The organism is Burkholderia paludis (assembly GCF_000732615.1).
Lineage (GTDB): Bacteria > Pseudomonadota > Gammaproteobacteria > Burkholderiales > Burkholderiaceae > Burkholderia > Burkholderia paludis.
In genome coordinates, this window is the sequence record NZ_JPGL01000064.1 from 1 (window position 1) to 57,671 (window position 57,671).

Below are 57,671 nucleotides of genomic sequence, written 5' to 3' on the forward strand. Positions count from 1 at the left end.
GTGTGGCGTTGCTGGGTGCGCGGGTGTCGAACACGGGAGTGATCCGGGCGCAGGCGGGCAACGTGGCACTGGGCGCGGGCGACACGTTCAACGTGAACTTCGACGGCAACGGCTTGTTGAGCCTGCAGGTGGAAGGCGGCGCGATGGATGCGCAGGCGCACAACGGCGGTCTGCTGAAGGTGGAAGGCGGCGAGGTGCTGATGACGGCGCGCGCGGCGAACGGCCTGCTGAACGCGGTGGTGAACAACAGCGGGACGATCGAGGCGCAGGGGCTGGGCACGCGCGACGGGAAGATCGTACTGGACGGTGGTCTGGTTCAGGTAGCCGGCAAGCTGAACGCAGCAGGCGGTGAAGTGACGACGCGCGGCCGACAGGTGAAGGTGGCAGCCGATGCACAGGTTGATACGCGCAGCGCGTCGGGTCGCACGGGTACGTGGACGATTGAGTCGGCGAACGCGAACGTCGACAATGCGGACGGCGCACTGGGCGGACAGACGCTGTCACGCACGCTGGGTACGACGAACGTGGCATTGACGAACACGTCGGGCGACGTGACGGTCGATGGCGCGGTGAACTGGACGAGCGATCACGCGCTGGCGCTGACGTCGCAACACGGCGATGTGGCGCTGAAGCAGGCGGTGACGGCAAGTGGCGCAAAAGCGAGCGTGAAAGCGAACGCCGCGGGCGAAATCCGCGTCGACGACAAGCTGGCACTGACGGGCGAGCAGGCGCATCTGGAGCTGAACTCGGTGAAGGGTCACCGGTTCACGCAAGACAACGCATCGGCAACGCTGTCGGGCCGCAACGCGTCGTTCTCGTCGAACGGCGAAGCGTATCAGGTGATCCACGATGTCGCGGGCCTGCGCAACGTGGACCGCGACCTGAAGGGCCGCTACGTGCTGGGCAACGCGATCGACGGCAAGAACGGGGCATTCCAGAGCATCGGAGCGAACAGCGCATTCGACGGCGTGTTCGACGGCCTCGGCAACACGGTGTCCCGTCTGAAGGTCAATGGCAGCGGCGCGTCCGTCGGCCTGTTCGCCGAGAACCGAGGGCGTATCGCCAACCTCGCACTCGACTCGATCGCGGTGAACGGCGCGAGCACGTCGATCAAGACCAGCATGACGATCGGCGGTCTGGCCGGCGCCAACCGCGGCGGGACGATTTCGAACGTCCGCGCAACGCAGATGAGCATTTCGTCGTCCGGCGCCGGCTATAGCGTCGCAGGCGGTCTCGTCGGCGAAAACGACGCCGGCGTGATCGACGGCGGGCGCTTCCAGGGCTCGATCGCCGGCAACGACAGGACGGTCAACATCGGCGGTATCGCCGGGACGAACGCCAGCTCGCGCATCGCCAACAGCCGTGCCGATGCCGAGATCAGGAACGTGCGGTCGCCGTCGTCGACCACGACGAATCTGGTGGGCGGCCTCGCCGGCCTGAGCTGGGATTCGACCATCTCGGATTCGTCGAGCGCAGGCCGGATTACCGTGGGCGACACCGTGTACGCGGGCGGCCTCGTCGGCCACGCGGTCGGCGGTGCCATCGATCGCTCGAATTCGTCGATGGCCGTCTCGGCCGGTCGGGCGGGCATGGTCGGCGGGGCGGTCGGCTCGAACGTCCATACCGCGCTGACGAACGTCTCGGCGAGCGGCAACGTCAGCGCGACGTCCGGGGCGGACGTCGGCGGTCTCGTCGGCCGCAGCGATTACGCGACGATCCGCGCTTCGTCGGCAAGCGGCAATGTCGGCGCGACGGCGGGCAGCAGGGTGGGCGGTTTCATCGGTACGAATGCTGACAGCAGGATCAGCCAGTCGCACGCGACCGGCAACGTGACCGGCAGCGGCGCGGCGGCGACCGGTGGTTTCGCGGGCGTGAACGACGGCGGCAGCGTGCTCGCGAACGTGTCGGCGACGGGGCGTGCGGCGGATGCCGGGCGCGGCGTCGTCGGCGGCCTGGTCGGCCGGAACGTCGGTGCGATTCTGGAAGGGAAGGCGTACGGCGACGTGAGCGCGGGCAATGCGAGCAGCATCGGCGGGCTCGTGGCCGTGAACGACGGATCGATCGACCACGGCGCGTCGAGCGGCGCCGTGCGCGGCAGCCAGGACAGCCGTATCGGCGGTCTGGTCGGCACGAATCGCGGCAGGGTGGTGGCGTCGGGTTCGACGTCTGACGTGGTCTCGGGGCGAGGCAGCTACGCCGGCGGGCTGATCGGCGAAAACCTCGGCAAGCAGACCGTCGTGAGCGGTTCGACGGCAGGCGGCACGGTGACCGCTACCGACGGACTGTACGTCGGCGGGTTTGTCGGCGCGAACGACGGATTGATCGCCGATTCGGAATCGTCGGGCACGGTCTACGCGTCGGGGACGTATGCCGGCGGCTTTGCGGGCCAGAACTACGGCACGATCCGTTCGTCGCGTACGAGCTCGAAGATCGACTACCGGGCGCAGAGGAGGCCGTTGTTCGCCGGCGGCTTTGCCGGATTCAATGCGGGCAGCATCGAATCGAGTCAGGCGACGGGCGCCGCATCGACGGAGCCGTTCGTCGATTTCAACATCGGCATGATCGACGGCAAGTCGTGGTAATGCATGTCGGCGCCAGATGAGGCGCTCGGCAGGTCACGGGGCGGCAATCGCGCCGCCCCGTGGGGATGGCCGCCCGTTCCGGGCGGCATTCAACGCGTGACAGGATTTTCGGTGTCGCGATCGGCTCGGGCGGCCGGCGCTGTATTGACATCCGCGACGCAGGCCCGGCTGCGATTCATCGCAATCTATATTTCGATACTCATATAGGAATACGAATTGAATCCCGGTTGCAAGTCGAGCGAGAACATGAATCCGCTCGGCGGGGTACAAGGTCGGCAGGTCTGCCTGTCGAGCAGAAGGGTTCATGCTGCCCGGTTTTGACCGGGTAGCGTGATCGGAGGCCCATCGAAGATGGGTCAGTTAAAACGTAAAAAAAGGAATCCTGATGAATAAAGCCTACTCGATGGTATGGAACGAAGCGCAAGGCGGTTGGTGTGCGGTGAGCGAAACCGCGCGTCGCCGAGGCAAGACGGGGGGCGGCAAGCGCCTGCTGGCGGCCGGGGTGTCGCTGCTCGGGTTGGCGGCGACGAGCGCGTACGCGTTGCCGACGGGCGGCGCGGTCGCGTCGGGGCAGGCGGACATCGCGACGTCGGCGGACGGCAAGACGATGTCGATCAACCAGCACACGGACAAGCTGATCACGAACTGGCAGGACTTCAGCGTGGGCGGTGGAGAGCGGGTGTCGTTCAAGCAGCCGGACGCGAAGTCGATCGCGTTGAACCGGGTGATCGGGACGAACGGCAGCCAGATTCACGGGCAGATCGACGCGAACGGGAAGGTGTTCGTGGTGAATCCGAACGGAGTGGTGTTCGGGGCAGGTGCACAGGTGAACGTGGGCGGTCTGGTGGCGTCGACGAAGGATGTGTCGGACAAGGATTTCCTGGCGGGCAACTATCGATTCTCGGGTGCGTCGTCGAAGTCGGTGGAGAACGCGGGGACGATCGCGGCGGCGGAAGGCGGCAGCGTGGCGCTGCTGGGTGCGCGGGTGTCGAACACGGGTGTGATCCGGGCGCAGGCGGGCAACGTGGCGCTGGGCGCGGGTAACGCGTTCAACGTGAACTTCGACGGCAACGGCTTGCTGAGCCTGCAGGTGGAAGGCGGCGCGATGGATGCGCAGGCGCACAACGGCGGTCTGCTGAAGGCGGAAGGCGGCGAGGTGCTGATGACGGCGCGCGCGGCGAACGGCCTGCTGAACGCGGTGGTGAACAACAGCGGGACGATCGAGGCGCAGGGGTTGGGCACGCGCGACGGGAAGATCGTACTGGACGGTGGTCTGGTTCAGGTAGCCGGCAAGCTGAACGCGGCGAGCGGCGACGTGACGACGCGCGGCGAGCGTGTGAAGGTGTCGGGCGATGCACAGGTCGATACGCGCAACGTGTCGGGTCGCACGGGTACGTGGACGATTGAGTCGGCAAACGCGAACGTCGACAATGCGGACGGCGTACTGGGCGGACAGACGCTGTCGCGCGCACTGGGCACGACGAACGTGGCATTGACGAACACGTCGGGCGACGTGACGGTCGATGGCGCGGTGAACTGGGCGAGCGACCATGCACTGACGCTGACGTCGCAACACGGCGATGTGGCGCTGAAGCAGGCGGTGACGGCAAGTGGCGCAAAAGCGAGCGTGAAAGCGAACGCGGCGGGCGAAATCCGCGTCGACGACAAGCTTGCGCTGACGGGCGAGCAGGCGCATCTGGAGCTGAACTCGGTGAAGGGTCACCGGTTCACGCAGGACAACGCGTCGGCAACGCTGTCGGGCCGCAATGCGTCGTTCTCGTCGAACGGCGAAGCGTATCAGGTGATCCACGACGTCGCGGGCCTGCGCAACGTGGACCGCGACCTGAACGGCCACTATGTACTCGGCAACGCGGTGGACGGCCGCGGCGCATCGTTCCGGAGCATCGGAGCGAGACGCGTGTTCGACGGCGTGTTCGACGGCCTCGGCAATACCATCCGCGATCTGTCGATTTCCAGTTCGGGCAGCAACGCCGTCGGCCTTTTCGAGGCCAACGGCGGGCGCATCGCCAACCTCGGGCTCGACAGCATCTCGACGGACACGGTCGTGCCGTACGGCCGGTCGCCGGTCAGCGTCGGCACGCTGGCGGGCTACAACTTCGGCACGATCTCGGACGTGAAGGCGACGAACGTCGCGGTGCGCGGCGAAGGCATGGTGATTCTGGGCGGGCTCGTCGGCGGTAACTACGGCGGATCGATCGAGCGCGCATCCGTGCTGGGTCTCGTCAACGGCGGCAACAATGCGCTGCACGTCGGCGGTCTGGCGGGTGAAAACATCTCGTTCATCTCGCCCGCTGCCGACGATGCGCTGATTCGCGACAGCCGGGCCGACGTCAAGGTCGTCAGTGCGTCGGGCGGCAGCGCGGGCGGGCTCGTCGGGGACAACCGCGGCCTCGTCGACGGATCGACCGCGACCGGCATCGTCAACGCGCTCGGCAGCGGCGCGCGGGTCGGCGGGCTGGTCGGCGTCAACAATGGCGGCGCGGTCAACGCATCGACGTTCAGCGGCGACGTGCGGGGTGACCGCAACGCATCCGTGGGCGGCCTCGTCGGCCACAATGCGGGCCGGGTGGACGCATCGGCGTTCAAGGGCATCGTGGCGGCGACCGACGGCGCACGCGTCGGCGGGCTGGTCGGCGAAAACCGTGGCGTCGTGAACGCGTCGACGGCAGTCGGCAGGGCAACGGGCGGTGCGTCGAACGTCGGCGGCCTCGTCGGCGCCAATTTCGCGAGCGTGCGCGACGCGACGGCCAGCGTCAACGTCGACGCCGGCATGGCAGGCGTGGCGGGCGGGCTGGTCGGCCACAACGCAGGCAGGATCGACGCGTCGAGTACCGACAGCCACGTTACGGCACGGGCGAACGGTATCGCGGGCGGGCTGGTCGGCCGCAATGCGGCGAGCGGCGAAGTGCGCGCGTCGTCGGCCAGCGGCGAGGTGATCGCGGGCGACTTCGCAACGGCCGGCGGTCTGGCCGGCGTGAACGACGGCGAGATCCGCGGTTCGTCGTCGAAGGGAGCCGTGATGGCCGGCATGATCGCGCAGGCCGGCGGTCTGGTCGGCGTGAATGCGGGCACCGTGCAGGCGTCCGCGTCGACGGGTTCGGTCGCGACCGATTTCGAGAGCGTCGTCGGCGGCCTCGTGGCGTCCAACAGCGGCACGATCGTCGGATCGTCCGCGTCGGGCGATGTCCGGGCCGAGTTCGACAGCATCGCCGGCGGGCTCGTCGGCCGCAACACGGGGACGGTGCGCGATGCCGGCGCGCAGGGCGCGGTCGCGGTGATTGGAGCGGGCAAGGCCGGTGGCCTGGTCGGCCTCAACACCGGCTACGTGTCGTCGTCGAATGCAAGCGGCGATGTGCTGGCCGATCGGCGCAGCTCGGTCGGCGGCCTGATCGGCGAGAACGGCATGGGCGCGTCGGTCGAGCACGCGAGCGCGTCCGGTTCGGTCGCCGGCAGTCACGACAGCTTCGTTGGCGGCCTGGTCGGCTTCAACAGCGGCGTGGTCGCATCGTCGGCGGCGGCAGGCATGGTTTCCGGCGGCTACTATGCGCGGCTCGGCGGCCTGGCCGGCGCGAACTTCGGCACGTTCGACAACTCGACGACGACAACCCGTGTCGCGCTGACCCCGGGTTACGGCCAGCAAGCCGGCGCGTTCGCGGCCCTGAATTTCGGACTTTTCAAGGGCAGCAGCGCAACCGGCGCTGCAGCGGGGATGCCGCTCGCGAGCGTCAACTACGGCCAGATCCGCGACTGACCGGTGCCGCCCATGCCGGCGGCCCGGACTGACCGGATCGCCGGCCATCCCGCCGCACGCGGCGGCCCGCGCAGGGGAACGGGCCGTCGCATGCAGGCGGAACGCGACTCGCCGGGCATGCTCTCGCATGCCCGGTGCGCGAGCCGGGCGGGCGCGAACGCAGGCCGGGCGCCGACGGACGGCATCGCCCGCGCGGGTCCGGCCGGTTCGTCCGGCCGTCGCGGAGCACCTCGGCGCCGCGCAAACTCGCTAGAATCGAGACTTTCCCGCGCCGGGCGCGTGCGGCGCCGCCGATGCGGGCGGCCCGCGTTCGCCACCTTTCCATCGATGACCACCGCCGACTACCGCTTCTGCCCCCGCTGCGCGCGCCCGCTGACCGAGCGCGCCGATCCCGAACACGAAGGCGGCCGCGTTCGCCAGGCGTGCCCGGACGACACCTGCGGCTACGTGCACTGGAACAACCCGCTGCCCGTCGTCGCGGCGATCGTCGAACTCGACGGCAAGATCCTGCTCGCGCGCAATGCGGCCTGGCCCGAAGGCATGTTCGCGCTGATCACCGGCTTTCTCGAGAACGGCGAGACGCCCGAGGACGGCATCGCGCGCGAGGTGTTCGAGGAAACCGCGCTGAAGGCCGAGCAGGTGTCGCTCGTCGGCGTCTACGAATTCATCCGCAAGAACGAACTGATCATCGCGTACCACGTGCGCGCGTCGGGCACGGTCGCGCTGTCGCCGGAGCTGCTCGAATACCGGCTCGTCGATCCGCCGCTGCTGCGCCCGTGGCGCGCCGGCACCGGCGTCGCGCTCGCCGACTGGATGCGCGCGCGCGGCCTCGATTTCGAATTCGTCGACCGGCCGGGGCAGTGACGGGCCGGCCCGTGCGCAGGGTTTCGTCCGCCGCGCCGCGGCGTCTCGCCCGTTGCCGGCCCGCCGCGCCATGCGGCGGCCGCGTTCCCTGGGCATCGCTTTCAACGTCCTGACCGCCATCGCCATGTCCGACAAGCCGCAACCGCGTCCGCGCGACGCCTACCGCCACTTCCTGCCGATCACGACCCGCTGGATGGACAACGACGTCTACGGGCACGTGAACAACGTCGTCTACTACAGCTACTTCGACACCGTCGTGAACGAATACCTGATCCGCGCGGGCGTGCTCGACGTCGAGCACGGGCAGACGATCGGGCTGGTGGTCGAGACGCAATGCAACTATTTCGCGCCGCTCGTGTTTCCGCAATCGGTCGACGCGGGGCTGCGCGTCGCGAAGCTCGGCACGTCGAGCGTGCGCTACGAGGTGGGGCTGTTCGCGCAAGGCGCGGCGGCGCCCGCCGCGCAGGGCCATTTCGTGCACGTGTACGTCGATCGCGGCACGCGCCGTCCGGTCCCGCTGCCCGATGCGCTGCGCTCGGCGCTCGATCCGCTCGCGGCCTGACGGTTCGCGGTGCACGCGTTCGCGCTCCAGGCCTTCAACGGCCTCAGCTACGGCCTGCTGCTGTTCATGCTGTCGGCCGGCCTCACACTGATCTTCAGCGTGCAGGGCGTGCTCAATTTCGCGCATGCGAGTTTCTACATGCTCGGCGCGTATGTCGGCTACAGCATCGCGGCGGGGGCGGGCTTCTGGCCCGCGCTCGTGCTCGCGCCGCTCGCGGTCGGGCTGCTCGGCGCCGGTTGCGAACGCACGCTGCTGCGCCGCGTGCAGGCGCGCGGCCATACGAGCGAACTGCTGCTGACCTTCGGCCTCGCCTACCTGATCGGCGAGGGCGCGAAGCTGGTCTGGGGCCTCGCGCCGCTGCCGGCGCCGGTGCCGCCGCTGTTCGACGGCGCGCCCGTGACCGTGTTCGGCCTCGCGTTGCCGCGCTATCGGCTGTTCATGATGGGAATGTCGACGGCGATGCTGGCCGCGCTCGGCGCGTTGCTGCGCGTGTCGCGCATCGGGCTCGTCGTGCGCGCCGCGCTCACGCATCGCGCGGCCGTCGAGGCGCTCGGCCACGACGTGCCGCGCATGATGACGGCAATGTTCGGCGCGGGGACCGCGCTCGCGGCGCTCGCCGGCGTGATCGGCGCGCCGCTCGCGGTCGTCGAGCCCGCGCTGGCCGAGACCGTCGGATCGGTCGTGTTCGCGGTGGTCGTGATCGGCGGCCTCGGCTCGCTCGGCGGCGCGTTCGCCGCGTCGCTTGCCGTGGGTTTCGCGCAGACCTTCGCGGCCGCGAGCGATACGTCGCTGCGGGATCTCGCGCAATGGGCCGGCATCGCGTTGCCCGACAGCGTCGCCGCGGTGTCGATCGCGCAACTGGCGCCGCTGGTGCCGTACCTGCTGCTCGTCGCCGTGCTGGTCGCACGGCCGCGCGGGCTGTTCGGCGAGCGCGCCGATGCGTAGCCGCGCGCTCGCCGGCCTCGCGCGCTGGACGCTGTTCGCCGCGTGCGTCGCGCTGCCCGCGTGGCTGTGGCCGCATGGCGCGATGCTCGGCTATCTCGCGCAGACGGCCGCGCTCGTCGTGCTCGCGCTGTCGTACAACCTGCAGCTCGGCACGACCGGGCTGCTGTCGTTCGGGCACGCCGCGTTCGCGGGCCTCGGGGCGTTCGCGGCCGCGCACTGGTTCAACCGCTTCGGCGGCCCGCTGCCGCTGCTGCCGCTCGTCGGCGGCCTGGCCGGTGCCGGTCTCGGCTGGGCCGCCGGCCTGCTCGCGACGCGCCGTTCGGGCACCGCGTTCGCGATGATCACGCTCGGGCTCGGCGAATGCGTCGCGGCCGCCGCATGGAGCGTGCCCGCGTGGTTCGGCGGGGTCGGCGGCGTGCCGATCGACCGCGCGAGCGGCACGCCGTGGGGCGGCTGGCAGTTCGGCGCGCCGGCCCAGGCCTATGCGGTGATCGCCGCGTGGTGCGTCGCGTCGGCGTGGGCCATGCACGCGCTGACACGCACGCCGCTCGCGCGGCTCGCGAACGCGGTGCGCGACAACCCCGCGCGCGTCGCCGCGCTCGGCACCGATCCACGCCGCGTCCGGCTCGCGATGGTCACCTGCGCGTCGTTCTTCGCGGGCGTTGCCGGCACGCTGACGCTGATCGACGTCGAGATCGCGACGCCGGACAGCGTGTCGATGGCGCGCTCGGCCACCGTGCTGATCGCCGCGGTGATCGGCGGCACCGGCGCATTCTTCGGGCCGGCGGCCGGCGCCGCCGTGCTGACCGCGCTGAGCATCGTCGTCGCGGGCGTGTCGCGCGCATGGGCGCTGTATCTCGGCGTGCTGTTCGTCGCGATCGTCGTGGCCGCGCCCGGCGGGTTGGCCGGCATTGAGCAAGCGCTCGCGCATGCGCTGCGGCGCGGCGCGCCGGCGGCCGAGCGGTGGCGCCTGCTGTGCGGCGTCGGCGCGTGCGTGTTCTGGGGCGCGGCGATCGTCTGCGCGGCCGAGCTGGGGTATGCGTGGCGCTTCGCGCAGGACGACGGCTCGGGCCTCGCGTTCGGCGCATGGGGGATCGACGCCGATACGCCGGCCGGCTGGGCCGTCGCGTGCTCGGCGGCCGGCATCGGCACGCTGCTGTGGGGCTGGCGCGCACGGTTCGCGCCGGGCGCGCGGGAGGACGGGCGATGAACGGCAACGCGATCGCACTGCACGGCGTCGTGCAGCGTTTCGGTGCGCAGACCGTGCTCGACGGCGTCGATCTGAGCATCGCGGCCGGCGAGCGCCATGCGCTGATCGGGCCGAACGGCGCGGGCAAATCGACGCTGTTCGGCGTGATCGCGGGGGCGACGCGGCCGACGCGCGGGCGTGTCGTGCTGCATGGCATCGAGTTGCGCGGGCGCGGGCCGGTCGTCGCCAGCCGGCTCGGCATCGGCCGCAGTTTCCAGCAGACGAGCGCGTTCGCGCGGCTGACCGTGTTCGACAACCTGCGCTGCGCGGCGCTGCACGCGCCGGCCGAGCGGCGGCGCTGGTGGAACCGGCTGCGCGAATCGGCGTCGGTCGATCGCGCGGCCGCGCGCGTGCTGCACGACGTCGGCCTCGACGCGCGGCGCGACACGCCGGCCGCCGAACTGAGCTATGCGGAGCAGCGCGCGCTCGATCTCGGGATCGCACTCGCGAGCGGCGCCCGCACGCTGCTGCTCGACGAACCGACGGCCGGCATGAGCCGCGAGCAGGCAGCGCGGATGATCGCGCTGATCCGCGCGACGACGCAGGGGCGCACGGTGCTGATGATCGAGCACGACATGGATGCGGTGTTCGGCTTCGCCGAACGCATCACGGTGCTCGTGCGCGGCGCCGTGGTCGCGACGGGCGAACCCGCCGCGATCCGCGGGGACCCGGCGGTGCGGGCTGCGTATCTCGGGGAGGGCGCATGAGCGCGCTGCTCGAGATTCGCGACCTGCGCGCGTGGTACGGCGTGCAGCCCGTGCTGGGCGGGGTCGATCTCGCGCTGGCGCCGGGCGAGACGCTCGCGCTGCTCGGCCGCAACGGCTCGGGGCGCTCGACGCTCGCAAAGGCCGTGATGGGGCTCGTGCGCACGGCCGGCTCGGTGCGCGTCGACGGCGCGGAGTGCGCGGGCGCGCGCACGTTCGACATCGCGCGGCGCGGCGTCGCCTACGTGGCCGAAAGCCGTGACGTGTTCCCGCTGCTGACCGTGCGCGACAACCTGCGGCTCGGGCTGCGCGGCACGCGCGGCGCGGCCGAGCGCGCGGCGCTCGAACGCCTGTTCGACCGCTTTCCGCTGCTGGCGGCGCGCGCCGACGTGAAGGCCGGGCGGCTGTCGGGCGGCGAGCAGCAGGTGCTCGCGCTGGTGCGTGCGCTGGCCGGTCGCCCGCGCGTGCTGATCGTCGACGAGCCGGCCGAAGGGCTCGCGCCGCTTGCGGTCGATGAAGTCGGCGCCTGCCTCGCCGCGCTGCAGGCCGACGGCGTCGCGATCGTGCTGATCGAGCAGCGGCTGCAGCTCGCGCCGCGGCTCGCGCGGCGCGTCGCGGTGATGGGGCGCGGACGGATCGTCTACGACGGCGCGCTCGGCGGCCTCGGCGGCGCGGTCACCGCCGCATGGCTGAGCGCCGGCTGACCGCGTCCGGCGGATTGTTCGTAAAACCCCGCCAGTCAATTCGCGCCGGGCCGCTTTATCGCCGCTGCGCCGCACAGTACATTGCCAGTCATGCCGGTTGCCGGATTGGCGCGACAGCCGGCGCCGTCATCATCGAACGTCTTCTGTCGGAGGAATGAAATCATGGGCAAGCTGGCAAACAAGGTAGCGATCGTCACGGGCGGGTCGAAGGGCATCGGTGCCGCGATCGCGAAGGCACTGGCCGCCGAGGGCGCGTCTGTCGTCGTCAACTATGCAAGCAGCAAGGCGGGCGCCGACGCGGTCGTGAGCGCGATCGTCGAGGCGGGCGGCCGCGCGGTCGCGGTCGGCGGCGACGTGTCGAAGGCAGCCGACGCGCAACGCATCGTCGATACGGCGATCGGCACGTATGGCCGGCTGGACGTGCTCGTCAACAACTCCGGCGTATACGAATTCGCGCCGATCGAGGCGATCAGCGAGGAACATTACCGCCGGCAGTTCGACACGAACGTGTTCGGCGTGTTGCTGACGACGCAGGCGGCCGTCAAGCATCTCGGCGAAGGCGCGAGCATCATCAACATCAGCTCGGTGGTGACCAGCATCACGCCGCCGGCCAGCGCGGTCTACAGCGGCACCAAGGGCGCGGTCGACGCGATCACCGGCGTGCTCGCGCTCGAACTCGGCCCGCGCAAGATCCGCGTGAACGCGATCAACCCGGGCATGATCGTGACCGAAGGCACCCACAGCGCGGGCATCATCGGTTCGGATCTCGACAAGCAGGTGCGCAGCGAGACGCCGCTCGGCCGCCTCGGCGAGCCCGACGACATCGCGTCGGTCGCCGTGTTCCTCGCGTCGGACGACGCGCGCTGGATGACCGGCGAGCGCCTCGTCGTCAGCGGCGGACTGAACTGATCCGGCGGGGCGGCGCGCCTGCAACCGGGCGCGCCGCCCGTGCCGTCATGCGTGCATCGCGAGCGCGTAGCGACCGACGTGCCACTGCAGGCTTTCGACGGCGAGCGCGTGATTGTGCGCCGGGTCGAGCCCCGCGATCGCCATCGCGCCGACGACGCCCGTTCCCGCGATGCGCAGCGGCACGCCGCCGCCGTCGAGCGCATAGTCGTCGTCCGACAGCCCCTGCGACTGCAGCGACCAGCCGGCGCGGCGAAAGCGCTCGCCGACCGCGAGCGAACTGAGGCCGAACCGCAGCACCGTGTTCTGGCGCCGGCGGATCGCGTCGCTGTCGCCGGCGACGCTGCCGTCGAGCGCGCAGTAGAACAGCGGCGCCTGTTCGCCGACGATGCTCACCGCGATCGGCAGCCCGCGGCGCGATGCGAGATTGACCGCGATTTCACCGATCCGGCGGGCGATGGCCGCGTTGAAGCGCGGCAGCGCCGGGTTCGACGCGTCGTCGTCGAAAGGGTGTGGTTCGAGGCGAAAGAGGGTCGTCACCATGGCGGCTCCGTGGCATCGCCGGCGCTGTCTGCGCGTGCCGGGCGGGGCATCGTCACGGGCCGCGCGCGGGCCCGTCCATCGTTCAGCGCTGCGGCGCCGCGTCGAGCATCCACGCGTGCGCGGGATCGTTCCTGAACGCCCATGCGCGGCTCGGCCCGGCCATCACGTTCAGGTAGTAGAGGTTGTAGCCGTGCGGCGCGACCACCGGATGGTAGCCGCGCGGCACCATCACGACGTCGTGGTCCTCGACCGCGCAGGCTTCGTCGAGGCTGCGGTCGTCCGTGTACACCCGCTGGAACGCGAAGCCCTGCGGCGGATCGATCCGGTGATAGTAGGTTTCCTCGAGCGAGGTTTCCTCCGGCGCCGCGTCGCGATCGTGCTTGTGCGGCGGATAACTGCTCGAATGGCTGGCCGGCGTGATCACCTCGACCACCAGCAGCCGGTCGGCCGCCGGATTGTCGCCCATCAGGATGTCGCACACGTACCGCGTATTGGTGCCTTGCCCGCGCACCGAGCGGCGCATCCGTTCGCCGTCGAGACGCCGCACGGGCTTGTCGCCGCTCGTGTACGGCGCGGTGCACAGCGCGATTTCCGCGTCGCGCGTCGCGGCCAGCGTGACGGTCTTGCCGCCCGGCACGTACAGCGCGTCCGGCGAGACTTCGTCGAATACGCTGTCGCGCTTGCCGAGCGCCTCGTAGGTCGTACCGTCGACCTCCGCGCGCACCGTGCCCGTGAGCACGACGACGCACAGCTCGCGCGCACCGGTGTCGAGCGTTTCGGCATCGCCGGCCTTCAGGCGCAGCGCGCGAAAGCCGACATGCTTCCAGCCGGCCGATTCGGGCGTCACGTTGCAGATTTCGCGATCGGCCGAGGCCTTGATCAACAGGGGAGAAATCGTCATGGGATGGGGCTCCGCAACAGGGGGGCTCAAGCGTGCGAGCGCTTACGCGCTCAACCGGTCGACGATCGCGCGCAGCGAATCGTAGCCCTTCTTCGCATACGCATAGCTCGGCGCGACCGCCGGGTCCTGCTCGGCCTCGACGACGAGCCAGCCTTCGTAGCCGGCGTCCTTCAGCGTGCGCAGCGTGGCGTCGTAGTCGAGCGCGCCGTCGCCCGGCACCGTGAAGGTGCCGTTGATCACGCCGTTCAGGAAGCTCCAGCCGTCGTTGCGCGCCTGCGTGACGACCTGCGCCCGCACGTCCTTGCAATGCACGTGGACCACGCGCGATACGTGCTTCTTCAGCAGCGCCACCGGGTCGGTCGCGCCGCCGAAATACGCGTGGCCCGTGTCGAACAGCAGGAACACCTTCGCCGGATCGGTCAGCGCCATCAGCCGGTCGACGTCGTCCGGCGATTCGACGTACGCGCCCATGTGGTGATGGTAGGCGAGCTTGATCCCGTACGTGTCGAGCAGATGCGCGCCGAACGCGTCGAGGCGCGCCGCGTAGCGGCGCCATGCCTCGTCGTCGACGAAGCGCGGCCGCTTCGCGACCGGCGTGTCGATGCTGCCCTGGATCGTACCCGCGCATTCGCCGTACACGACGACCTTCACGTCGTTGTACTGCAGCTTCGTCATGTGCGCGCGGCAGCGCTCGATTTCCGCGGCGAGCGCATCGGCGTCGCTCATGCCCGGCCCGACCTCGGCGAGAAAGCCCGAATACCAGCCCGACACGCACACGAGCCCGAACTCGGCGAGCTTCGCCTTCAGCTCGGGGCCCGTCTTCGGGAACTTGTTGCCGAGCTCGAAGCCCGCGTAGCCGATTTCGGCGCCTTCCTGCAGCGCCGTTTCGAGCGGCGTTTCGCCGCCGAGCGACGGCAGGTCGTCGTTCATCCACGACAGGGGGTTGATACCGATGCGGACGTTCCAGCTCATGACGTGCTTCCTTGGTTCGAATGTGTTTTCAGCGGGGCGGGTTCGTGGGCAGCGCGTGCCATCAGCGCCGCTGCCGGGTCTTCGCGTCGAGATACGCGCGATGCGCGGCGTCGACGCCGGCCCGTGCGGAGACTTGCGGCACGGCGACTTCCCACCACGCGCCGCCGTCGTCGGTCGTGCGCCGGTGCGTGGTGTCGATCACGAGCACCTGGCTCTTCGTTGCCGCGCGGGCGCGCCGCATTTCGCGGCGCAGTTCGTCGACGTCGCGCACGTGCACGGCGTCGGCGCCCATCGCGCGCGCATGCATCGCGAAGTCGATCGTCGAGCGCTCGCCGCCCTCCGGCACGCAGTCGTCGAGCATGTTGTTGAAGCTCGCGCCGCCGCAATTCAGTTGCAGCCGCTCGATGCAGCCGTAACCACGGTTGTCGAGGATCACGACGATGATCTTGCGGCCGAGCATCACGGACGTCGCGAGTTCCGCGTTGAGCATCATGTACGAGCCGTCGCCGACGATCACGATGACTTCGCGCTCGGGCCGCGCGAGCTTCGCGCCGAGTCCGCCCGCGACCTCGTAGCCCATGCACGAGTACGCATAGTCCATGTGGTAGTTGCCGGGCGCGCCGCTGCGCCACAGCTTGTGCAACTCGGCCGGCAGCGTGCCGGCCGCGCACACGACGAGATCGTCGCGCGCGCTGTCGCGCCCCGCGTCGGCCGCGGAGTCGCGCACCGCGCCGATCACGTCCGCGTCGTACGGCAGCGTGTCCCGCGGCGCGCGCGTCGTCAGTTCGGTCACGCGCGCATTCCATGCGGCGGCCTGGTCGCGGCCGGCGGCCGTCCATCCCGCGTCGGCACGCCAGCCGGCCAGCGCGGCCGACAACTGGCCGAGGCCCGTGCGCGCATCGGCGACCAGTTGCCGGCCGCGTTTCTTGCCCGCGTCGAACGGCTGCACGTTCAGGCTCAGCAGCGTCGCGTTGCCGAAGAGCGCATGCGAGCCGGTCGTGAAATCCTGCAGCCGCGTGCCGACCGCGAGCACGACGTCGGCCTGCGCGGCCGCGCGGTTCGCGGCGGGCGAGCCGGTCACGCCGATCGATCCGAGGTTCAGCGGATGGTCCCACGCGAGGCTGCCCTTGCCGGCCTGCGATTCGGCAACCGGCACGCCGTGCGTGTCGGCGAACGCGCGCAGCGCGTCCCACGCCTGGCTGTACAGCACGCCGCCGCCGGCGACGATCAGCGGCTTGCGCGCGGCCTTCAGCACGTCGAGCGCATCGGCGAGCTCGAGCGCGTCGGCCGGCGGCCGGCGCATCCGGAGCACCGGCGGCGCGAAGAAATCCTCGGGCCAGTCGTATGCGAACGTCTGCACGTCCTGCGGCAGCGCGAGGCACACCGGGCCGCACTGCGCGGGGTCGGTCATCACCTGGATCGCGCGCGGCAGCGCGACGAGCAACTGCTCGGGCGACGTGATGCGATCGAAGTAGCGCGTGACGGGGCGGAAGCAGTCGTTCGCGCTGACGTCGCCCTGTTCGAAATCCTCGACCTGCTGCAGCACGGGGTCGGGCAGCCGCGAGACGAACACGTCGCCGGGCAGCAGCAACAGCGGCAGCCGGCCGACGTGCGCGAGCGCGGCCGACGTCAGCATGTTGGTCGCGCCGGGGCCGATGCTCGACGTCGCCGCCATCATCCGCTGGCGGAAGTTCGCTTTCGCGAACGCGATGGCTGCATTCGCCATCCCTTGCTCGTTGTGCGCGCGGTAGGTCGGCAGGCGGTCCCGTTCCGCATGCAGCGCTTCGCCGAGGCCGGCCACGTTGCCGTGGCCGAAGATCGCGAACACGCCGCCGCAGTACGGCAGGATCTCGGTGCGGCCGTCGGGCTGGACGACTTCGGCGCGCAGGGCGGCCAGGTAGCGCACGAGCGCCTGGCTCACGGTCAGTCTTACGGTGGTGGTCATGTCGGTCGGTAAGGAGGAATCGGGTGGATCGGCTCGGGCGCCGCCTCAGGCCGCGGCGGCGCGGGCGGCCGCGGCACGACGGCCGAGCCATGCGTCGACCAGTTGCGCGAAGTTGCCGGCGACTTCGTCGATCAGCGCCTGGTCGTCGATGCGGCCGGCGAACCAGTTCAGCGCCGCGTCGGCCCACAGCGTGCGTCCGACCATGAAGCCCTTGACGATCGGGCTGGTCGCCGAGCGGAAGCTGTCGACGAGGTATTGCAGCGGCTGGTTCAGCCCGAGGATCACCGCGCCGCGGCAATGGGGGTCGCGCTCGGCGACGAGCGCTTCGAGCCGCGTCCAGCCGTTGGCGCTCAGCGGCGTGAGCTTCCACCATTCGGGCATCACGCCGAGGTTGTAGAAGCGTGCGACCGCGCGCAGCACCGCGTCGTCCTCGGTGCCCGCCGGCGTGACCGCGCGCGGCGGAATCACCTCCAGCAGCAGTTCGTTGCCGCTTGCGCGGGTGGCTTCCCACAGCTCCAGCACGCGCTGTTCCTGCTCCACGCGCAGGTCGACGTCGTCGTCCGGGTGATAGTGGATCAGGCACTTCACGACCTGCTCGGTCGGCCAGTGCGTGAGCGTCGAGCCGACCGAGCGCGTCTCGTCGAAGCGCAGCGGCCGCGAGCCGGGCAGCTCGACCGGGCGGCCGACCCACCAGCCGCGCCCGGTGGCCGACGCGAGCGCGTCGCTGCCGTAGGCGCCGCCGTCGATCAGCACGCCGACGTGGCCTTCGATCCGGCGCTCGCGCTCGACCTGTTCGGCCGCGCGCACGAGCAGGCGCTTCAGCGTCTTGATGCGCGCTTCGTCCGCGCCGGCCTGCACCGCGAGTTCGTAGAACTGGCTGCGATGGTCGAACGCCATCACGCACAGGTCGTCCCATTCGCGACGCGGCACCGTCACGCGATGCAGGTGCGCGAGCGTGCGGTCGGCGTCGACCGCCGGATTGCGGTCGCCGTCGAACCAGTGCGCGAGTTCGGCCGGCGTCGGCATCGCGGCCGAGCACGCGTGGCGCGACACGACGATCGCGCCGCACGCGTTCGCGATGCGCGTCGATTCGGCCCAGTCGCGGCCGCGCAGCAGGCCCGACAGCAGGCCCGACAGGAACGCGTCGCCCGCGCCGAGCACGTTGAGCACCTCGACGCGCTCGCCGAGAAAGGTCGGCGCGTCGTCGATGCAGGCGGGGATATCGCCCTCGATCACGCAGCAGCCGAGCGCGCCGCGTTTGACCACCAGCGCGGCGTTCGTGATCCGGCGCACCGCCTGCAGCGACCCGATCAGGTCGTGCGGCACGCCGCCCGCGATCAGGAATTCCTCCTCGGTGCCGACCAGCAGGTCGAATTCGCCGAGCACCTGCTGCAGTTGCCGCGTCACCTGCGCATCCGGCACATAGCGGTTCTCGCCCGCGCCGCGTGCGGTCAGGCCCCACAGCACCGGCCGGTAGTCGATGTCGAGAATGCGCACGACGCCGTGGCGGCGCGCGTAGCCGAGCGCGGTCAGCGACGCCTCGCGCGTACCCGGCGTCGACAGGTGCGTGCCGGTGATCGCGAGCGCGCGGCAGCCGGCGATGAAGGCCTCGCTGATCTCGTCGGCGCGCACGGCCATGTCCGCGCAGTTCTCGCGCACGAACAGCAGCGGGAACGTGTCGCGATCCTTCAGCCCGAGCAGCACCAGCGCGGTGAGGCGTTCGCCGTCGGTCTGCAGCTGGCTGGTGTCGCAGCCTTCGCGTTCGAGCGTCTCGCGCAGGAAGCGGCCCATCTGCTCGTCGCCGACGCGCGAGATCATCGCGGTCTTCAGCCCGAGCCGGGCCACGCCGAACGCGACGTTGCCCGACGAGCCGCCGAGATACATCTGGAAACTGCGCGCATCCTCCAGGCGGCTGCCGTACTGCTGCGCATAGAGATCCACGGCCACGCGGCCGAGGCAGGCGAGATCGATGGGGCGGTCACTCGGAAAGTTCAGCAGGCTCATATCACGTGTCACGCTCGCGGCCGGCGTTCGGCGTTGCCGGCAGATTAGGGGACCGATCCGGTCGCGACGGTCCGCGACGTGGGCTGCACGACGCGGGACTGCCTGCCGCCAGGAATCGGGCTACGGACGCAGTCTAGACTTTTTGGAAATCCAGTTCCCTAGGTGAAATCACGTAGAAATAAATTTCCAAATTTTCGAGGAAGTGATCTACAGTTTCATCCGGATGCTTCAGTCCGTATCGGATTCGATCGGACTCGGCCCGGCGGCGCGCAACGCGCCGTCTTCCGCCCCCCGGAGATGAGGAGACAGATTGATCATGAAGACCAAGCTGATGGCCGTCGCGGCCGCCGCGATCCTGGCGATGCCGCTCGCGCACGCCGAGAAGATCGGCGTGACGATGGCGTCGTTCGACGACACGTTCCTGACCATCCTGCGCAACAGCATCGCCGATGCCGCGAAGAAGGACGGCGCGACGGTGCAGATCGAGGACGGCGGCAACGACGTCGGCAAGCAGTTGAGCCAGGTCCAGAACATGATCGCGCAGAAGGTCGACGCGATCATCGTGAACGCGGTCGACACCGACGCGACGCCGAAGATCACGAAGATGGTGACGGCCGCGAAGATCCCGCTCGTCTACGTGAACCGCAAGCCGGTCGATTTCGACAAGCTGCCGGCCGGCGTCGCGGTCGTCGCGTCCGACGAGAAGCAGTCGGGCACGCTGCAGGCGCGCCAGGTGTGCAAGCTGCTCGGCGGCAAGGGCGACATCCTCGTGCTGATGGGCGAACTGTCCAACGAATCGGCGCGCGCCCGCACCCGGGACATCGAGGACGTGATCGCGACGAAGGACTGCGCGGGCATGAAGATCGTCGACAAGCGCGAAGGCAAGTGGAGCCGCACGCAGGGCCAGGACATCACGATGAACTGGCTGAGCTCCGGGACGAAGTTCGACGCGATCGTGTCGAACAACGACGAAATGGCGATCGGCGCGATCAACGCGCTGAAGGCCGCGCGCAAGTGGACGCCGAAGACGGTCGTCGCCGGCATCGACGCCACGCCGGACGGCCTCGCGTCGATGAAGAGCGGCGAGCTGAAGGTGTCGGTGTACCAGAACGCGGTCGGGCAGGGCGCGCAGTCGGTGGCCGCGGCGCTGAAGCTCGCGAAGAAGCAGCCCGTCGACCGTTACGTGAACGTGCCGTTCGAGCTGGTGACGCCGGACAACATGAACCAGTACGCCAGGCACTGACCGGCTTTTCCGTTGAACTGCGCGGGCCCGGCACGGCCGGGTTCGCGTGCGACTGTCGAGGAACGTCCATGTTTACAGCCAGGATCGCGCAGCCGATGGCCGGCGGCGACGCGCCGGCCGCTTCGTCCGGATCGACCGGCTCGTCCGGCCGGGAGGGCCCGCCGGCTTCTTCCGCCGCCGACTGCGTGCTCGAGGTGCGCGGCGTCGGCAAGTCCTTCCCCGGCGTCGTCGCGCTCGACGGCGTGCAGTTCCGCGTGCGGCGCGGCACCGTGCATGCGCTGATGGGCGAGAACGGCGCGGGCAAGTCGACGCTGATGAAGATCATCGCGGGCGTCTACACGCCCGACCAGGGCGAGATCCTGATCAACGGCGAGCCGGTCGTGCTGAACGGCCCGCTCGATGCGCTCGACCGCGGCATCGCGATGATCCACCAGGAACTCAACCTGATGCCGTACATGACGGTCGCGGAGAACATCTGGATCCGCCGCGAACCGAAGAACCGCTTCGGCCTGATCGATCACGCGGCGCTGCGCCGCCAGACGGCCGCACTGTTCGAGCGGCTGTCGATCGACATCGATCCGGAAACCGACGTGCGCACGCTGACCGTTGCGAGCCGGCAGATGGTCGAGATCGCGAAGGCCGTGTCGTTCGACTCGGACGTACTGATCATGGACGAGCCGACCTCCGCGCTGACCGACAAGGAAGTCAGCCACCTGTTCCGGATCATTCGCCAGCTGCGCGAGCAGGGCAAGGGCATCGTCTACATCACGCACAAGATGAACGAGCTGTTCGAGATCGCCGACGAGTTCTCGGTGTTCCGCGACGGCAGGTACATCGGCACGCATGCGTCGAGCGACGTCACGCGCGACGACATCATCCGCATGATGGTCGGGCGCGAGATCACGCAGATGTTCCCGAAGGAGGAGGTGCCGATCGGCGACGTCGTGCTGTCGGTGAAGAATCTCGGCGTCGAAGGCGTGTTTCGCGACGTGAGCTTCGAACTGCGCGCGGGCGAGATCCTCGGCGTGGCCGGGCTCGTCGGCTCGGGGCGCTCGAACGTCGCGGAGGCGCTGTTCGGCGTCGTGCCGGCCACGTCGGGCGAGATCCGGATCGACGGCAAGCCGGTGCGGATCGCGACGCCCGCGCAGGCGATGAAACTCGGGATGGCGTTCCTCACCGAGGATCGCAAGGACACCGGCTGCTTCCTGAATCTCGACCTGCTCGCGAACATGGAAGCGGCGGTGCTCAGCAACCGCTACGTGAAGTTCAATTTCGTGCAGCAGGCGCAGCTGAAGCGCGACTGCGAGGAAATGAGCCGGATGCTGCGCGTGAAGTCGCCCGGGCTGCACGAGGAGATCCAGAACCTGTCGGGCGGCAACCAGCAGAAGGTGCTGATCGGCCGCTGGCTGCTCACGCAGCCGCGCATCCTGATCCTCGACGAACCGACGCGCGGCATCGACGTCGGCGCGAAGGCCGAGATTCACCGGCTCGTCAGCGCGCTCGCCGGCAAGGGCGTCGCGGTGCTGATGATCTCGTCGGAGATGCCGGAAGTGCTGGGAATGAGCGATCGCGTGATGGTGATGCACGAAGGGCGCATGACCGGCATCGTCGATCGCAAGGACGCCGACCAGGTCCGCATCATGGATCTCGCGTCGCGCTGAGCCGAAACAAGATTGGAGACAAACAAATGGGCAACCTGAACCCGGTCGCGGATGCGCAGACCATGACGATCAAGGCGCGGCACACGAAGTGGCCGCCCGAACTGAGCATCTTCCTCGTGCTCGTCGGCATCAGCCTGTTCTTCGAGATCGTCGGCTGGATCGTCGTCGGCCAGAGCTTCCTGTTCAACGCCGAGCGGCTCGAGATCATCGTGCTGCAGATGGCCGTGATCGGCATCATCGCGGTCGGCGTGAACCTCGTGATCATCACCAGCGGGATCGACCTGTCGTCGGGGTCGGTCGTGGCCGCCGCGGCGGTCGTATCGGCGAGCCTCGCGCAGGTGTCCGACTTTCCGCGCGCGGTGTTTCCGCACCTGACCGACCTGCCGATCATCTGGCCCGTGCTGGCCGGCGTGTGCGTCGGGCTGCTGGTCGGCCTGCTGAACGGCTCGCTGATCGCGATGACGGGTATCCCTCCGTTCATCGCGACGCTCGGCACGATGGTGGCCGCGCGCGGCTTCGCGAAGTGGTTCACCAACGGGATGCCCGTGTCGATGCTGACCGACCAGTTCGCGGCCATCGGCGCGGGCGCCAACCCGGTGATCATCTTTCTCGTGATCGCCGCGATCTTCCACGTCGTGCTGCGCTACACGCGGTTCGGCAAGTACACCTATGCGATCGGGGCGAACCGTCATGCGGCCGTCGTGTCCGGCATCAACGTCACGCGTCACCTGATCTTCGTCTATGCGATCGCGGGCCTCCTCAGCGGGATCGCCGGCACCGTGACCGCCGCGCGCGCGATTTCCGGCCAGTCGGGCATGGGCGTGATGTACGAACTCGATGCGATCGCGGCCGTCGTGATCGGCGGCACGTCGCTGTCGGGCGGGCTCGGCCGTGTCACGGGCACCGTGATCGGCGTGCTGATCCTCGGCGTGATGACGTCGGGCTTCACGTTCATCCGCATCGACGCGTATTACCAGGAGATGGTCAAGGGCGCGATCATCGTCGCGGCCGTGATCGCCGACCAGTACCGCAACAAGAAGAAGCGCCGCTGATCCTTCATGCATCGCCGGACGCGGGCGGCACGTGCCGCCGGCAGCGTCCGGAACCCGCCGCCGCCGAGGACATTCGATGAAGATCGCGCTCGACCCGTACATGATTCGCCACCTGCCGCTCGACCGGCTGCCGCATGCGGTGGCCGAACTCGGCTACGACCAGATCGAGCTGTCGCCGCGCGGCGACTTCCTCGACTGGTGGGTGATGCCGCGCGCGACGCGCGAGCGCATGGCCGCGTTCCGGCAGGCGCTGCGCGCGAGCGGCGTCGGCCTTGCGTCGCTGCAGCCGATGTACCGCTGGGCGAGCCCGTTCGAGGACGAGCGGCAATGGGCCGTGCGCTGTTGGAGGAAGGCGATCGAGGTCGCGCTCGAGATGGAGTGCACGCTGATGGTGTCCGAGTTCGGGCGCGGCGCGTCGCCCGAGCGCTCGGTCGGCGAACGGCCGGGCGCGAACCCGAAGGAGCTGTGCGAGGCCGCGTGGTTCCGGTCGATGGACACGCTGCTGCCGATCCTCGAGCGCGAACGCATCGTGCTGTCGGTCGAACCGCATCCGGAAGACTGGATCGAGGCGTTGCAGCCCGCGATCGACATCGTCACGAACCTCGGTTCGCCGTCGCTGAAGCTGTCGTACATCGCGCCGCACACGTTCCATTACGGCGACGACATGGCCGCGATGATCGCGCGGGCCGCGCCGATCCTCGCGCATGTGCGCGTGGCCGACACGTTCGACCACCGCAAGAGCAGCCAGCTGCGCTACATCGTGAACCCGCCCGGCTCGAACCAGATCCGCGTGCACCAGCATCTCGACATCGGGCAGGGCGAGATCGACTGGGACGTATTTTTCCGCGCGCTCGGCGCCGCGGGATTCGACGGCGTGATGTCGTCGTGCGTGTTCGCATGGGAGGACCGCGCGGAAGCGTCGTCGCGGTACATGCGCGACACGATCGGGCGCTACGTCGATCGTCATTTCGATCGCGCCGCGCACTGACGGATGACTGACCGGCGCGGCAGGGGCCGCGCCGCTGATGAACCACTGGAGAACTCCGGATGACCTTGAAAATCGGCGTGATCGGCTGCGGCGCGATCGGCCAGGACCATATTCGCAGACTGACCCGCACGCTGTCCGGTGCGCGCGTCGTGGCCGTCACCGACATCGATCCGCGCCAGGCGCGCGATGCGGTGGAGAAGATGGGGCTCGACGCCGAGATCCATCGCGACGGCCACGAGGTGGTCGCGGCCGCCGATGTGCAGGCCGTGCTCGTCACGTCGTGGGGGCCGACGCACGAAGCGTTCGTGCTCGATGCGATCGCGCACGGCAAGCCCGTGTTCTGCGAGAAGCCGCTGGCCGTCACGGCCGACGGCTGCATGCGGATCGTCGAGGCCGAAGTCGCGCACGGCAAGCGGCTCGTGCAGGTCGGCTTCATGCGGCCGTACGACGAAGGCTATCGCGCACTGAAGCGCGTGATCGACAGCGGCGAGATCGGCGCGCCGCTGATGCTGCATTGCGCGCACCGCAACCAGTCGGTCGGCGAGCGCTACACGACGGACATGGCGATCACCGACACGCTGATCCACGAACTCGACGTGCTGCGCTGGCTGCTCGGCGAAGACTACGTGAGCACGCAGGTCGTCTATCCGAAGAAGACGCGCCACGCGTCCGCGCATCTTGCCGATCCGCAGATCGTGCTGCTGGAGACCGCGAGCGGCGTGCGCATCGACGTGGAGATCTTCGTGAACTGCCAGTACGGCTACGACATCCAGTGCGAGGTGGTCGGCGAGCAGGGCATCGCGAAGCTGCCCGATCCGCCGGCCGTGGGGCTCAAGCATGCGGCGCGGCAAGCGGTGGAAATCATGACCGACTGGAAGGAACGCTTCATCGCGTCGTACGACGTCGAGCTGCAGGCATTCATCGACGGCGTGCGGCAGGGCGCGCTCACGGGGCCGTCCGCATGGGACGGCTACGCGGCGGCGGTCGCGGCCGACGCCTGCGTGCGTGCGCAGCAAAGCGGCGCGGTCGAGCCGATCGCGCTGGCCGACCGTCCCGCGTTCTATCGCGGCTGAACCGAACCGCAACCGCCTGCCTGCCGGACCGAACGACATGACGATGAAGCTGGGTTGCGCACCGTGCTGCTGGGGCGTCGACGACGTGAGGAATCCGCACCTGCCGCCGTGGCGGCGGGTGCTCGCCGAGGCCGCGCAGGCCGGCTATTCGGGCATCGAGCTCGGGCCGTACGGCTATCTCCCGCTCGAACCCGACCTGGTGGGCGTCGAGCTCGAGCGGCAGCGCCTGAGCATCACCGCCGGCACGATCTTCGACGATCTCGTGTCGCCGGAGAATCTGCCGAACCTGCTGCGCCAGGCGCGCGACATCTGCGCCCTGATCACGCGCTTGCCGAAGCCGCCCGCGCAGGACGGCCAGCGTTACGCGGCGCCGTACCTGGTGGTGATTGACTGGGGGCACGCGGAGCGCGACTACGCGGCCGGCCATGCCGATCGCGCGCCGCGCCTGTCGGACGCGCGCTGGGCGCACATGGTCGACCACATCCGGCAGATCGCCGCGATCGCGCGCGATGCGTTCGGCGTGCGCACGGTGATTCATCCGCATGCGGGCGGGCATATCGAGTTCGCGGACGAGATCGACCGGATCGTCGCCGACGTTCCGGCCGACTGCGCCGGCCTCTGTCTCGACACCGGCCACCTGTACTACTCGGGCATGGACCCGCAGACGTGGCTGCGCCGCCATGCGGCGCGCCTCGACTACGTGCATTTCAAGGACATCGACGCGGCCGTCTACGACGCGGTGATGGGCGAGCACATCGCGTTCTTCGCCGCATGCGCGCGCGGCGTGATGTGCCCGATCGGCACCGGCGTGCTCGATTACCGGTCGATCCGGCGTGCGCTCGACGACATCGGCTACGCGGGCGACATCACGATCGAGCAGGAGCGCGACCCGCGCAACGCCAACGCGAGCCTGCGCGACGTCGCCGCGAGCCGTACGTTTCTCGCGTCAGTCGGTTTCGCTTGACGTAATCAATCTGGATAACGAAGGAATACACCATCATGATCGACGGACAGATTCTGCTCGGGCACTCGATTCGCTGGGGCATGGTCGGCGGCGGGCTCGGCAGCCAGATCGGCTACAGTCACCGGTCGGCCGCGTTGCGCGACGGCAGTTTTCAGCTGCTTGCCGGCGCTTTCGACATCGATCCCGAGCGCGGCCGCGCGTTCGGCGTGAAGCTCGGCGTCGCGCCCGAGCGCTGCTATGCCGACTATGCGGCGATGTTCGACGCCGAGGCGCGCCGCCCGGACGGCATTCGCGCGGTAACGATCGCGACGCCGAACAATACGCACTTCGAGATCTGCCGCGCCGCGCTGAATGCCGGGCTGCACGTGGTCTGCGAGAAGCCGCTGTGCTTCACGATCGAGGAAGCCGAGGCGCTGCAGCGCCTGTCGGTCGAGAAGAACCGGATCGTCGGCGTTGCATACGGCTATTCGGGGCACCAGATGATCGAACAGGCGCGCGAGATGATCGCGCGCGGCGATCTCGGCGAGATCCGGATCGTGCAGATGCAGTTCGCGCACGGCTTTCACAGCGAGGGGGTCGAGGCCGCGAGCGCGGCCGCGCGCTGGCGCGTCGATCCGAAGTTCGCCGGCCCGAGCTACGTGCTCGGCGACATCGGCACGCATCCGCTGTACATCTCCGAGGTGATGGCGCCCGCGCTGAAGATCCGGCGGCTGATGTGCTCGCGGCAGAGCTTCGTGAAGAGCCGCGCGCCGCTCGAGGACAACGCGTTCACGATCATGGAATACGACACGGGCGCGATCGGCTACGTGTGGTCGAGCGCGGTGAACGCCGGCTCGATGCACGGCCAGAAGGTGCGCGTGATCGGCTCGAAGGCGAGCGTCGAGTGGTGGGACGAGCATCCGAACCAGTTGCGCCATGAAGTGCAGGGGCAGCCCGCGCAGGTGCTCGACCGCGGGATGGGTTATCTGCATCCGAATGCGCTGCATGAGGACCGGATCGGCGCCGGACATCCGGAGGGGCTGTTCGAGGCCTGGTCGAATCTCTACCGGCGCTTCGGGCTCGCGATGGATGCGACCGATCGCGGCGACGTCGCGGCACTGAAGGGCATTCGCTTTCCGGACGTCCACGCGGGCGTGGAGGGCGTGCGCTGGGTCGAGCACTGCGTGCGCTCCGCCGATGCGGGCGGCGTGTGGGTCGACTATCGCTGAACGCCCGGCCGGGGCGGGCCGCACGGCGTTGCGCGCCGGCAGCCGGCCTCGGTAGACGCCCTAATCTTTACGACGCCGCGCGAGCGTTGGACAATCGGTCCAGGCTTGCCGTGGAGCGTGTGCAAGTGATGATCGAGCGCGTGGGAGCGAGCGCGCGGCGCGGGCCGTGCCGCAAACGTGTTTAAATTCGCCCTTCATGCATGTATCCAGTCGAGTCCCGGGCCGCGCGCTTGAGCATCGCGCGGCCGTCGGGGCCGTCAACTTCGCGCTATCCGATGAGTTCATCCGAGAAACCACCCGCCACCGTCGAGCAGTTCCTGCAGCACCTGACGCGGGAATACGACGGCCTCAGCAATCGCCTGAAGGTCATTGCGCGCCACGTGGAAACGCATCGGGACCAGCTTGGCCTGGAGGGCATCCAGTCGCTCGCGGAAGCGTGCGGCGTCCAGCCGTCGGCAGTCGTGCGCTTCGCGAAGCACTTCGGCTTCTCCGGCTTCTCCGAAATGCAGCGGTTGTTCCGCGAGGGGCTCGCACAGCAGATCGCGCCGGGGCGTGCATACAACCTGCGGTTGCGCGACGTGATCGAATCGGGCGAGTCGAGCCTGCAGCCCGAGCAGATCGCCGACGAATTCATCAAGGGCAGCATCGCCGGGATGCAGCAGCTGCGGCAGACGCTCGACCCGCAGGCGCTCGCGCAGGCCGTCGACCTGCTCGCCGACACGCAGGCGATCTGGATCGCCGGCTCGCGGCGCGCGTTTCCGATCGCCGTGTACCTCGACTATGCGCTGCAGCACACCGACAAGCGCATCGGGCTGTTCAGCGCGCTCGGCAGCATGCACCTCGGACAGATCCGCTCGGTGCGCGAGGGCGACGTGATGATCGTCATCTCGTTCATGCCGTATGCGGAGGAAACCGTGCAGGTCGCGCAGCAGGCCGTGCAGCGCGGCGCGCGGCTGATCGCGATCACCGACAGCCGGATGAGCCCGCTCGCGCGGGAGGCCGAAGTGACGCTGATGGTGCAGGACAGCGCGACGTTCGGGTTCCGCGCGCTGACCGCCACGATGGGGCTCGCGCAGAGCCTGTTCGTCGCGCTCGCGTACCGGCTCGAACTGTCGTATCTGCCGACCGCCGACGGCGCGCACGGCACGAAGGCCGGCTGACGCGCATCCCGCCGGCGCGGCGTCCGCCCGGTCGATCGGCGGGCGGCGCGCCGGCAAGCGGTTACTTCGCGGTCGGCATCGCGAATTCGGCGCCCTTGCCGATGCTCGACGCCCAGCGCTGCATCACCGACTTCTGGCGCGTGTAGAAACGCACGCCTTCCTCGCCGTACGCGTGCATGTCGCCGAACAGGCTCTTCTTCCAGCCGCCGAAACCGTGCCAGGCCATTGGCACCGGAATCGGCACGTTGATGCCGACCATCCCGACCTGGATGCGCCGCGCGAACTCGCGCGCGATGCCGCCGTCGCTCGTGAAGCACGACACGCCGTTGCCGAACTCGTGCGCGTTGATCAGGTCGACCGCTTCGCCGAAATCCTTCACGCGCACGCAGCCGAGCACGGGGCCGAAGATTTCTTCCCGGTAGATCCGCATGTCGGGCGTCACGTGATCGAACAGCGTGCCGCCGGTGAAGAAGCCTGCCTCGCGGCCGGGCACGCGCAGCCCGCGGCCGTCGACCACCAGTTGCGCGCCTTCGCTCACGCCTTGCGCGATGTAGCCTTCGATGCGCTTCAGCGCGTCGCCGGTGACGATCGGGCCCATCTCGACTTCCGGCGACATCCCGTCGCCGATCACCAGCTTGCGCGCGCGCTCGGCCACCAGCGGCACGATCCGGTCCGCGACGTCGCCGACCAGCACCGCGACGCTGATCGCCATGCAGCGCTCGCCCGCCGAGCCGTACGCGGCGCCGATCAGTGCGTCGACCGCCTGCTCGAGGTTCGCGTCGGGCATCACGACCAGGTGGTTCTTCGCGCCGCCGAGCGCCTGCACGCGCTTGCCGGATTGCACCGCGCGCTGCTGGACATAGGCCGCGATCGGCGTCGAGCCGACGAAGCTGACGGCCTGCACGTCCGGATGGTCGAGCAGCGCGTCGACCGCGCCCTTGTCGCCCTGCACGACGTTGAACACGCCGGCCGGCAGCCCCGCCTGCGTGAGCAGGTCGGCGATGAACAGCGCGGCCGACGGATCGCGCTCGCTCGGCTTCAGCACGAACGTGTTGCCCGTCGCGATCGCGACCGGGAACATCCAGCACGGCACCATGCACGGGAAGTTGAACGGCGTGATGCCCGCGACGACGCCGAGCGGCTGACGCATCGTCCAGTTGTCGATGCCGGTGCTGACCTGGTCGGTGAAGTCGCCTTTCAGGAGCTGCGGCACGCCGCAGGCGAATTCGATGATGTCGATCCCGCGCGCGACTTCGCCCTGCGCGTCGGAGAACACCTTGCCGTGCTCGGCCGTGATGATGGCCGCGAGCGTGTCGCGGTGTTCGTTCATCAACTGCAGGAAGCGGTGCAGCACGCGCGCGCGGCGGATCGGCGGCGTCTCGGCCCAGGCCGGGAACGCGGCGTGGGCCGATGCGACGGCCCGCTGCACTTCGCTGTCGTCGGCCAGTGCGACGCGCCGCACCGCGCGGCCGAGCGCGGGATTGAGGACGTCCTGGAAGCGGCCGCTGCGGCCGGCGACGGGCGCGCCGTCGACGTAGTGGCCGACGTCGGCGTCGGAGGTGTACGCGGGAACCGGATTCATCGTGTCTCCTGGGGGGCGGGTGAGGGTGAATGCGGCCTAGTCTAGGCAAACCGGCGGGGCGGGAGAAGGCCGCGCGGCTTGATTCACTGTTCAGAATTCTGAATAATTGATGGATGAATCAGCAAAATGTCCAGGCGCTCTGGCCGCATATCCATTCGCTGACGGTGCTGGCGGCCGCCGGCAGTTTCACGGCCGCCGCGCAGCGGCTCGGCATCAGCAAGGCCGCGATGAGCCAGCGTATCGCCGATCTCGAGAAGGCGGCCGGCGTGCCGCTCGTGCGCCGCACGACGCGCAGCGTGCGGCTCACCGATGCGGGCCAGACGCTCGTCGACAGCACGCGCGACGCGTTCGAGTCGATCGGGCAGCACTTCGCGCGCGTGAAGGACCTGGCCGGCGAGCCGCGCGGGCTGCTGCGCATGACGGTGCCGGTCGCGCTCGGGCGCCAGCAGGTCGTGCCGCACCTGCCGGCGTTCCTGCGCCAGCATCCGGGCGTGCATATCGAGCTCGACCTGTCGGACCGGCTGCATTCGCTGACCCAGGAGGGCTTCGACCTCGCGATCCGCCATACGACCACCGCGCCGCAGACCCACGTCGCGTGGAAGCTGTGCGATACGCGCTCGCTGCTCGTCGCGAGCCGCGAGTATCTCGACGCGCGCGGGGCGCCGCGGCACCCGGAAGAACTCGTCGATCACAGCTGCCTGTGCTACCTGCGCGACAACGAGCCGGCCGCGTGGAGCTTCGAGCCGGACGGCCGGCGGCGCCAGCGCGTGAGCGTGCCGGTACGCGGCAGTTTCGCGGCGAACAACAGCGAGGCCATGCGCGAGGCCGCGCTGGGCGGGCTCGGCATCGCGCTGCTGCCGGATTTCAGCGCGCGGCGCGATCTCGAGGCCGGCCGGCTGGTCGCGCTGCTCGACGGCTGGCGGCCATCGGGGGCGTTCGGCGACCATATTTTCGCGATTCGTCCGTACAGCCCGGTCGTGCCGAGCGCGGTGCGCGCGCTCGTGCGACACCTGCGCGAACGGCTCGCGGGCGGCTTCTCCGGCGCGTGACGCCGGTGCCGGCGGCCGCCGGGCCGGGCGCGGCCCCGGCAGGCCCGGCGTCGCTGCGGTAAAATCGCGGCTTCCTCCCGCGCCTTGTGTGGCGCGTCATTCGAAGGTCGACAGCCGATGCAGATTCACAAGGAAGTAGACGCGCGCGGGCTCAATTGCCCGTTGCCGATCCTGCGTGCCAAGAAAGCGCTCGCCGATATGGAAAGCGGGCAGATCCTCAAGGTGCTCGCGACCGATCCGGGCTCGCAGCGCGATTTCGCCGCGTTCGCCAAACAGACGGGCAACGAAATCGTCGAATCGACGATGCAGGACAAGACCTTCGTGTTCCTGATGCGCCGTCGCTGAACGCGCGCATCGCGGTCCCGGCGCCGGCTGGCCCGTCGGGCCGGCCAACCTCGGGCAGGCCAACCTTATCTGACAATTCTTAAACCTCGCTTCACGATCGGCTGCGTATACTGACCCGGCCGGTCGTCCGCTCTTCCAGCGGGCGTGCCGGCTACGGTACGTCGTACGGCGGGCACGGGGGCCATGCCTGACGTTACCGTCGTACAACGGGGAGAGGACATGTCCTTCAGACCAGGGACCTATCGAAGTCCGTCCGGAGCGGAACGCAGCGTATCGGGACTGAGCCGTATCGAGCTCGACCCGCAGCAGGATCGCCACGCGCGTGCCGCGCTGGAGGCCTATGCGGATTCGGCCGCGTCCGAGATGCCGTGGCTGGCGGAGTGGCTCGACGAACGGCTGCGCGACGCCGCGCAGGACGACGGCGCGGGCCTGACCTACTGCGGCGCCACGATCGAACGCGTGTTCGATCTGGCGCAGGCGTGGGCGGCGGGCCAGCCCGACTACGCGGCTGGCGCGTGGGAGCGCGTGCGCGGCCAGCTGCAGCGGATGCTTGCGCAGCCCGCGCTGTCGGAACTGCCGTCGCGAGCCGTGCTGGCCGACGACGTCGCCGAGCCGGTGGCCGGCGTCGCGGATGCCGGCTAGACGTCCGATTGCGCGACCGAAGGGATTATTCGAAGAAAAGGCGATAGTCCGCGCAATTTCTTGGCGAATTTCATACTACTATGGTGAAATCGCCGGTTCGTCCGTGCCCCGTTTTTGAGATATTGCTGGGGTCGCCGGTTTGCGCAGGTGGCGCGAGCGGCGAACGACGGCTCGCCGGCCGATATCCGGAAGCCGCGCGCGTATTGCGCGCGAGGGTCGGGCGGAGAGCTGAACTGGACGAATCGATTTCGATTTGCGGGGTGCTATGAGAATTGCTGTACTGGATGACGATCCGGCCCAGACGGATTTCGTCAGTCAAACGCTGACGGCCGTTGGCCATACGTGCTACGCGTTCAAGGAAGGCAAGGCCCTGAAGAAACGTCTGCAGCGCGAGACGTTCGATCTGCTGGTGCTCGACTGGAACGTGCCCGACATGTCCGGCGAGGAAGTGCTCAAGTGGGTGCGTGCCAACCAGACCGAGCACAGCCTGCCGATCATCTTCATGACGAGCCGCGACGACGAGGCGGGGATCACGCAGATCCTCAACGCCGGCGCCGACGACTACGTGGTCAAGCCCGTCTCGGGCCCGATCCTGCGTGCGCGCATCGGTTCGCTGCTGCGCCGCGCGTATCCGGTCAACGCCGAGGCGACCGTCCGCGAATTCGATCAATTCCGTTTCGACGTGAACCTGAAGCAGGCGTACGTCGGCGACAAGGCCGTGAGCCTGACGCAGAAGGAATTCGAGCTCGCGCTGCTGCTGTTCCAGCATCTCGACCGGCCGCTGTCGCGTGCGCACATTCTCGATCTCGTGTGGAAGCAGGCGACCGACATCCCGTCGCGCACGATGGATACGCACATCTCGATGCTGCGCACCAAGCTCGGCTTGCGGCCCGAGAACGGCTATCGTCTCGCGCCGATCTACGGCTACGGCTATCGGCTCGAGCGGGTCGGTCAGGGAGAACCGGAGTGACCACGGGAATCACGCAGCGCATGGCGACCCTGCGCACGGCGGCGTTGCACGCGGCCTGCGCGGTCGCGTTCGGGTTCGCCGCGCAACAGGCGGGCGCGCAACCGCCGGCCGCGGGCAAGACGGTCGTCTACGTCGCGCAGGCGGGCGACACGCTGTACGACGTCGCCGCGCGCTACCTGCAGGGAGCGGGCGACTGGCAACTGCTCCAGCAGATCAATCACGTGGCCACGCCGCAACGCCTGCAGCCCGGCACCGCGCTGAAGCTGCCGGTCGCGCGCCTGCGCAAGGAAAAGCTGACCGCGCGCGTCATCGCGGTGCAGGGCACGGCCGAACGCGCGTCCGGCGACGCATTCGCGCCGCTCGCGAACGACGCGACGCTCGCCGAGGGCGATCGCGTGCGCACCGGTCCGAACGGCTTCGTGACGCTCGAGCTCGCCGACGGCACGCACATGAGCCTGCCGCCCGACAGCCAGCTCGACCTGAAGGCGCTGCGCCGCACCGTGCTGACCGGCACGCTCGATCGCGAGTTCGAACTCACGCGCGGCTCGGTCGACAGCGAAGTCACCCATCTGAAGAAACGCGACGACCGCTTCCAGATTCGCTCGCCGTCGGTCGTGGCCGGCGTGCGCGGCACGCACTTTCGCGTGAACTACGACGCGGCCGGCAACGCGTCGACGCGCGTCGAAGTGCTCGACGGCACGGTCGGCGTCGCGGGCGACCAGCAGCCGGCCAACCCGACGCTCGTGCATGCGAACTTCGGCAGCGTCGCGACATCGTCCGGCGCGGTCGGCGCCCCGGTCGAACTGTTGCCCGCGCCGGCGCTTGCGCAACCCGACAAGGTGCAGGACGAGCCCGACGTCTCGTTCGACGTCGCGCCGCTCGCGCAGGCGCACGCGTATCGCGTGCAGCTCGCGCACGACGCGGGGCTGCTCGACCTGTTCCGCGAAACGCGCACCGATTCGCCGCACGCGGTGTTCCGCAACGTGCCGAACGGAAACTACTTCGTGCGGGTCGCCGCGATCGACGCCAATGGCCTCGAGGGCCTGCCGCGCACGTATGCCTTCGAACGCCGCATCATGGGGCTTGACGCGAGCGCGTCGCCGGGTGCGGGCGGCTACGAGTTCCGCTGGGCGCCGAACGGCGCGGGCAAGGGCGCGCGCTACCGGTTCGTGCTGTCGCACTCGAAGGACCTGAGCGCGCCGGTCGTCGACCAGGTCGGCCTGCACGCGCGCCAGATCACCGTCGCGAACCTGCCGCCGGGCGAGTATTTCTGGGCCGTGACCGTCGAGGAGTTCGAGGGCGGCAAGTTCTACGAGAAGACCAGTCCGGTCAGCGCGTTCACGCTGTCGCGCTGATCCGCGGCGCATGAAACCCGATTCCGTTTCCCCGCGGAGACATCTCGGCCGCCGCTTCCTGATCGAATGGATCGCGATCGGCTGCCTCGGGGTCGCGGTGATCCTCGCGTGCGCGCTCGGCCGCCTGTCGGCGGGCGTCGACGGGCTGATCTACGACCGGCTGCTGATGTTGCGCAGCCTGCCGCTGTCGCCCGACGTGGTCGTCGTCGACATCGACAACCCGAGCGTGTCCGCCCTCGGCCGCTGGCCGTGGCCGCGCGACGTGCACGCGCGGCTGCTCGACACGCTGGCGCGCGCGCAACCGGCCGCCGTCGTCTACGACGTTTTGTTCACCGAACCGTCGCCGCAGGATCGCGCGTTCGCGGACGCGATGAGCCACGTGCCGACCTTCCTGCCCGTGCTGCTGAGCCCCGAGCAGGCCGACGGCACGCGCACCGTCGATCCGCCGGTGGCTGCGCTCGCGGCGCGTGCGACCGGGCTCGGCCACATCAACCTCGAAGTCGATCGCGACGGCATCGTGCGCAGCGTCGCGCTGTTCGAAAGCGACGGCCGCGTGCGCTGGCCGCAACTGATGGTGCCCGTGTACCGCGCGATCCAGGCCGGCCGCCTGCAGCCGGTCGGCGGCGCACCCGGTGCGAATGCGCACGACCTGTCGCAGGACGCGGCCGGCGAAGGCCGCTACCTGATCCCGTTCAGCCGCAACACGCCCGCCTATCCGACGCTGTCGTTCAACGACGTGCTGGAAGGGCGCGTGAAGCCCGACGCGCTGCGCGGCAAGATCGTCGTCGTCGGTGTCACGGCGTCGGGGCTGTACGACCGCTTTGCAACGCCCGTGTCCGGCGAGTTCGGCCCGCTCGCCGGCGTGTATATCCATGCCAACGTGCTCGACATGCTGGCGACCGGCAGTGCGATCTCGCCCGCGTCGCGCGCGGGGCTGTTCGCCGCGTCGCTGCTGCCGCTCGCCGTGCTGTTGGGCGGCTTCCTGATGCTGTCGCCGTGGCGCGCGCTGCTGCTGACGCTCAGCCTCGCCGGGCTCGCCGTCGTCGCAAGCCTGGCGCTGCTGTTCGAGGCGCGCATCTGGCTGTCGCCGGCGCCCGCGATCTTCGGGCTGGTTGCCGTCTACCCGATCTGGAACTGGCGGCGGCTGGAAATGACGATGTCGTACCTGCGCCGCGAGCTGCAGCGGCTCGCCGACGAGCCGCACCTGCTGCCGGAAGCGCCGCGCACGCGCAGCGTCGGCGGCGACGTGCTCGAGCGGCAGATGGCGTTGATGGCGCAAGCCGCGCAGCGCGTGCAGGACATGAAGCGCTTCGTGTGGGACAGCCTCGACAGCATGCCCGAGCCGATCTTCGTGACCGATCTGGCCGGCACCGTGCTGATCGCGAACCATGCGGCGAAACGCTACGGGGCGCGGCTCTCGCTGCCGCTGCCGGAGGGGCGGTCGTTGCGCGCGGCGCTCGGCGAGCTGACCTTCATGAAGACCGTCGACGGCAACGCCGAACACGACGCGGCGATCCGCGAACACTGGCCGGCGGTGCTCGACCCGACGCTCGAGGCCGAGCACGACGCGATGGCGCGCGGCATCGAAGTGCGCGATCGCGACGGGCTCGACCATCTGTTACGCTACGCGGCCTGCACGAACGCGCAGGGCCGCGTGACGGGCTGGATCGCCGGTCTCGTCGACGTCACCGAGCTGCATGCGGCCGAGCGGCAGCGCGAGGAGGCGCTGCACCTGCTGTCGCACGACATGCGCTCGCCGCAGTCGTCGATTCTCGCGCTCGTCGAGATCGAACGCGACCGCGCCGAGACCGACGCGATGCGCGGGCTGCTCGCGCGGATCGAGCGCTATGCGCACCGCGCGCTGTCGCTGGCCGACGAGTTCGTGCAGCTGGCGCGCGCGGAGTCGCAGGTCTACCAGCTCGAAGTAACGAGCCTCGTCGACGTGCTGATCGATGCGAGCGACGAGGTGTGGCCGCAGGCGCAGGCGAAGCACATCCGGGTCGACACCGACGTCGGTGCCGACATGTGCTGGGTCCGCGCGGACCGCTCGCTGATCACGCGCGCCTTCGTGAACCTGTTGAACAACGCGGTCAAATACAGTCCGTCCGACACGGTGATCACGTGTACGCTGACGGTCGAGCACGCGTCGAAACGGATGTTCTGTACGATTCGCGATCAGGGGTACGGCATCGCGCCGGAAGATCAGCGGCATCTGTTCGAGCGTTTCAAGCGGTTCCATGCCGGCGAGCGGCCCGAGATCTCGGGTTCCGGGCTCGGCATGGCATTCGTGAAGACGGTCGTCACGCGCCATGGGGGTAGCGTGGCGGTCGACAGCGAGGTGGGCGTCGGCACCGCGGTGACGGTGTCGCTGCCTGCGATCGACGAGCCGTCCGCCTGACAGGGCCGGGCGCGACGGCAGGCATTTGGGGAAAGCCATGAGAAAGGAATGGGCAACGGCCGCGATGGCGGCGTTGCTGTTGACGGGGTGTGCCGGCGTGACGAGCGGCGTGAGTGTGGTCGGGCAGCCGGACGCATTCGCATCGGGTGCGCATGCCTACGAATTCATGCGGACGGCCGCGCAGACCGGCGATGCCGACTATCGGCAGATCGAGACGCTCGTGCGCGACGAACTCGCGCGCCGCGGCTTCGATGCGAAGCCGCTCGCGGCCGCGCGCTACCGGGTGTCGATTGCGTACGCGACGCAGGCGGCCTCGGTCGCGGCGCGCGCCGACGGGTGCGGTGCCGCGAGCAGCGCATGCGTGACCGTCGACGGGCCGGCGCCGTTGGCGCTGCCGTTCATGGGGCGGGTGTATCGCCACGTGCTGACGCTGCGTTTCGTCGATGCGAAATCGGGCGCCGACGTCTACCGCGTATCGGCCTCGCTGCGCGATCGCGACGCCGGCACGCAGCAGGCGGCGCCTGCGCTCGTGAAGAGCGCGCTCGCGAAGGTGCCGTTCGGCGACGGTGGCGGCTGGCTCGTCAAGACGAAAAAAGACGACGCGGGCGGGATGCCGGGCGTCGTCTCGGTGAAGCCGGCCGACGCGCGCTGAGCGGCGGCCCGTGAGGTGAGGGCGGGCGCGTCGGGGCGCGCCCTTGCCGCGTTCAGTCGGCCGGGTGCGCGTTGCCGCGCGTGCGCAGGTACGCGTCGAAATCCGCGGCAACTTCCGGGTGACGCAGCGCGAATTCGACCGTCGCCTTCAGGTAGCCGAGCTTGCTGCCGCAATCGTAGCGCGTGCCCTGGTACTTGTAGGCGAGCACCTGTTCGTCGGCGAGCAGCGCCTGGATTGCGTCGGTGAGCTGCAGTTCGCCGCCCGCGCCGGGCTTCAGTGCCCGCAGGTGCTGGAAGATCCGCGGCTTCAGGATGTAGCGGCCGACCACGCCGAGGTTCGACGGCGCGACTTCCGGCGCCGGCTTCTCGATGATCGCCGACATCTTGACGATCGACTCTTCCCACTCCTTGCCGTCGACGATCCCGTACGACTTCGTTTCCGACGGCGGGATCTCTTCGACGCCGATCACCGAGCTGTGATAGTGGTCGAACACGTCGACCATCTGTTTCATCACCGGCGGGTTGCCGTCGAGCAGGTCGTCGGCGAGGATCACCGCGAACGGGTTGTCGGCAACCAGCTTTTCCGCGCACAGCACCGCATGGCCGAGGCCGAGCGCTTCCGGCTGGCGCACGTAGAAACAGTCGACATGGCTCGGCTTGATGCTGCGCACGAGCTCGAGCAGCTTTGCCTTGCCGCGTGCCTCGAGCTCGGCCTCGATTTCGTACGACTTGTCGAAGTGATCCTCGATCGCGCGCTTGCTGCGCCCGGTCACGAAGATCATCTCGGTGATGCCCGCGGCGATCGCTTCCTCGACCGCGTACTGGATCAGCGGCTTGTCGACGACGGGCAACATTTCCTTCGGGCTTGCCTTGGTTGCCGGCAGGAACCGCGTGCCGAGCCCGGCAACCGGAAATACCGCCTTGGTGACTTTCAACATGATCGAACCTTTATTCCTGTAATCGACTTGTCAGACGGCTTATGTTCACGTTTGCATTATAGTGAACGCAAACGACCTTACCGTTTGTTACGCAGGCAACCGATCGAGCTGCGCGCGCAGTTTTTCGAGCGTGCTCTGGAATTCCGCGACGCGTTTCTGCTCCTGCTCGACCACGGCCGGCGGGGCTTTGGCGACGAATGCCTCGTTGCCGAGCTTCGCGTTGCACTTCACGATCTCGCCCGTCAGGCGCGTGATTTCCTTCGACAGGCGCTCGCGTTCGGCCGCGACGTCGATTTCCACCTTCAGCACCAGCTTGTTCGGGCCGACGATCGCGATCGGCGCGCCGTGCGCTTCCTTGTCGAGCGCTGCCTCGTCCGCGAGGATCTGCACTTCCGACAGGCGCGCGAGGGCCTGCACGTACGGCGCGAACGAGCGCAGGCGCTCGGCATCGCCGGCCGCGAGCAACGGCACCTTGGTCGCCGGCGACAGGTTCATCTCGCCGCGCAGGTTGCGGCATGCGTCGACAATCGCCTTCAGGTCGGCGGCCCACTGCTCGGAGGTCTCGTCGATCTTCTCCAGGTTGGCGACCGGGTAGGCCTGCGTCATCAGCGACGCCTCGCCTTCGGCCTTGCCCTGGGGATAGCGGCCCGCGAGCGGCGCGACCTTCTGCCAGAGCGCCTCGGTGATGAACGGGATGACCGGGTGCGCGAGGCGCAGCACCGTTTCGAGCACGCGCAGCAGCGTGCGGCGCGTCGCGCGCTGCTGTTCCGGCGTGCCGTTCTGGATCTGCACTTTCGCGAGCTCGAGATACCAGTCGCAGTACTCGTCCCACACGAACTTGTAGATGCCGCTGGCGATGTTGTCGAAGCGGTAATCGGCGAAGCCCTTCGCGATGTCGGCCTCGGTGCGCTGCAGCAGCGACACGATCCAGCGGTCGGCCGCCGAGAAGTCGAGGTAGCCGCCGGGGCCGCAGTCGCCCGCGCCGCAGACTTCCGGCTTGTCGCTGCCGCAGTCGTGGCCTTCGCAGTTCATCAGCACGAAGCGCGTCGCGTTCCACAGCTTGTTGCAGAAGTTGCGGTAGCCCTCGCAGCGCGCGAGGTCGAAGTTCACGTTGCGGCCGAGTGTGGCCATCGACGCCATCGTGAAACGCAGCGCGTCGGTGCCGAACGCGGCGATGCCGTCCGGGAATTCCTTGCGCGTCTTCTTCTCGATCGTCGCGGCCTGCTTCGGATTCATCAGGCCCGTCGTGCGCTTCGCGATCAGCGTGTCGAGGTCGATGCCGTCGACGATGTCGATCGGGTCGAGCGTGTTGCCCTTGCTCTTCGACATCTTCTGGCCTTCCGCGTCGCGCACGAGGCCGTGCACGTAGACGGTGTGGAACGGCACCTTGCCGGTGAAGTGCGTGGTCATCATCACCATCCGGGCGACCCAGAAGAAGATGATGTCGAAGCCCGTGACGAGCACCGACGACGGCAGGAAGTGTTCCAGTTCAGGCGTTTCGTTCGGCCAGCCGAGCGACGAGAACGGTACGAGCGCCGACGAGAACCACGTGTCGAGCACATCCTCGTCGCGCTTCAGCGCACCCGCGTAACCCTTCGCGGCAGCCTGCGCGCGCGCTTCTTCCTCGTTGCGCGCGACGAACACCTCGCCGTTTTCGCCGTACCACGCGGGAATCTGGTGGCCCCACCACAGCTGGCGCGAGATGCACCAGTCCTGGATGTTCTCGAGCCACTGGTAGTAGGTGGTCGTCCAGTTTTCCGGGACGAACTTGATCTGGCCGTTGCGCACGACGTCGAGCGAGGTTTCCGTGATCGACTTGCCGGGATTGAACGTGCCTTCCGGCGCCGGCTTCGTCATCGCGACGAACCACTGGTCGGTGAGCATCGGCTCGATCACGACGCCCGTGCGGTCGCCGCGGGGCACCATCAGCTTGTGCGGCTTCACCGAGTCGAGGAAGCCCAGCGCATCGAGGTCGGCGACGATCGCCTTGCGCGCGTCGAAGCGGTCGAGGCCGCGATACTGCTCGGGGCCGTTGTCGTTGATCTTCGCGTCGAGCGTGAGGATCTCGATCGGCGCGAGCTTGTGGCGCAGGCCGACCTGGTAGTCGTTGAAGTCGTGCGCGGGCGTGACCTTCACGACGCCCGTGCCGAATTCGCGGTCGACGTAGTCGTCGGCGATCACCGGGATCTCGCGGCCCGTCAGCGGCAGCGTGACGAGCTTGCCGATCAGGTGCGCGTAGCGCTCGTCTTCCGGATGCACCATCAGCGCGACGTCGCCGAGCATCGTCTCGGGGCGCGTCGTCGCGACGGTCAGCGAGCCCGAGCCGTCGACGAGCGGATAGCGGATGTGCCACAGGTGGCCGTTTTCCTCTTCGCTCGCGACTTCGAGATCCGACACGGCGGTGAGCAGCACCGGGTCCCAGTTGACGAGGCGCTTGCCGCGATAGATCAGGCCCTGTTCGTAGAGCGTGACGAACACGTCGCGCACGGCGGCCGACATCTTGTCGTCCATCGTGAAGTATTCGCGCGACCAGTCGGTCGACGCGCCGAGCCGGCGCACCTGGCCCGTGATCGTCGAGCCGGATTTCTGCTTCCATTCCCACACGCGCTCGACGAACTGCTCGCGGCCGAGGTCGTGGCGCGACACGCCCTGCGCGTCGAGCTGGCGCTCGACGACGATCTGGGTCGCGATCCCCGCGTGGTCGGTGCCGGGCACCCACAGCGTGTTCTCGCCGAGCATCCGGTGGTAGCGGGCGAGGCCGTCCATGATCGTCTGGTTGAACGCGTGGCCCATGTGCAGCGTGCCCGTCACGTTCGGCGGCGGCAACTGGATCGCGAAATCGGGGCGGGCCGGGTCGAATGCCGGGGCCGCGTAGCCGCGTTTTTCCCACTCCGGCCCCCATTGGGACTCGATGGTGTGGGGTTCGAAACTCTTCGCAAGCGTGTTGTCGCTCATGTTGGAAATCTGCCGAAAAATGCGTGAATTGGATGCCGAATCCGACAATTATAAATGGATGCACATCGACCAGCCATCGCCCGGCCGCCGCGGGCCCGTCGCGATGCGCCCGCGACGTTCGTTCGAACGGATCGGGAACGGCATCGCGCGGCCGACTTATAATGTCGGGTCCGTATTTTTCTCGCCCGTTCGCTGCCGCTCCATGCCCGATCTGCTCGCCAATCTGAACCCCGAACAACTCGCCGCCGTCACGTTGCCGAACGAACCGGCGCTGATCCTCGCAGGGGCGGGCAGCGGCAAGACCCGCGTGCTGATCACGCGCATCGCGTGGCTGATCCAGCAGGGTTACGCGTCGCCGCCCACCGTGCTCGCCGTCACCTTCACGAACAAGGCCGCGCGCGAGATGATGGCGCGCCTGTCGGCGATGATGCCGATCGATACGCGCGGGATGTGGATCGGCACGTTCCACGGCCTCTGCAACCGGATGCTGCGCACGCACTGGCGCGACGCCGGCCTGCCGCAGACCTTCCAGATCCTCGACACGGCCGATCAGCTGTCCGCGATCAAGCGGCTGATGAAGGCGGCGAACGTCGACGACGAAAAGTACCCGCCGAAGAACGTCCAGTACTTCATCAACAACGCGAAGGAGCAGGGGCTGCGCCCGGACAAGGTCGACGCGACCGACAACTTCAACCGCAAGTTCGTCGAGCTGTACCAGGCATACGACCAGCAGTGCCAGCGCGAGGGTGTCGTCGATTTCCCCGAGCTGCTGCTGCGCTGCTACGAGCTGCTCGCGTACAACGCGCCGCTGCGCGCGCACTACCAGGCGCGCTTCCGGCACATCCTCGTCGACGAGTTCCAGGACACCAACAAGCTGCAGTACGCGTGGCTCAAGCTGCTCGCGGGCGGCCAGAACGCGATCTTCGCGGTCGGCGACGACGACCAGTCGATCTACGCGTTCCGTGGCGCGAACGTCGGCAACATGCGTGACTTCGAAGACGAATTCCGCGTGCGCAACCTGATCAAGCTGGAGCAGAACTACCGGTCGCACGGCAACATCCTCGACGCGGCGAACCAGCTGATCTCGAACAACGCGCACCGCCTCGGCAAGAACCTGCGCACCGACGCGGGCCACGGCGAGCCCGTGCGCGTGTACGAGGCGAGCACCGATTCGCAGGAGGCCGGCTGGATCGTCGAGGAGATCCGTTCGCTGATCAACACCGGGATGGCGCGCAGCGAGGTGGCGGTCCTGTACCGCAGCAACGCGCAGTCGCGCTCGATCGAGCACACGCTGATGTCGTCGGGCATCCCGTACCGCGTGTACGGCGGCCTGCGCTTTTTCGAGCGGCAGGAAGTGAAGCACGCGCTCGCGTACCTGCGCCTGATCGACAACCCGAACGACGATACGGCGTTCGTGCGCGTCGTGAACTTCCCGACCCGCGGGATCGGCGCGCGCTCGATCGAGCAGCTGGCCGACGCGGCGCGCCTGTACGGCTGCTCGATGGCCGCCGCGATTCCGTACGTGACCGGCAAGGCCGGCACGAGCCTCGGCGGGTTCGCGAACCTGGTCGCGAAGATGCGCGCCGATACGCAGCAGATGAACCTGCCCGACACCGTCGAGCACATCGTGCGCGCGAGCGGCCTTGCCGATTTCTATCAGGGCGAGCGCGAAGGCCAGGACCGCCTCGAGAACTTGCAGGAACTCGTGAACGCGGCCACCGCGTTCATCGCCGAGGAAGGCTACGGGCTCGACACGCCGGCGCGCTCGATTCCGCTGCGCGCCGGCGCGATCGCGGCGCCCGAGCTCGGGGCGGCGGCCGACGATCCGGCGGTCGACGTCCTCGATCCGGCTTCGCCCGCCGACCCGGCACAGAACCCCGACACGATGACGCCGCTCGCGGGCTTCCTGTCGCATGCGTCGCTGGAGGCCGGCGACAACCAGGCGCAGGCCGGCCAGGACGCCGTGCAATTGATGACCGTGCATGCGGCGAAGGGGCTCGAGTTCTCGGCCGTGTTCATCACGGGCCTCGAGGAAGGGCTGTTCCCGCACGAGAACAGCGTGCTCGAATCGGACGGCCTCGAGGAAGAACGCCGGCTGATGTATGTCGCGATCACGCGCGCGAAGGAGCGGCTCTACCTGTCGTTCGCGCAGAGCCGGATGCTGCATGGCCAGACGCGCTACAACGTGCGCTCGCGCTTCTTCGACGAACTGCCGGAGCACGTGCTGAAGTGGCTGACGCCGAAAGTCGAGGCCGGTTCGCGCTGGGGCGGGCGTTCCGACAACGCCGGGTACGGGCGCGACTGGTTCGCGCGGCCGGGCGGCGGCAATCGCGAGCAGATCGTCGACGCGGCCGTGTCCGCGCCGCTGCCCGCGTTCGCGAACAAGCAGCGCGCGGCCGATACCGGCTTCCGGGTCGGCCAGCAGGTGTTCCATACCAAGTTCGGCGAAGGCACGGTCACCGCGCTCGAAGGCAGCGGCACCGATGCGAAGGCGCAGGTGAAGTTCAAGCGGCACGGCGAGAAATGGCTCGCGCTCGCGGTCGCGAAACTGCAGGCGGTGGAATGATGGGCATCGATACGAGCGCAACGCCCGCGGCTCGCCCGCTCGGCATCCTGGCCGCGCTGCCCGAGGAACTCGGCGACCTGATCGCCGCGATGCGCGCCGACGGCGCGATGAAGACGGTCACGCTCGGCCGCCGCGATTACCACGTCGGCACCGTGCACGGTGCGGCCTGCGTGGTCACGCTCGCGCGGGTCGGCAAGGTCGCGGCCGCCGCGACGGTCAGCGCGCTGATCCATGTGTTCGGCGTGGCGGGCGTCGTGTTCACCGGCGTCGCGGGCGGTGTGTCGCGCACGGTGCGGGTCGGCGACGTCGTCGTGGCCGACATGCTGCTCCAGCACGACCTCGATGCTTCGCCGCTGTTTCCGCGCTACGAGGTGCCGCTGCTCGGCATCACGCGTTTCGCGACCGACGCGGCGCTGACGGTGCGTCTGAGGGCCGCCTGCACGCAGTTCGTCGCGGAAGAGGGCGCGCAGTTCGCCGCGCGCTTCGGGCTGGCGGGCGCGACGCTGCACGCGGGGCTCATCATCAGCGGCGACCGCTTCGTGTCGAGCGAGCGCGAGGTCGTCGCGCTGCGCGACGCGCTGCCGGACGCGCTCGCGGTTGAAATGGAAGGCGCCGCGATCGCGCAGGTGTGCGCGGAACACGACGTGCCGTTCGCGCTCGTGCGCACGATTTCCGATACGGCCGACGATCACGCGACGCAATCGTTCTCGCATTTCCTGTCGGCGATCGCGAGCAGCTATTCGTCCGGCATTCTCCGGCGTTTCCTGATGCTGCACGCGACGACGGCGGCCTGAAGCCGCCGCCGTTTTCTCTTTCCGGGCCGATGCGCCCGTTCGGCCGGCCGCGGCGCGCACGCCGCGGCCGCCCCGTCACGCCGGCTTGCGCCGGCTGCGGCTGCCCTCGAGGTTCGGCAGGAACACCGTCAGCACGCCGATCAGCGGCAGGAACGAACACACCTTGTAGACGAACGCGATGCTCGTCGCGTCGGCGAGCTGGCCGAGCACGGCCGCGCCGACCCCGCCGAGACCGAACGCGAAGCCGAAGAACAGGCCCGCGACCATCCCGACCTTGCCGGGCATCAGTTCGGTCGCGTACACGAGGATCGCGGCGAACGCCGACGCCAGCACGACGCCGATGATCACGGTCAGCACGCTCGTCCAGAACAGGTTCGCGTATGGCAGCAGCAGCGTGAACGGCGCGACGCCGAGGATCGAGGCCCAGATCACGTACTTGCGGCCGATCCGGTCGCCGACGGGCCCGCCGATCAGCGTGCCGGCCGCCACGGCCGCGAGGAACACGAACAGGTGGATCTGCGCGGCCTGCACCGACAGGTGGAACTTGTCGATCAGGTAGAACGTGAAATAGCTGTTGATGCTTGCCAGATAGAAGTACTTCGAGAACACGAGCAGCACCAGCACGCCGATCGCGCCCATCACGCGGCCGCGCGACAGCGTCGGGTGGCCGGCCGCCGCGGCCTTCTTCTTCATCGACGGATGCTTCTTGTACCAGTGGCCGATCTGCGTGAGCACGATCATCGCGACCAGCGCGGCCGCCGAGAACCACGCGATGCTGTGCTGGCCGTGCGGAATGATCACGAGTGCCGCGAGCAGCGGCCCGAGCGCGGAGCCCGCATTGCCGCCGACCTGGAACACCGACTGCGCGAGCCCGTGCTGGCCGCCCGACGCCATCCGCGCGACGCGCGACGATTCGGGATGGAACACCGACGAGCCGCAGCCGACGAGCGCCGCGGCCACCAGCAGTATCGGGAAACTGGGTGCGACCGACATCAGCAGCAGCCCCGCGAGCGTAAAGCCCATGCCGACCGGCAGCGAATACGGCTTCGGACGCTTGTCGGTATAAAGACCGATCAGCGGCTGCAGCAGCGACGCGGTGATCTGGTAGGTGAGCGTGATCAGGCCGATCTGCGCGAACGACAGCGCGAACTGGCTCTTGAGCATCGGGTAGATCGCGAGGATCAACGACTGGATCATGTCGTTGAGCATGTGCGAGAAACTGATTGCGCCGAGCACCGGATAGACGGTGCGCGCGACGGGCGGTGCGGACGGCTGGGCGGCGGCTGCGCCGGCGGTGCCGGTGTCGAGGCTGGTTTCCATGTGAGAGCTGAACGAGTTGAGGTGGCGGGCGCGCTCTGCTGGGGATCGGCGCGTCTTGAATCGTTGTTGCGTCAAAGAAGTGTAATGTGGCGTATCGAGAATGTCCTGCCAAGTTTTGTCGTGAATCGGACATTCCTCCGAGCGACCGGCCGGTGCCCGGTTTTTTGGCCGGGTATAACGCTGGCGGCGCGTTCGCACGGCGGCGAGCGGGGCGCCCGGGCCGGTGGGTGGTTTACCGGACTCAAGAAATGGCGGCGGCGGCCGTAGAACGACCCAATGACAACAGGCGCGCCGCGCCCGGCACCGGCTATCCGCCGTGCGGGCGCAGGACGTGCGGCATGGCCGGCCGTCGCGGGAATGCTGGAACCGACCTTTCCGGCTGCGTGATCAATACGGGGATATATCGATGAAAGCAGCATCTCTGCATCCACAGCCCGGTGCGGCGGCCGCCGCACCCGACGTGGCCGCCGGTCGCGCCGTGCGACGACCGCGCGCGGCGCGCCGCGCACGCCGGCCGTGGACCGTCAAGGCGACCTTGCGCGCCGCGTTCGCGATCCTGCTGGCGGGCACGCTGGCGATCGGCATGTTCTCGCTGTGGCAGATCAGCCGGCTGAACGGGTCGATCGCGTCGGTCTACGAGCAGGGCCACGTCGCGAGCCGCGCGGCGCAGGAGGTGCGGGCCGAGGTGCTGCACGCGAGCCGGGCCCAGAAGATGCTGCTGACCGCGACCACCGCGAAGGAGCGCGACGAACTGGGCGCCGAGGTCGGCGCGGGGCTCGCGTCGATCGGCCAGGCGCTCGGTACGCTGCAGCGCTACGCGGATCCGTCCGATGCCGACGATTCGGCGCGCTTGCGCGCCTTTTCGACGGCAGTGGGCGCGTGGAGCGCGCATCTGCGCGATTTCGTCGAGCTCGTGCGCGCGCAGCCGCTCGACCTGTCGCAGATGAACTGGCAGGTCGGCACGCAGGACGTGTCGTTGCTGGTCGAGACCGGCAAGCTCGAGAAACTCGTCGCCGAGCTCGTGAAGACGCGCGGCGCGAAGTCGAAGGCGACGCTCGATGCGTCCGCCACCATCTTCTCGTCGTCGTTCGCGATGATCGCGGCGATGACGGCCGCGCTGATCGTGCTCGCGATCGTGATCGCCGAGCGCGTCGTGCGCCGGCTCGCGTCGCAGCTCGGCGGCGAGCCCGCGCATGCGAAGGCGATTGCCGCCGACATCGCGCGCGGCGACCTGACGCGGCCGATCGTGCTCGGCAGGCACGACCGCGACAGCATGGTGCGCGCGCTGTCCGAGATGCAGACGGGGCTCGCGGCGACCGTCGGCGAGATCGCCGTCAGTGCCGAGGCGATCGCGGCCGCGTCCGGCGAGATTTCCACCGGCAACCTCGACCTGTCGAAACGCACCGAGCAGCAGGCCGTCGCGCTCGAGCGCACCGCGGCCAGCATGGAGCAGCTCACGTCGACCGTACGGCAGAACGCCGAGAACGCGCGGCAGGCGAGCGCGCTCGCGGCCAATGCATCGGCCGTCGCGGAGACCGGCGGGGAGGTCGTCGGGCGCGTGGTCGCGACGATGAGCGAGATCGACGACAGCGCGAAAAACATTCGCGACATCATCGGCACGATCGAGGGGATCGCGTTCCAGACCAATATTCTGGCGTTGAACGCGGCGGTCGAAGCCGCGCGCGCCGGCGAGCAGGGGCGCGGTTTCTCGGTGGTCGCGGGCGAGGTCCGGCTGCTCGCGCAACGCGCGGCGACTGCGGCGAAGGAGATCCGCTCATTGATCGGCGCGTCGGTCGAGCGTGTCGCGAACGGCGCGGCGCTCGCGCACGACGCGGGCCGCACGATGGGCGACGTCGTGCGGGCCGTCAAGCGCGTGACCGACATCATCGGCGAGATTTCGGCCGCATCGGACGAGCAGAGCGCCGGGATCGACGAGATCGGCCGAGCGGTCACGCAGATGGACGCCGGCACCCAGCAGAACGCGGCACTCGTCGAGCAGGCGGCAGCCGCGGCGAACGCGCTCGACGAGCAGGCGCAGGCGCTGAAATTGCTGGTCGGGCGCTTTCGCATCGCGGCCTGAGCGCCGCGCGGTCGCGGGCCGGCCAGCCGCGACGCGCGCATGCCGGCGCCGCCCGTGGTTCGATGACCGGACCGGCAGTCGCACGGCGCGCAATCCCCTACAATGCGCTACCACACGGCTGGGGGGGAGCGCCCGCGGCGCGTGCGCGCCGGTAGCGGGGCGGCGGCGCGCCGGGCGGGTCGTCGACAACAATGACGGCGATGATTTACCTGAGCGGATACCTGTGCGTGCTCGTCGCGGCCGCGATCGGCCTGCGCACGCGCGTGACTGCCTGGCGGTGGCTTGCGGCGGGGATCGCGCCGGCTGCCGCATTCGCCGTACTGCGCGGCCGGACGGGTACCGACACGGCGAGTTACCAGGACATCGTGGCCGGCGTCTGGAGCGGCAACCTGAAGTTCGTGCCGCGCACGCACGAGCCCGGCTTCGTGTGGCTCGTGCGTGCGCTCGAATGGGTCGGGCACGATCCGCGCATTGCGACGGCGATCCTGTCGTTGCTGATCGTCATCGCGTTCGGGCGGACGGTCAAGGATGCGTCCGTGTTCGCCACGCTGGTCTTTCCGTTGTTCTTCTACGATATGGCGATGAGCGGGCTGTGCTACGGTCTCGCGTTCTGCGCGGCGAAGATCGCGTCGGATGCGTGATCGGCGCCATCGGTTTCGCGATGCGGTTGCGCAACATGCTCGGCGAATCGGGGCTCGGCCCGTCGCCGTTCCTGCCTTACCGGTTCTTCTGGCAGTGACGCGGCCGGGGGACGCCGGCCGCTCCGCGCTTACGACTTCTTCTGCTTGTCGGGATCGATGATGACCGTGCAGGTCGTGCCCGCCGACAGCACCACGTCGGCCGGCACCTCGTCGATCCGGATCCGCACCGGCACGCGCTGCGCGAGGCGCACCCAGTTGAAGGTCGGGTTCACGTCCGCGACGAGGTCGCGGCTTTGCGGGTTGTCGCGGTCGTAGATGCCGCGCGAGATGCTTTCGACGTGGCCCTTCATCACGCCGCCGCTCATCAGCCGCATTTCGGCCGGCGCGCCGATCTTCACGCGCGGCAGCTTGGTCTCCTCGAAGTAGCCGTAGACCCAGAACGAATGGCTGTCGACGATCGCGAGTTTCGCCTGGCCGGCCACCGCGTAGTTGCCCTTGAACGTCTGCAGGTTCGTGATGTAGCCGTCGACCGGCGCGACCACGCGCGTACGCTCGAGGTTGAGCTTCGCGGCGTCGAGCGCGGCGATCGCCTGCTGATACTGCGCATCGGCGCTCGACGCGCTGTGGGCCGCGTTCTCGCGGTTTTCCTTCGACACGACGAGCGCATCGAGGTCGGCGCGGCGAGCCGCGTCGTCGCGGCGCATCTGCAGCTCCGCGCGGCGGGCGGCGACGGCCGCCTGCGCCTGTTCGACCGCGATCTGGTAGTGCGACGGATCGATCTGCATGATCAGGTCGCCCTTTTTCACGAGCTGGTTGTCATGCACGGGCAGCTCGACGATCGCGCCCGATACGTCCGGCGCGACGTTGACGATCTCGGCGCGCACGCGCCCGTCGCGCGTCCACGGATCGTCCATGTAATGCACCCACAGCGAGCGCCCGATCAGGATCGCGACGAGAAGGATGACGGCGGTCGCGACGAAGCCGAAGAGTTTTCTGAGAATCATGATGGTTCGGAATCAACGGTAAACGGCGAGACTCAGTCCGCCGCACATGCAGACGAGGAGGCAGGCCCGGAACAGCGAAGGGTGCCAGACGAGGCGGTAGAGGCCCGTATAGGCGAGCAGGCGGTCGACGGCCCAGGTCGCGAGCGCGCCCAGGACGAACATCAGCACCACCGTGGGCATGTAGGCATCGAGAATGGCGATTTCGCGCGGCATCATGACGAGGCTCCAGGTTGTTGTCGTACCGGGCCGTCGCTGTCGAGCGCGGCGAGCGGCGATTCGGGGTCGAGCAGCGCCGTGCGCACGAAGTGCAGGTGGCTCAGGATGCGCTGCAGCCGGTGGCGTTCTTCGCGTGACGGCGTGAACGCGTCGAGCGTCTGCCGGGTCGAGTCGATCGCGTCGTTGACCGCGGCGAGCGTTGCATCGAAGCGTTCGCTGTCCGGCCGGGTGAACAGCGAGGACAGCGCGGTGCGCATCGTCTCGATCGCGCGCCGCCACGGCATCGTCGGCGCATAGCGCGGGTCGGGCGGCAGCGTCGCCAGCTCGTGGCGCAGGTCGATCGCCGCGTTGCCGGCCTCGAGCACCGCGAACATCCAGCGCAACGCGTCGCGCTGCACGTCGGGCTGGTCGGCCGACAGCGTGTGCGCCTGGTACATCAGGTCGCGCGCGCCGCTCTCGAAGCGCGTGCGCAATCCGGCGAGCCGCGCGTGGCAGGCCGCGACGGCCTGGTGGCGCAGGTCGGCGAACAGCCGCTTCTTGAGCCACGGCGCCGTCGGCGGGAACAGCACCGCGAACGCGATCGCCGATACCAGCATCGACAGCAGGAGCGCGAGGGCGTCGTTCATGAAGCTCATGGGGTCGTAGTGCGTGATGCTGTCGGGGCCGGCGAGGAAGCAGAAGAAGATCAGGTAGCCCGCCCCGTATCCCGCGAGCTTCGGCTTCAGCGTCATGTAGATGCCGATCGCGAGCAGCGGCGCGAGCGCCGCACACAGCAGCAGGAAGCCGTCGATCCGCGGGTAGATGCCGAACGTCAGCAGGAAGCCGGTGCAAACGGCCAGCGCCGTGCCCATTCCCATCTGGGCGGCCATCGCGGTCGGGCGCGGCGCCGACGACGCGAGCGCGCAGGTCGCCGCGGCGTTCAGCACCAGCATCACGCCGCTCGGCCAAGCGGTCTCGATCCAGAACCAGCCGAGCACGAGAATCACCGCCGCGGTGCGGATTCCCGCGATCGTGGCGGCCGTTGCGTTGGTGCGCGGCTCGTAGCGTTCGATCCAGCGTTCGCGCTCGTGCGTTGCGGTCGCGAGCGACGCATAGGTCGCCGCGTATTCCTGCAGGTCGGTGATGAAGCGGTACAACAGTTCGGCGGCCGTGTCGAAGTCGAGCAGCGGGAAGTCCGGCTGCGTTTCGCATTCGGCGCGCGTCGCGCGGATCCGGCGCGGCAGGGCGTCGCGCCACGCGAGCAATTGCTCGGCGGAGTGCGCGGCGTCGATCGACGTGCGCACGGGCTCGCCGTTGCGGGTGAGCAGCGGCGCGATCTCGCGGAAATACGGTTCGATCGCATCGATCGCGGCTTGCGCGCCGGCCGCGTGCAGCCGGTTCATCAACTGGTGCAGCGCGTGAAAGCGGCTCGACGCGCTCATGAACTCGCTGTTCAGCCGCGCGAGGCGGCCGCTGCGCATGCGCGTGTCCGGGTGCTCGAACACGGCCATGCTGCGCGCGGCCTCGAAGCCGACCACGTCGGCGACGAAGCGCGTGTGGATGGTCTCGATGTGCGCGCGATCGAGCTGGCCCGACAGCGCCGACGCGACATAGTCGACGAAGCTGCCGAAGCGCTTGCGCACCGTCGTGCGCATCTGCTCGCCCGTGTACTGCGGAAACACGAGCGCGCTGACGACGCCCGCCGACACGATCCCGATGATGACCTCGGACACGCGCGTCATGGCGCTCATGAATGCGCCGTCCGGATGCTGCGACGCGGGCAGGCCGATCAGCGCGGTCGTATAGCCGGCGAGCAGGAAGCCGTAGCTGCGGAAGCTGCGGTTGCGTGCGGCGCCGGCGGTGCACAGGGCGATCCACAGCGCGATGGCCAGCAGAAACAGCTGCGGCTGCTGCGGGAACAGCCCGATGAACGTGAGCGTCGCGATGAGCCCGAAGATCGTGCCGGCGACGCGGTAGAAGCTTTTCGCGAGCACGGCGCCGCTTTGCGGCTGCATCACGATGAACACCGTGGTCATCGCGGTCTTCGGCGCCGGCAGGTCGAGCCGCATCGACACGCCGAGTGCGATGAAGGCCGCGAGCAGCGCCTTGAACAGGTAGAGCCACGCGGCGCCGTCGGTGCGGGCCCAGTCGCCGAAGGCGGCGTACCAGGCCGCGAACGGGCCGCCGGCGTAAGTGGAAGCGGGAGAGGAGGCTGACATGGCGGTCGCTCCGCGTTACCGTGCGGCCGGCATGCCGGCCGCGCCGGCGGTCGCGACCTGCGCGGGCCGTACCGCCGCCACGGGCCGTGCGCCCGATGCGGCGGCAGGCGCCGCGGCGCCCGCGGCGGGTGCGTCGTGCGACTGCGGCGGGGTGTCCGGCATGTCCTTGCCCGTCTCGACGCCGCCGCCGAGCGCGGTCATCAGCTGCGCATGCGCGGTGAGGCGTTCCGCGTCGATGCGGGTGGCGGTTTCCTGCGCGCGCAGCAACTGCTGCTGCGCGACCAGCACGTTCACGTAGTCGGTCAGCCCGCGGCGGAAGCCTTCGCGCGACAGCCTGTAGCTGCGGTCGTTGGCCTCCACCGAGCGTGCGGCGTCCTTCTTCTGCGTATCGAGGGAGCGGATCCGCACGACCTGGTCGGCGATGTCCTTGAGCGCGTCGACGATCGTCTGGTTGTAGCGCTCGACCGCCTGGTCGTAACCGGCGTCCGCCGAGCCGAGCTGCGCGCGCAGCCGTCCGCCTTCGAAGATCGGCAGCGACAGCGCGGGGCCGGCCGTCCAGCCGCCGTTCATCGCGCGCAGGAAGTCGGTGAACGGCGCGGTCACGCCGAAGCCGCCGACCGTCGCGAGCAGGTCGATGTTCGGGTAGAACGCCGCCTTCGCGACATCGATGCCGCGCGCCTGCGCGTCGACGGTCCAGCGCGCGGCGACGACGTCCGGGCGACGGCCGAGCAGGTCGGCCGGCATCGCCGACGGCAGGCCGGCCGGCGCGTCGAGCGCGAGCTGCGGGCGCTTGAGCGTGTCGCCGGCGCCCGGGCCCTTGCCGGCCAGCGCGGCGAGCTGATGGCGCGCGAGCTGGATCGCCTCTTCGTAGCTGTCGATCTGGCGCTCGTAGTCGGGCAGCGTCGATTCCGCCTGGCTCACCTCGAGCTGCGTGCCGATGCCGGCCTGCAGCCGCTTGCGCGCGAGATCGGCGAGCGCGCGCTGGCGTTCGAACGTTTCGTGCGCGAGGTCGAGCAGCGCATAGTTCATCGACATGTCGACGTACGCACGCACGATGCCGACTTCGAGGTCGAGCTTCGCCGCACGCGCGTCGGCGGCGGTCGCATGCGCGGTATCGAGCGCGCGCTCGGTCGTGTTCTTGTCCTTGCCCCACAGGTCGAGGTGGTACGACAGGCCGACCGTGCCGGTGTTGTTCCAGGTGTCGGTGTTCGCGAGCGGGCCCGGGCCGTAATACACGTTGTCGGGCCAGTGCTGGCGCATCAGCGACAGGTTGCCGTTGATCTGCGGCAGCTCGGCCGAGCGGGCGACGCGTGCCATCGCCTGCGCTTCGCGCACGCGCGCCTCGGCGGCCGCGAGCGTCGGGCTGCCTGCCAGGGCGGTGGCGATCCAGGCGTCGAGCTGCGGATCGCGGTATGCGCGCCACCAGTCGGCGGCGGGCCAGCCCGCGTCGCGGTCGGCCCCGCGGATCGCGGCGCCGGCGTCGAGCGCGTTCGCCTCGATGCGGGCCGACTGCGGCTTGTTGTCGCCCATGCCCGCGCATCCGGCCATTATTAATGAGACTGCAAGAACCGCCAGTGCGAGCGTCCCTTTTGTCGCCGGAGACTGCACGATTTTCTCCCTTTCGGATATAGATGAGTCGGAGGCGATTATATTTTTCAGTGATTCCTGAATAAATGGACAATGGTGCAAGTCATTTTTACGAATCCTGAGACAATACTTGTTGGCCTCTGTGCAACAATCCGTCCGGATTCAAACGGGTATTGGGATGGATACGTTACAAAACATGCGGGTGTTCGTCCGTGTGGTCGACGCGGGAAGCTTTACCGCGGCTGCCCAGCAGATGAATTCGACGACCGCCTACGCGTCGCGCGCGATCTCGGATCTCGAGGCGCACCTGCGCACGCGCCTCCTGAACCGCACGACGCGCCGGATCGCGCTGACCGAAGCGGGCGAGCGCTACCTGCAGCGCTGCGAGCAGATCCTCGCTTACGTCGACCAGGCCGAGGCCGAGGCGGGCGACGCGCATGCGCGCCCGTCGGGCAAGCTGAAGGTCCATTGCTTCACGAGCCTCGGCCAGCACTATCTGGTGCCGGCCATCGCGCGCTATCGCGAGCGCTACCCGGAGGTGCACGTCGAGCTGACGCTCGCGCAGCGGATGCCCGACCTGCTCGACGAGGGGTATGACGTCGCGATCGTCGTCGGCCGCGACCTGCCCGATTCGGGGCTCGTGTCGCAGCGCCTCGGCGAGAGCTACAGCGTGGTGTGCGCGTCGCGCAGCTACGTCGACGCGCAAGGCGCGCCGCAGCGGCCGGCGGATCTCGCGCAGCACGTCTGCCTCGGCATGGTCACGCCGGGCTTTCAATTCGACGAATGGGCGCTGGCGGGGCCGAACGGCGACGAGGTCGTCCCGATCACGGCGCCGCCGTTTCGCGTGAACGTCGCCGAGGCGCTCGCGGTGGCGGTGCGGGAAGGGATGGGGATCGGCGGGCTGCCGGTCTATTCGGCGATCGGCTGGCTGCGCAGCGGGCACATCGTGCGCGTGATGCCCGAGTACCGCTCGCACGTGATGAACATCTATGCGCTGTATCCGTCGCGCCAGTACCTCGACGCGAAAATCCGCACCTGGGTCGATTTCCTGCGCGACGAGCTGCCGGCCACGCTCGCCGCCGACGAAGCGGCGCTCGAGCAGTACACGCATGCGACATGACGGCGCGGTTGCCCCTGTTCTGACCAGATTTGTCCTTCACGCAACATTTTTTTACGGATGTGTGCCGGACAGTTTGATATTGTGGGAACCAATGAGATACGTCACCCCGGAGTAGCAATGGATACGCACCTGATGATCGGCCTTGGAGTCCTGCTCGGCGCGGCCGCGGCCGCCGCGGCGACCCGCGACCTGCTGCGCGCGATGAAGGCGAAGGCGCGGATGAAGCCGGTTCCGGTGCGGGTGCGCGCGGAGCGGCCCGAGGCGCGCCGTATCGATCGCTGATCCGGCGGCAGCGCCCCGGAAAGGGCGGGCCGCGCGATGCGGCCGCCCGTGCTCGGTGCTCAGCCGAGTTCGACCACCTTGTCCCACGCGAACGCACCGTTTTCCCGCTCGCCCGTGCGCCGGTGAATATAGCCGCGCGGGTTGCACACCACGCGGGTGCCGCCTTCGGCAATGTAATCGAATGACGTATGCGTGTGGCCGTGGAGCCACAGATCCACCGGCGGCCGGACGAGTTCGGCCAGGTCCGTGATGAACCCCGCCGAAGCAGGATCGTCCGCGTAGCGTTCCGCCAGCGAGCGCCGATGCGGCGCATGGTGCGTGACGACGATCGTCCGGCCCTCGAACGGCGTCGCAAGCTGCGCTTCCAGCCATGCACGGCCTTGCCGGTGCAGCGCGATCGCGTCGGCCGGCGCGAAATCCCGTTCCGGCCCGCCCGGCGCCGCATGCAGCGCCGCGTCCTGCGGCCAGGTCACCTGGATCAAGCCCTTGAAATCGAGCATCACGCGCAGCGCGGCGGCGATGGAGCCGGCCATGCTGGCGTCGTCGTCGCCGAACAGCGAAAAATCGCTCCAGAGCGTCGTGCCGAGCACGCGGAAGCGCCGTTCGGGATCGACGTAGACGTCGTTGTTCAGGTAATGCACGTTGTCGAGCGTATGCGCCGCGTCGCGCATCGCCGTTTCCAGCGCGCCGAATTCCCCGTCGTAGTACTCGTGGTTGCCCGGCACGTAGATCACCGGTACGGCCGGGTCGAAGGTTTCGGCGGCCCAGCGCAGCCCTTCCGCGTGATTGTGGATGTCGCCGGCCAGTACGACGAGATCCGCGTCGGCATGCGGAATCGTGTCGGGCTGGTTGCCTTCGAGATGCAGGTCGGACAGGACGCGGACTTTCACGGGCTTCGCTCCGGAGTGGGCGGCTTCAGCGCAGGACCTTGCCGGGATTCATCAGCCCGCGCGGGTCGAGCGCGGTCTTCAGCGTGCGCATCAGCGTCGTTTCGACCGGCGACTTGTAGCGCTGCGCGTCGTCGATCTTCAGCTGGCCGATGCCGTGTTCCGCGCTGATCGTGCCGTGGTGGCGGTGCACGTTGTCGTACACGATCCGGTTGATCGGCGCCTGGAACGCGGCGAGGAACGCCTTCGGATCGCCGCCCTCGGGCATCTGCACGTTGTAGTGGAGGTTGCCGTCGCCGAGGTGGCCGAACGTGACCATGCGTGCGCCCGGCGCCGCCTGCTGGATCGCCGCGTCGGTCTCGTCGATGAAGCGCGCGATCGACGAGATCGGCACCGCGATGTCGTGCTTGATGTTGAGTCCCTCGTCGGCCTGCGCCAGCGGAATGTGCTCGCGCAGATCCCAGAACGCGCGCGACTGCGCCAGATTCTCCGCGACCACCGCGTCGACCACGAGCCCGGCCTCGAACGCTTCCTCCATCAGCTTCTCGAACAGTGCGCGCGCATGCGCTTCGCTTTCGTTGTCGGACAGTTCGAGCAGCACCGTCTGGGCATGCGTCTGAGCGAACGGGTAGCGCAGTTGCGGATAGTGCTTGCCGACCAGCTGCATGCAGAAATCCGACATCAGCTCGAAGCCGGTCAGCAGCGGCCCGGCCGCGCGCTGCGCGAGCGCGAGGAAATCGAGCGCCGCGTGCGGCGACTCGAGCGCGGCGAGCGCCGTGACCTGGGCGGCCGGCAGCGGATGCAGCTTCATCACGGCTGCCGTGATGATTCCGAGCGTGCCTTCCGCGCCGATGAACAGGTCGCGCAGGTCGTAGCCCGTGTTGTCCTTGCGCAACCCGCGCAGGCCGTCCCAGATGTCGCCCTGGGGCGTCACGACCTCCAGGCCGAGGCACAGCTCGCGCGCGTTGCCGTAACGCAGCACCGCGGTGCCGCCCGCATTGGTCGACAGGTTGCCGCCGATCGTGCAGCTGCCTTCCGCCGCGAGGCTCAGCGCGAACAGCCGGCCGCCTTCGCGGGCGCGCGCCTGCACGTCTGCGAGGATCACGCCGGCCTCGACGGTGATCGTGTTGTTGTGCGGATCGAGCGCACGCACGCGATTCAGCCGCGCGACGCTCAGCACGGCCTGGCTGCCGCTCGCATCGGGCGTTGCGCCGCCGGCCAGGCCCGTATTGCCGCCTTGCGGCACGAGCGCGATCCCGTGCGCGTTGGCGAGCTTCACGAGTGCGGCGACTTCGGCCGTGCTCGCGGGCTTCAGCACCGCGCATGCGGCACCCTTGTAGCGGCGGCGCCAGTCGGTCAGGAACGGTTCGGTATCGTGCGGAGCGGTCAGCACATGGTCGGCGCCGATCGCGTCGCGGCACGCGGAAACGAAAGCTTCGGAAGACATCATCACCTTGTCGCGTAAGGGTCAGGACGCGGCGCGCGGCTTTTTCGCCGCGCGCTTGAACGGCGCGACGTAAGCCAGCGCCGCCACGAAGAAGCCGACGGCGAGCGCGGTCTCGCACCAGCCGAGCGTCGCGGACAGCCCGCGATCGGACATGCCGCGCACGACGCCTTCGGCGAGGTAGACGAGGATCAGCATGCTCGCCCACTGCATCGTATAGATGTTACGCCGCCAGACGCCGGGCAGCGCGAGCGCGAGCGGCACGGCCTTGAGCATCAGCGCGGAGCCGCCCGGGCGCAGCGGCGCGAGCCACAGCTCCCATGCGAGCGACAGCGCGATCAGCGCGACGAGGCACGCCGCGGCGATCCGCGCGTGGCGCGGCCGGGCCGCGACGGCGGGGCGGACGGGGGCGTTCATGCGGCCCGGGCGTCGGAGAGGGCGGCGGCCGCGCGCGCGAGCCGCACGCCGAGCGCCGCGGCGAGCGCCTTTTCGTCCGCCGACAGCCCGGCGGCCGCCGAGCGGTCGTGCTGCGCGACGTGCGATGCGCCGTACGGCGTGCCGCCGGTGCGGGTCGTGCTGAGCGCGGATTCGGTGTAAGGGATCCCGACGATCATCATTCCATGATGGAGCAGCGGCAGCATCATC

General features: G+C 69.0%; 47 protein-coding genes (1 of these 47 running past the window's edge). 30 read left to right on the forward strand and 17 right to left on the reverse strand.

The genetic code is table 11. From position 1 onward, the window contains the following. From GQ56_RS0130870 to GQ56_RS0130910, 9 genes are all read left to right on the forward strand, one after another. Nucleotides 1–2,582, forward strand: a 2,582-nt coding sequence (locus GQ56_RS0130870; protein ID WP_043301696.1) for a beta strand repeat-containing protein, incomplete at its 5' end; no start/stop codon positions are given. Nucleotides 2,583–2,967: 385 nt separating this feature from the next. Then, entirely contained in the window at nt 2,968–6,354 is a 3,387-nt protein-coding gene (locus GQ56_RS0130875) for a two-partner secretion domain-containing protein (RefSeq protein WP_031402325.1), read from the forward strand. A gap of 327 nt (nt 6,355–6,681) precedes the next feature. Beyond that, nucleotides 6,682–7,218 (forward strand): NUDIX domain-containing protein, encoded by a 537-nt coding sequence (locus GQ56_RS0130880; protein ID WP_031402326.1) that lies wholly within the window; start codon nt 6,682–6,684, stop codon nt 7,216–7,218. A gap of 124 nt (nt 7,219–7,342) precedes the next feature. Further along, nucleotides 7,343–7,780: an acyl-CoA thioesterase gene (locus GQ56_RS0130885; RefSeq protein ID WP_031402327.1), complete on the forward strand. Its 438-nt coding sequence runs from the start codon at nt 7,343–7,345 to the stop codon at nt 7,778–7,780. A 9-nt stretch (nt 7,781–7,789) separates the two neighbouring features. Then, nucleotides 7,790–8,725, forward strand: a complete 936-nt coding sequence (locus GQ56_RS0130890) for a branched-chain amino acid ABC transporter permease (protein WP_031402328.1) — start codon at nt 7,790–7,792, stop codon at nt 8,723–8,725. Then, nucleotides 8,718–9,935: a branched-chain amino acid ABC transporter permease gene (locus tag GQ56_RS0130895; RefSeq protein WP_031402329.1), complete on the forward strand. Its 1,218-nt coding sequence runs from the start codon at nt 8,718–8,720 to the stop codon at nt 9,933–9,935. The genes GQ56_RS0130890 and GQ56_RS0130895 overlap by 8 nt, the downstream gene beginning before the upstream one ends. Further along, a complete protein-coding gene (locus GQ56_RS0130900) occupies nt 9,932–10,681 on the forward strand; it encodes an ABC transporter ATP-binding protein (protein WP_031402330.1) in 750 nt (249 codons plus the stop codon). Before GQ56_RS0130895 ends, GQ56_RS0130900 begins: the two co-directional genes overlap by 4 nt. After that, nucleotides 10,678–11,382 carry an ABC transporter ATP-binding protein gene (locus GQ56_RS0130905; RefSeq protein WP_031402331.1) on the forward strand — a complete coding sequence of 235 codons (705 nt, stop codon included), beginning with the start codon at nt 10,678–10,680 and terminating at the stop codon, nt 11,380–11,382. Before GQ56_RS0130900 ends, GQ56_RS0130905 begins: the two co-directional genes overlap by 4 nt. 162 nt (nt 11,383–11,544) lie before the next feature. Then, nucleotides 11,545–12,291 carry a glucose 1-dehydrogenase gene (locus tag GQ56_RS0130910; RefSeq protein ID WP_031402332.1) on the forward strand — a complete coding sequence of 249 codons (747 nt, stop codon included), beginning with the start codon at nt 11,545–11,547 and terminating at the stop codon, nt 12,289–12,291. A 45-nt stretch (nt 12,292–12,336) separates the two neighbouring features. On the opposite strand, the gene GQ56_RS0130915 is transcribed toward GQ56_RS0130910, so the two are convergent. The 5 genes from GQ56_RS0130915 to GQ56_RS0130935 form a co-directional block, all read right to left on the reverse strand. Then, nucleotides 12,337–12,831: a heme-degrading domain-containing protein gene (locus tag GQ56_RS0130915; RefSeq protein WP_031402333.1), complete on the reverse strand. Its 495-nt coding sequence runs from the start codon at nt 12,829–12,831 to the stop codon at nt 12,337–12,339. Between the two features lie 82 nt (nt 12,832–12,913). Further along, nucleotides 12,914–13,732, reverse strand: a complete 819-nt coding sequence (gene iolB / locus GQ56_RS0130920) for a 5-deoxy-glucuronate isomerase (protein WP_031402334.1) — start codon at nt 13,730–13,732, stop codon at nt 12,914–12,916. Nucleotides 13,733–13,774: 42 nt separating this feature from the next. After that, nucleotides 13,775–14,704 (reverse strand): myo-inosose-2 dehydratase, encoded by a 930-nt coding sequence (iolE, locus tag GQ56_RS0130925; RefSeq protein ID WP_031402335.1) that lies wholly within the window; start codon nt 14,702–14,704, stop codon nt 13,775–13,777. Between the two features lie 61 nt (nt 14,705–14,765). Then, nucleotides 14,766–16,649 (reverse strand): 3D-(3,5/4)-trihydroxycyclohexane-1,2-dione acylhydrolase (decyclizing), encoded by a 1,884-nt coding sequence (iolD, locus tag GQ56_RS0130930; protein ID WP_031402336.1) that lies wholly within the window; start codon nt 16,647–16,649, stop codon nt 14,766–14,768. Between the two features lie 45 nt (nt 16,650–16,694). Continuing rightward, nucleotides 16,695–18,653: a bifunctional 5-dehydro-2-deoxygluconokinase/5-dehydro-2-deoxyphosphogluconate aldolase gene (locus tag GQ56_RS0130935; RefSeq protein ID WP_031402337.1), complete on the reverse strand. Its 1,959-nt coding sequence runs from the start codon at nt 18,651–18,653 to the stop codon at nt 16,695–16,697. Nucleotides 18,654–18,969: 316 nt separating this feature from the next. Between GQ56_RS0130935 and GQ56_RS0130940 the strand changes: the two genes are divergently transcribed. The 8 genes from GQ56_RS0130940 (at nt 18,970) to GQ56_RS0130975 (ending at nt 28,002) form a co-directional block, all read left to right on the forward strand. After that, nucleotides 18,970–19,896 (forward strand): sugar ABC transporter substrate-binding protein, encoded by a 927-nt coding sequence (locus tag GQ56_RS0130940; protein ID WP_031402338.1) that lies wholly within the window; start codon nt 18,970–18,972, stop codon nt 19,894–19,896. 68 nt (nt 19,897–19,964) lie between these two features. Beyond that, nucleotides 19,965–21,557, forward strand: a complete 1,593-nt coding sequence (locus GQ56_RS0130945; protein ID WP_031402339.1) for a sugar ABC transporter ATP-binding protein — start codon at nt 19,965–19,967, stop codon at nt 21,555–21,557. Between the two features lie 26 nt (nt 21,558–21,583). Further along, complete coding sequence (locus tag GQ56_RS0130950; RefSeq protein ID WP_031402340.1) at nt 21,584–22,609, forward strand: ABC transporter permease; 1,026 nt, start codon at nt 21,584–21,586, stop codon at nt 22,607–22,609. A 76-nt stretch (nt 22,610–22,685) separates the two neighbouring features. Next, nucleotides 22,686–23,597, forward strand: a complete 912-nt coding sequence (locus GQ56_RS0130955) for a sugar phosphate isomerase/epimerase family protein (RefSeq protein ID WP_031402341.1) — start codon at nt 22,686–22,688, stop codon at nt 23,595–23,597. 59 nt (nt 23,598–23,656) lie between these two features. Next, nucleotides 23,657–24,670, forward strand: coding sequence for a Gfo/Idh/MocA family oxidoreductase (locus GQ56_RS0130960; RefSeq protein ID WP_031402342.1), 1,014 nt, complete (start codon nt 23,657–23,659; stop codon nt 24,668–24,670). A gap of 37 nt (nt 24,671–24,707) precedes the next feature. Further along, nucleotides 24,708–25,634 (forward strand): TIM barrel protein, encoded by a 927-nt coding sequence (locus GQ56_RS0130965; protein ID WP_031402343.1) that lies wholly within the window; start codon nt 24,708–24,710, stop codon nt 25,632–25,634. Between the two features lie 35 nt (nt 25,635–25,669). Continuing rightward, nucleotides 25,670–26,842, forward strand: coding sequence for a Gfo/Idh/MocA family protein (locus GQ56_RS0130970; RefSeq protein ID WP_031402344.1), 1,173 nt, complete (start codon nt 25,670–25,672; stop codon nt 26,840–26,842). A 275-nt stretch (nt 26,843–27,117) separates the two neighbouring features. Further along, nucleotides 27,118–28,002 (forward strand): MurR/RpiR family transcriptional regulator, encoded by an 885-nt coding sequence (locus GQ56_RS0130975; RefSeq protein ID WP_031402345.1) that lies wholly within the window; start codon nt 27,118–27,120, stop codon nt 28,000–28,002. 61 nt (nt 28,003–28,063) lie between these two features. On the opposite strand, the gene GQ56_RS0130980 is transcribed toward GQ56_RS0130975, so the two are convergent. Further along, complete coding sequence (locus tag GQ56_RS0130980) at nt 28,064–29,584, reverse strand: CoA-acylating methylmalonate-semialdehyde dehydrogenase (RefSeq protein WP_031402346.1); 1,521 nt, start codon at nt 29,582–29,584, stop codon at nt 28,064–28,066. Between the two features lie 113 nt (nt 29,585–29,697). Here GQ56_RS0130980 and GQ56_RS0130985 point away from each other — a divergent pair, with 113 nt between their 5' ends. The 7 genes from GQ56_RS0130985 (at nt 29,698) to GQ56_RS0131015 (ending at nt 36,995) form a co-directional block, all read left to right on the forward strand. Then, entirely contained in the window at nt 29,698–30,633 is a 936-nt protein-coding gene (locus GQ56_RS0130985; protein ID WP_031402347.1) for a LysR family transcriptional regulator, read from the forward strand. 117 nt (nt 30,634–30,750) lie between these two features. Continuing rightward, entirely contained in the window at nt 30,751–30,978 is a 228-nt protein-coding gene (locus GQ56_RS0130990; RefSeq protein WP_031402348.1) for a sulfurtransferase TusA family protein, read from the forward strand. Nucleotides 30,979–31,197: 219 nt separating this feature from the next. Next, complete coding sequence (locus tag GQ56_RS0130995; protein WP_031402349.1) at nt 31,198–31,620, forward strand: hypothetical protein; 423 nt, start codon at nt 31,198–31,200, stop codon at nt 31,618–31,620. A 265-nt stretch (nt 31,621–31,885) separates the two neighbouring features. Next, nucleotides 31,886–32,590: a response regulator transcription factor gene (locus GQ56_RS0131000; protein ID WP_006490421.1), complete on the forward strand. Its 705-nt coding sequence runs from the start codon at nt 31,886–31,888 to the stop codon at nt 32,588–32,590. Next, nucleotides 32,587–33,945: a FecR domain-containing protein gene (locus tag GQ56_RS0131005; RefSeq protein ID WP_031402350.1), complete on the forward strand. Its 1,359-nt coding sequence runs from the start codon at nt 32,587–32,589 to the stop codon at nt 33,943–33,945. The genes GQ56_RS0131000 and GQ56_RS0131005 overlap by 4 nt, the downstream gene beginning before the upstream one ends. Before the next feature lie 10 nt (nt 33,946–33,955). Continuing rightward, nucleotides 33,956–36,343, forward strand: coding sequence for a CHASE2 domain-containing protein (locus GQ56_RS0131010; protein ID WP_031402351.1), 2,388 nt, complete (start codon nt 33,956–33,958; stop codon nt 36,341–36,343). 37 nt (nt 36,344–36,380) lie between these two features. Then, entirely contained in the window at nt 36,381–36,995 is a 615-nt protein-coding gene (locus GQ56_RS0131015; RefSeq protein ID WP_031402352.1) for a DUF4136 domain-containing protein, read from the forward strand. A gap of 52 nt (nt 36,996–37,047) precedes the next feature. Here the strand turns inward: GQ56_RS0131015 and galU are convergent, their stop codons facing one another. Together galU and GQ56_RS0131025 are read right to left on the reverse strand one after the other, a co-directional pair. Next, a complete protein-coding gene (galU, locus tag GQ56_RS0131020; RefSeq protein WP_031402353.1) occupies nt 37,048–37,932 on the reverse strand; it encodes a UTP--glucose-1-phosphate uridylyltransferase GalU in 885 nt (294 codons plus the stop codon). 87 nt (nt 37,933–38,019) lie between these two features. Then, nucleotides 38,020–40,887, reverse strand: coding sequence for a valine--tRNA ligase (locus tag GQ56_RS0131025; protein WP_031402354.1), 2,868 nt, complete (start codon nt 40,885–40,887; stop codon nt 38,020–38,022). Nucleotides 40,888–41,089: 202 nt separating this feature from the next. Between GQ56_RS0131025 and GQ56_RS0131030 the strand changes: the two genes are divergently transcribed. Both GQ56_RS0131030 and GQ56_RS0131035 read left to right on the forward strand, forming a co-directional pair. Next, the gene (locus GQ56_RS0131030; protein WP_031402355.1) at nt 41,090–43,453 is read left to right on the forward strand and encodes a UvrD-helicase domain-containing protein; all 2,364 of its coding nucleotides are present in this window, start codon (nt 41,090–41,092) and stop codon (nt 43,451–43,453) included. Further along, a complete protein-coding gene (locus GQ56_RS0131035) occupies nt 43,450–44,247 on the forward strand; it encodes a 5'-methylthioadenosine/adenosylhomocysteine nucleosidase (RefSeq protein ID WP_031402356.1) in 798 nt (265 codons plus the stop codon). The genes GQ56_RS0131030 and GQ56_RS0131035 overlap by 4 nt, the downstream gene beginning before the upstream one ends. Nucleotides 44,248–44,322: 75 nt before the next feature. On the opposite strand, the gene GQ56_RS0131040 is transcribed toward GQ56_RS0131035, so the two are convergent. Then, a complete protein-coding gene (locus GQ56_RS0131040; protein WP_031402357.1) occupies nt 44,323–45,567 on the reverse strand; it encodes an MFS transporter in 1,245 nt (414 codons plus the stop codon). A gap of 406 nt (nt 45,568–45,973) precedes the next feature. Between GQ56_RS0131040 and GQ56_RS0131045 the strand changes: the two genes are divergently transcribed. Beyond that, nucleotides 45,974–47,647, forward strand: a complete 1,674-nt coding sequence (locus tag GQ56_RS0131045) for a methyl-accepting chemotaxis protein (protein ID WP_031402358.1) — start codon at nt 45,974–45,976, stop codon at nt 47,645–47,647. Between the two features lie 191 nt (nt 47,648–47,838). Continuing rightward, nucleotides 47,839–48,288 (forward strand): EpsG family protein, encoded by a 450-nt coding sequence (locus tag GQ56_RS0131050; RefSeq protein ID WP_031402359.1) that lies wholly within the window; start codon nt 47,839–47,841, stop codon nt 48,286–48,288. A gap of 128 nt (nt 48,289–48,416) precedes the next feature. Here GQ56_RS0131050 and GQ56_RS0131060 read toward each other — a convergent pair whose 3' ends face one another. From GQ56_RS0131060 to GQ56_RS0131075, 4 genes are read right to left on the reverse strand one after another with little or no spacing between them, the layout of a single operon-like run. Further along, nucleotides 48,417–49,292, reverse strand: coding sequence for an efflux RND transporter periplasmic adaptor subunit (locus GQ56_RS0131060; RefSeq protein WP_014897260.1), 876 nt, complete (start codon nt 49,290–49,292; stop codon nt 48,417–48,419). Between the two features lie 12 nt (nt 49,293–49,304). Continuing rightward, entirely contained in the window at nt 49,305–49,508 is a 204-nt protein-coding gene (locus GQ56_RS0131065) for a DUF1656 domain-containing protein (protein WP_031402360.1), read from the reverse strand. Continuing rightward, on the reverse strand, nt 49,505–51,706 hold the full coding sequence (locus GQ56_RS0131070; protein WP_031402361.1) for an FUSC family protein: 2,202 nt from the start codon (nt 51,704–51,706) through the stop codon (nt 49,505–49,507). The genes GQ56_RS0131065 and GQ56_RS0131070 overlap by 4 nt, the downstream gene beginning before the upstream one ends. A 15-nt stretch (nt 51,707–51,721) precedes the next feature. Further along, nucleotides 51,722–53,314 (reverse strand): efflux transporter outer membrane subunit, encoded by a 1,593-nt coding sequence (locus GQ56_RS0131075; protein WP_031402362.1) that lies wholly within the window; start codon nt 53,312–53,314, stop codon nt 51,722–51,724. Nucleotides 53,315–53,471: 157 nt separating this feature from the next. Here GQ56_RS0131075 and GQ56_RS0131080 point away from each other — a divergent pair, with 157 nt between their 5' ends. Next, a complete protein-coding gene (locus GQ56_RS0131080) occupies nt 53,472–54,413 on the forward strand; it encodes a LysR family transcriptional regulator (protein WP_031402363.1) in 942 nt (313 codons plus the stop codon). A 117-nt stretch (nt 54,414–54,530) separates the two neighbouring features. Continuing rightward, a complete protein-coding gene (locus GQ56_RS46125) occupies nt 54,531–54,695 on the forward strand; it encodes a hypothetical protein (RefSeq protein ID WP_162836111.1) in 165 nt (54 codons plus the stop codon). A 59-nt stretch (nt 54,696–54,754) separates the two neighbouring features. Here the strand turns inward: GQ56_RS46125 and GQ56_RS0131090 are convergent, their stop codons facing one another. The 4 genes in view from GQ56_RS0131090 to wrbA are tightly spaced (at most 25 nt apart) and all read right to left on the reverse strand, a layout consistent with a single transcriptional unit that may run on beyond the window. Next, nucleotides 54,755–55,585 carry a metallophosphoesterase gene (locus GQ56_RS0131090; RefSeq protein WP_031402364.1) on the reverse strand — a complete coding sequence of 277 codons (831 nt, stop codon included), beginning with the start codon at nt 55,583–55,585 and terminating at the stop codon, nt 54,755–54,757. Between the two features lie 25 nt (nt 55,586–55,610). Next, entirely contained in the window at nt 55,611–57,032 is a 1,422-nt protein-coding gene (locus tag GQ56_RS0131095) for an FAD-binding oxidoreductase (RefSeq protein WP_031402365.1), read from the reverse strand. Nucleotides 57,033–57,050: 18 nt separating this feature from the next. Next, nucleotides 57,051–57,443, reverse strand: a complete 393-nt coding sequence (locus tag GQ56_RS0131100; RefSeq protein ID WP_031402366.1) for a DUF2069 domain-containing protein — start codon at nt 57,441–57,443, stop codon at nt 57,051–57,053. Further along, nucleotides 57,440–57,671: the 3' end of an NAD(P)H:quinone oxidoreductase gene (wrbA, locus tag GQ56_RS0131105; RefSeq protein WP_031402367.1), read on the reverse strand. The gene runs 380 nt beyond the window's last position; only the last 232 of its 612 coding nucleotides appear in the window; its start codon lies off the right edge, out of view — the gene reads right to left on this strand; it ends in the stop codon at nt 57,440–57,442. The genes GQ56_RS0131100 and wrbA overlap by 4 nt, the downstream gene beginning before the upstream one ends.

What these genes read in the sequence shown, in the direction of transcription:
- GQ56_RS0130955 (WP_031402341.1), top strand. Translation starts at nt 22,686, where the DNA reads ATGAAGATCGCGCTCGACCCGTACATGATTCGCCACCTGCCGCTCGAC.
- iolD (WP_031402336.1), bottom strand. Translation starts at nt 16,649, where the DNA reads ATGACCACCACCGTAAGACTGACCGTGAGCCAGGCGCTCGTGCGCTAC.
- GQ56_RS0130980 (WP_031402346.1), bottom strand. Translation starts at nt 29,584, where the DNA reads ATGAATCCGGTTCCCGCGTACACCTCCGACGCCGACGTCGGCCACTAC.
- iolE (WP_031402335.1), bottom strand. Translation starts at nt 14,704, where the DNA reads ATGAGCTGGAACGTCCGCATCGGTATCAACCCCCTGTCGTGGATGAAC.
- GQ56_RS0131025 (WP_031402354.1), bottom strand. Translation starts at nt 40,887, where the DNA reads ATGAGCGACAACACGCTTGCGAAGAGTTTCGAACCCCACACCATCGAG.
- GQ56_RS0131070 (WP_031402361.1), bottom strand. Translation starts at nt 51,706, where the DNA reads ATGTCAGCCTCCTCTCCCGCTTCCACTTACGCCGGCGGCCCGTTCGCG.
- GQ56_RS0130950 (WP_031402340.1), top strand. Translation starts at nt 21,584, where the DNA reads ATGGGCAACCTGAACCCGGTCGCGGATGCGCAGACCATGACGATCAAG.
- GQ56_RS0130895 (WP_031402329.1), top strand. Translation starts at nt 8,718, where the DNA reads ATGCGTAGCCGCGCGCTCGCCGGCCTCGCGCGCTGGACGCTGTTCGCC.
- galU (WP_031402353.1), bottom strand. Translation starts at nt 37,932, where the DNA reads ATGTTGAAAGTCACCAAGGCGGTATTTCCGGTTGCCGGGCTCGGCACG.
- GQ56_RS0130965 (WP_031402343.1), top strand. Translation starts at nt 24,708, where the DNA reads ATGACGATGAAGCTGGGTTGCGCACCGTGCTGCTGGGGCGTCGACGAC.
- GQ56_RS0131095 (WP_031402365.1), bottom strand. Translation starts at nt 57,032, where the DNA reads ATGATGTCTTCCGAAGCTTTCGTTTCCGCGTGCCGCGACGCGATCGGC.
- GQ56_RS0130970 (WP_031402344.1), top strand. Translation starts at nt 25,670, where the DNA reads ATGATCGACGGACAGATTCTGCTCGGGCACTCGATTCGCTGGGGCATG.
- GQ56_RS0131080 (WP_031402363.1), top strand. Translation starts at nt 53,472, where the DNA reads ATGGATACGTTACAAAACATGCGGGTGTTCGTCCGTGTGGTCGACGCG.
- GQ56_RS0130905 (WP_031402331.1), top strand. Translation starts at nt 10,678, where the DNA reads ATGAGCGCGCTGCTCGAGATTCGCGACCTGCGCGCGTGGTACGGCGTG.
- GQ56_RS0131035 (WP_031402356.1), top strand. Translation starts at nt 43,450, where the DNA reads ATGATGGGCATCGATACGAGCGCAACGCCCGCGGCTCGCCCGCTCGGC.
- iolB (WP_031402334.1), bottom strand. Translation starts at nt 13,732, where the DNA reads ATGACGATTTCTCCCCTGTTGATCAAGGCCTCGGCCGATCGCGAAATC.
- GQ56_RS0131045 (WP_031402358.1), top strand. Translation starts at nt 45,974, where the DNA reads ATGAAAGCAGCATCTCTGCATCCACAGCCCGGTGCGGCGGCCGCCGCA.
- GQ56_RS0131040 (WP_031402357.1), bottom strand. Translation starts at nt 45,567, where the DNA reads ATGGAAACCAGCCTCGACACCGGCACCGCCGGCGCAGCCGCCGCCCAG.
- GQ56_RS0131060 (WP_014897260.1), bottom strand. Translation starts at nt 49,292, where the DNA reads ATGATTCTCAGAAAACTCTTCGGCTTCGTCGCGACCGCCGTCATCCTT.
- GQ56_RS0130935 (WP_031402337.1), bottom strand. Translation starts at nt 18,653, where the DNA reads ATGAGCCTGCTGAACTTTCCGAGTGACCGCCCCATCGATCTCGCCTGC.
- GQ56_RS0131065 (WP_031402360.1), bottom strand. Translation starts at nt 49,508, where the DNA reads ATGATGCCGCGCGAAATCGCCATTCTCGATGCCTACATGCCCACGGTG.
- GQ56_RS0130880 (WP_031402326.1), top strand. Translation starts at nt 6,682, where the DNA reads ATGACCACCGCCGACTACCGCTTCTGCCCCCGCTGCGCGCGCCCGCTG.
- GQ56_RS0130875 (WP_031402325.1), top strand. Translation starts at nt 2,968, where the DNA reads ATGAATAAAGCCTACTCGATGGTATGGAACGAAGCGCAAGGCGGTTGG.
- GQ56_RS0130945 (WP_031402339.1), top strand. Translation starts at nt 19,965, where the DNA reads ATGTTTACAGCCAGGATCGCGCAGCCGATGGCCGGCGGCGACGCGCCG.
- GQ56_RS0130985 (WP_031402347.1), top strand. Translation starts at nt 29,698, where the DNA reads ATGAATCAGCAAAATGTCCAGGCGCTCTGGCCGCATATCCATTCGCTG.
- GQ56_RS0131050 (WP_031402359.1), top strand. Translation starts at nt 47,839, where the DNA reads ATGACGGCGATGATTTACCTGAGCGGATACCTGTGCGTGCTCGTCGCG.
- GQ56_RS0130975 (WP_031402345.1), top strand. Translation starts at nt 27,118, where the DNA reads ATGAGTTCATCCGAGAAACCACCCGCCACCGTCGAGCAGTTCCTGCAG.
- GQ56_RS46125 (WP_162836111.1), top strand. Translation starts at nt 54,531, where the DNA reads ATGGATACGCACCTGATGATCGGCCTTGGAGTCCTGCTCGGCGCGGCC.
- GQ56_RS0131100 (WP_031402366.1), bottom strand. Translation starts at nt 57,443, where the DNA reads ATGAACGCCCCCGTCCGCCCCGCCGTCGCGGCCCGGCCGCGCCACGCG.
- GQ56_RS0130960 (WP_031402342.1), top strand. Translation starts at nt 23,657, where the DNA reads ATGACCTTGAAAATCGGCGTGATCGGCTGCGGCGCGATCGGCCAGGAC.
- GQ56_RS0130915 (WP_031402333.1), bottom strand. Translation starts at nt 12,831, where the DNA reads ATGGTGACGACCCTCTTTCGCCTCGAACCACACCCTTTCGACGACGAC.
- GQ56_RS0130900 (WP_031402330.1), top strand. Translation starts at nt 9,932, where the DNA reads ATGAACGGCAACGCGATCGCACTGCACGGCGTCGTGCAGCGTTTCGGT.
- GQ56_RS0131030 (WP_031402355.1), top strand. Translation starts at nt 41,090, where the DNA reads ATGCCCGATCTGCTCGCCAATCTGAACCCCGAACAACTCGCCGCCGTC.
- GQ56_RS0130990 (WP_031402348.1), top strand. Translation starts at nt 30,751, where the DNA reads ATGCAGATTCACAAGGAAGTAGACGCGCGCGGGCTCAATTGCCCGTTG.
- GQ56_RS0131010 (WP_031402351.1), top strand. Translation starts at nt 33,956, where the DNA reads ATGAAACCCGATTCCGTTTCCCCGCGGAGACATCTCGGCCGCCGCTTC.
- GQ56_RS0131000 (WP_006490421.1), top strand. Translation starts at nt 31,886, where the DNA reads ATGAGAATTGCTGTACTGGATGACGATCCGGCCCAGACGGATTTCGTC.
- GQ56_RS0130910 (WP_031402332.1), top strand. Translation starts at nt 11,545, where the DNA reads ATGGGCAAGCTGGCAAACAAGGTAGCGATCGTCACGGGCGGGTCGAAG.
- GQ56_RS0130940 (WP_031402338.1), top strand. Translation starts at nt 18,970, where the DNA reads ATGAAGACCAAGCTGATGGCCGTCGCGGCCGCCGCGATCCTGGCGATG.
- GQ56_RS0130885 (WP_031402327.1), top strand. Translation starts at nt 7,343, where the DNA reads ATGTCCGACAAGCCGCAACCGCGTCCGCGCGACGCCTACCGCCACTTC.
- GQ56_RS0130995 (WP_031402349.1), top strand. Translation starts at nt 31,198, where the DNA reads ATGTCCTTCAGACCAGGGACCTATCGAAGTCCGTCCGGAGCGGAACGC.
- GQ56_RS0131015 (WP_031402352.1), top strand. Translation starts at nt 36,381, where the DNA reads ATGAGAAAGGAATGGGCAACGGCCGCGATGGCGGCGTTGCTGTTGACG.